This is a genomic window from Psychrobacter sp. CoH-33_TS_01 (assembly GCF_058189395.1).
Window position 1 is genome coordinate 288357 of the sequence record NZ_JBVGQI010000002.1, and the last position, 41377, is coordinate 329733.

Genomic DNA, 41377 nt, shown 5'->3' on the forward strand with positions numbered 1-41377 from the left:
TATCGACAATATCATAGCGATTAAAGATGCTACCGGCTCCCTTGAGCGTGGCAAGCAACTGATTGCGGCTCTAGGCGATCGTATGGTGGTGTTGTCTGGCGATGACTTGACGGCATTAGAGCTGATTCAGTATGGCTCTAAAGGCAATATCTCTGTGACGGCGAATATTGCGCCAAAAGCGATGAGTGAGACGTTCAGTGCGGCGCTCAAAGGCGATATGGCGGCTGCAAAATTGGCCCATGACCCTATTGCCCATTTGCATTCTGATTTATTTGTACAATCTAGCCCTATTCCTGTCAAATATGCCTTACATAAAATGGGTAAAATAGACACAGGTATCCGCCTGCCGCTAGTGTGGTTAGAAGAGCAGTACCATGCGCAAATCGATGACGCCATAGCGCGTGCGGGCTTGTTATAACAGCGCTTTGGCGTAGCTATACGGATGAGGGCGGTGACTTATTGGCTATAATGGCCCATTACCCCTAGCACTGACATGATTGAGAGAAGATGCAATGAAGGCTTTATTTATACCGGCAAAATCAGTAGCCGCAGTCTTAACGATTGCCCTAAGTAGTACCTTAATCCTAAGCGGTTGCCAAGCCACTAAAGGCTTTTTGGGCAAGCGTGACAATGGCAGCTTAGCCTATCAAAAGAGTGAACATCTAAAACCATTGATCTTGCCTGCAGAACAACAGACCGCCCCTTTTGTACCGTTATATCCCATCGTCAATGCGGGTGAAAATACTGTACCGATTAGCAACGAGGCGGGCAAACAGTATAAATTGCCACCGCCACAACGTATTTTGGCGACCCCAACGGCCAATCAGTAGCAGTTCCCCTGTTAGGGTTGCTCACTCAGCAATCCTAACTATCATAAGTACGTAATCAATGTCGTTTGGCTACTGTACTTCGTAAGCCATACTCAGCACAGCCCTCTTTGAAGTCTCGTTTAGTTAGCAATCCATAACCTGCGATTATTAGCCCTCTTAGCGTAGTCGCCATGTGATACATATAGGAAATAGGTGATGCAAAAGCAAAAACTGCTGTATAAAGGCAAGGCAAAATCGGTATTTGAAACTGAAGATAGCGATTTTTTGGTACTTGAATTTCGCGATGATACCTCAGCTTTTAATGGCGAGCGGGTAGAGCAGCTGGCACGCAAGGGTCAAGTTAATAATCGCTTTAACGCCTTTATCATGCAAAAGCTAGCAGAAGCAGGCGTTGAAACACATTTTGAAAAGCAACTGTCGGACAATGAAGTGCTGGTCAAGCGCTTAGAGATGATCCCGGTTGAGTGTGTCGTGCGTAATTTTGCTGCGGGCAGTCTAGTGCGCCGTTTGGGTTTAGAAGAAGGCCAAGCGCTAACGCCACCTACCTATGAATTGTTCTTTAAAGACGACGCTTTAGGTGATCCAATGGTCAATGAATCATTGAGCATCACTTTAGGTTGGGCCACGCAAGAACAGCTAACAGAAATGCAGCGTTTGACTTATGTGGTCAACGACGTATTGACTAAGTTGTTCGATGCCGGCGATTTAATGCTAATCGATTTCAAACTTGAGTTTGGCGTATATCATGGTCGTATCGTCTTGGGTGATGAGTTCTCACCAGACGGCTGCCGTATTTGGGACAAAGCGACTAAGAAGAAATTGGACAAAGACCGCTTCCGTCAATCTCTTGGCGACGTCATCGAAGCCTATGAAGAAGTCGCTCAGCGTATTGGCGTGCCTTTAGACTAAGTCTATTAAGATACAATTTAATCTTGTCACACCACAGAAACTGAGCTTATGGCTCAGTTTTTTTATACAAATTATTCAGTCATTTATATAATTTACCTCTGAATTTACTTCCTACTGTGACTACCTTATAAGTATTATATGAGACGTGCTTCATCGTATAGACATCGGGGTTATAATTATATAAAGCGTATTACAATATTAAATCCTTGGTAAGTTCTTAATTCTTATTAAAGTTACAGCTAACGACCTCTTGCTCTATAAAAATTTTGTATTAGTAACCAGTCTATAGCTTTTTTTAATAAATCTTCAATATCTGATGCTACTGTATTATTAGCTACGATAAGACCTAATCCTAAAATTAAAATTAAAATGTTTTCTACTTACTAGCCCTAAACATAACTTAATTAGGTAATATAGCTATCATATTTACAATTGTTGAGCCTAAGGTGGTTAGTATGAGCTCGCATGAATTAAGAAATAATGGTTTTTTTAATCAATTTTGAGGATTTGAAATGAAAAGATTATTCATAGCTTTAGCACTAACTATCATTAGTACATATAGCTTCGCAGGGCTGCCTGAAATGATGAAAATATATAAAAACCCTAAATCAGCACCTAAAATAGCAGCTTGTAAAAGTGATAGTTATTGCAATGGATTTATAGCTCTATCCAAACAATGGAAAGATATTCCTAATTCTTATCGTTATCAAGGTAAGTATGATATTAAAGCTTATGCTAAAAGAGGTGTTACTTATGACAGCCAAGGCAGAAATAGAGGACTAGAGAGTGGATTCTACTGGTCTACGACTAAGTCGCAAAATTTTATAGAAGGTATTGATAAGTATATTGAAACTAATGGAAGTATACCTGACAGTTATGAAGGTGGCTTAGCGGTTCTTCTATACATTGAAGATAAAAATGGTTGGGTAGAAAAATTTTAGTATCTATTAATTATTTTTATTTAAAAAGCTCTGAAATCTAGGGCTTTTTTTGTTTATACAATTTGAGCATTGAAACTGTATCATAAGCTTTTTATACGTTTTAGTTAATTATTTTTATATGTTTTTTTTATTTAAATTTACTACTAATCTAGTCATTCTCTGCATTGGTTTATGCTAATTTAATATCCACTATAAAATAAATAAGAGCTGTATCTATGCCCCCTGCAAAGTCGACTTTTAATAACCCTAGTTTATTGTTACCCGAATGGTTTACCCGTCCCACCTGTGTGGTCGCAGCCGACCTTATCGGTAAAGTCCTCTGTCGCCGCTTGACCGACAGTGACGGCAGCATCAAGACGCTGCGTATGCGTATTACCGAAACCGAAGCTTATATCGGTGAACAAGATCCAGCCTGTCATACCCATGCTGGCACGCGGACCAAACGTACGGAAGTTATGTATCAGCAAGGCGGGGTGTTTTACGTCTACTTAACTTATGGCATTCACCATATGCTAAATTTAGTGACTGCAGAAGCAGAGTCCGCAGAGGCGGTATTAATCCGTGCCGGGTATTTGCTTGAGGATAGTGAGGTATTAGCAGAGGATAGCGAGTTACCGAACAATAAACAGCTTACCCATATAAAGGCGCTCGCAGGCCCCGGTAAATTAACTAATCGCCTAGCCATTACTTGTGATTTCTATGGTCAAGCCATTACGCCAGAGTCGGGTCTATGGTTAGAAGAGGATGGCTGCATAGCGCCTATTTCAGTACGTCCCCGTATTGGTATCGATTATGCAGGCGAGGCCAAAGATTGGCTATTGCGTTATGTTTGGAGCGAGCATCCCAGTCTGTCTAAACCTTAGAGTTACCATTATTTTTCAATCAATCATTTGGTTTTGCATAAAGAATTTAGTTTTTCATAAAATAAGAAGGCACGAGGAATGGCGCATGTATAAGTTAACCGTATTTATTCCGAATGAGGCGTTAGAGAAAGTAAAAGCGGCTTTATTTGCGGCAGGGGCAGGGCAGATAGGCAACTATGGCGACTGCTGTTGGCAGGTTCAGGGCACAGGACAGTTTAAACCTTTAGCAGGCAGTCAACCGCATATTGGTGAACAAGACCTATTAGAACAACTGCCAGAGTGGCGAGTAGAGATGGTCATCGCCACTGATAAATTAGCAGCGGTCATAAAAGCATTAAAGCAGGCGCACCCTTACGAGACGCCTGCTTATGATGTTCTAGCCATGGTCGATATTTAGCAGTCTCTTTAATAGTGAGAAATGCTGCTATAGGTACGCCACTAAATATTTGGTTCAGAGTCACTGGTATAAGTTTGCGCCTGCCTCAGTCATCTAATGACTTCTAGCCAGAAAATTTATATCAGTGACTCGCTATGTATCAGTTTTAAGCGGGATTGACTATATTTAACCCTCGGTCAATTGCTTGAAACCTGCAGTAGCAAGCCTAATTTTTATCTAACTTGCGATCTAATCTTCTTCAATCGTGAGGATTTGCAAGCCGGGATAGCTTAGGCGAATCTCGTACTCTTTATCACCGCGATCCACATCCGCTTTCAAAATACCTTTATTTTGGTAATCATCGACTTCGATTTCATCGATGCTATAGCCCATATCTTTGAGTTTGCGTTCAGCTTTGGCTTTAACACTATTAAAATTAGCATCTTGGTAAACGCTCTGTTTAATGTTGTCGCTGCCGTAGTGCTTATTACCATGGTTGTTATTTTCATTGTGCCACAATTGCGACCAAGCTTTTTGTTCCGTTTTTAATAGTTTCAACTTAGGATAGCTATAAGTCAGCTCATAGGCCTTGTTATTCTTTTTAGCATAAGCTTTGATTGCTGCACTACTCTTATAAGTATCCGCTTTAATATTCATCACTTGATAGCCTTGACGGCGTAAGTCACTGCGCAGGTTTTGCGCTAAGCGTCCAAAATCCCCGTTACGGTAAATTTGCTGCTCGGTGGCATTACTGGCGACGGCTGAGGTCATTACGGCTGATGTGGCGAGACCAGTGACTAAAGCGGCGGATAATACTGAGGTTATAAAAGTTTTTTTCATAAGGGGCTCCTATGGTGGGTAAAAAATAGACTTGAAAGAATAGGTACTCAAAAAAAAATAAGAGTAAAAGACGAACAGATGACCAAGTATTTACTGATTTTATAATTATTACTGAAATAGCAGATATGGCTTTAATTCAATAGCCGATATGAAGTTATAGTTGATTCGATTTAAAACTGATACAGTGCGACTGGGAGAAATTTTTTGCAGCCTCAGTGTTGATATAGCAGAAGCTTATGGCGCACAACCAGCCATAAAAATTTTTACCAGTTGCACGGCCTATTATGATTCGAATTTATTTAAACTTGCCTATACTTAACTTAAGGTTTAAAAGATTTCTGACTTTTAAATGTGAAAAAGCCATCTAGAGTAGATGGCTTTCTATAGTCATACTAAACTGGTATTTGTTTTAGATAAGCTGACAGCTTATATACAGCTTGTCGATATTATATATGCGAAGGAGAGGTGACCTACACGTCGTGCTTGGTGCGCCACTCAGTGACTTCACGCTCAACCACATCTTTGGCATGGCCATAACGTTCTTGAATTTTACCAACCAACTTGTCCCAACTGCCTTCAATGTGGGTCAAATCATCATCGGTTAGGTCTGCCCATTGTTGCTTTACTGAGCCTTTGACCTGTTTCCAGTCGCCTTTTAAGGTATCGTTATTCATAATAAATATCCTTATTAAGTAAATAGTTATTCTAAATTTAAACCTAGAGTAGCGCTTACCTACTCGATATAACCAGTATGCTACTCGGGCCACTTTCTGTCAGTATCAGGCTTGTTTATTCTGTTAAGTCAGGGCGCCATTATAGGAGCAAATTGTAGCTATCGTAACATTGGGCCCAGCTAGGTAAGTTTAAACTTACAGGGTTGTTGCAACGCTATGTTTATAAAGGGTTTAAATTATTTAGAGGTAAGTTTCTAATGGACATATAGTTGATTCGATTTAAAACCAATACAGTGCGACTGGGAGAAATTTTTTGCAGCCTTTGAAAGCTCTTGGCATACAACCAGCCATAAAAATTTTTACCAGTTGCACTACCTATGATGAATCGAATTTATTCAAACTTGCCTATACTTTAGCGTCAAAGTCTCGAAAGGGTAGTAATCAATAAATACTAAAATTATAGTTTTGGGCTGCATTGAACTAGAAGCGTATCGTAGGTAGATAATAGTTGTATTAGAGCTGGGAACTAAGAGAAAAGAGCTAAGAAGGTCTGATTTAACTATAATTACCTCTATTTATAGATAAAATTAATAGCTATTTACTTAGATAATAAATAATAGTTATCGAGGTGAATCTAGCGTTACCCCTTATTAAATAAGGCGTGCAATGAATTATTAGCTATCCATGTAAGCATATGCTTACACGTATAGACGCTTTAGCGACTTACTAGTAAACCTATAATTTGAGATTATAGCTCTACGGCATCAAGGACGATGACTCAAGGACGAGTAGCTAGCAATTTAGAGTTAAAGCTTTTAGTTAAGCAGTAACTTGGCTCCCATTAAGGACAATAGTGAAACTAGACTTTAGGGTCTTAATTCGCGCTAATCATGAATGAGATATCTAGTTTGATAGCTTAACATGACGTAAGGATACACCGTACGATCTCATCATCTCAGTAGTATTTGGTGGGTAAACCAAGGCAGGATGCCTTACTGTTACTCGGCGCTCTAGGATGGAGCAAAGGACGTAATAGAACATAGGGACATAACAACGAAAACCGTGTGGCTTTTAGCTATACGGTTTTGTTGTATCTGGGGTACGCGTTTTATTTTACGCACTTAACGTATCCAATAAAAAAGACAAGCTTCAGGTGACTGAGCTTGTCTTTTTTATGCCTTGTACATTAGTAATTTAGAGGTTAGTGATTTAAACATAGGGTATTACTAATGGCTTGGAACGGACCTTAGCGTAACTGCTGCAGGATAGTAGGGTCTTGGATTTTATTATCACGAGCCAATAGCAGCACCTTACTAATAATTTCAGCAGTCTTTGGGTCTTCATCCATAAAAGGTAAGAATATCTTACCGCGATATTGACTGTGCACTGGTAGGATAGAGAGGTAGCTGCCAGGAATTTGATGTACGACAGCGCTGCCAAGATGCACACTGTAGTTGCCGCGAGTGCCCTCGATTAAAGCATGCTGACCTTTCACCTCGACATTATCTTGTTTAAACAGTCGCATAGATTCGCTTAGCAACGCCGCACGCAGCTCAATACTGGATTGACTGGCGGCAACATCGACCCCACCGACATGGGCTACGCTAACGACCAAATCGATATCGCGCATCGCTTCCGAAAAGGCACGCGGGTCTACAGCTGTAAAAGGTAAAGGCTTACCTGTCGTGAGATCCTCAAAGACAAGCGTCTCTAAAGTAGGGGCTTCGACGTCTGCTGGGGTAAACCAGTCGGCCATAGCATAAATCTTCACGCGAAAGCCCAACTGGTGATTTACCTTTTGCAGACCTTCTTCGTAGTCGGCGCGCCAGCCTCGTGATTTTAGTAGTGCTACCGTCTTAGCCGGCTGTACTTGATGGCCAGCATAGCGTTTAGAGACAGACTCTGCTGCTAACTCATCGGGTGTGGGCACGTAAAGCTCGCGGAATATCTGCTTGAAAGGCTGTACGATTTGCTGGGCAAAACAATAGTGCTGGTAGTCTGACCAGACTCCTGCGGCCTGCAAATCATAGCAATAAGCAATCCTTAGCGTAAGCTCGTCGCTATCTACTAGCTCAGTTTGCAGGGTTGTCGCCTGGCTATCATTAATAGGCTCTACTGCATTGTCCTTTTGCGCCACGGGACGAGATAAGTGGGCATTATGCTCCGCGCTAGCAGGTTGATAAAAGCCGATTTGCTCTGGGGTAATAGGGGCCGGCTCAGTACTATTATTAGTATCAGTAACATCTGGGCTATCGATGACAAAGACCAAGTTGGCCAGATGCTTGCTGATAACGGGATGGGCAAATAGCGTCTCTAACTCGTGTAAGCGAAACTTATCCCCGCGTACCATCGCCATCTCTAGGCTGTGGCGTGCACGTTTAAATTGCTCATTTAAAGTCTTTTTATGGGCTTGTAACGCTAAGACTTGGCTGTCTTTTTTATACTGAGCAGGAATGGATTTTAGCGCTTTGTCTCCACGCTGTACATCGATATGGGTCTTGCCTAAGTCATCAATGCGGAGGGCAATGCGCACATCACCATCGACCATTTCGGTATTACCCGCCAAGATAGCCTGTACGGTTTGGGTCTCCATCGCCCAAGTAAGACGCTGCGGATCACTAAAGCCTGCATTGCGGGCTAGGTTTTCCAGCGCTACTTCTAAAGCTTGACCTTCGCTCTGCTGCCGTTGGCTGCCAAATTGGCGGCTGTCTTTTTTAAATTGCATCAAGGTGTGGTAGCGGGTCAAGATGTCTTTGTCCGGATTGGTTTTGCTTAATGGGACCAGTCCGTATAGGCGGATATAATCTTGATCGCGCTTGTCTTTTACCTTGGCGCTGACGGCCCGGATTTTTAAATCGCCAGTGAGGACATCACTATATAGCTTGGCGCGGCGATGCCCATTACCTTCGCTGATGTATTTAGCACTGTCGTAAATCATCTCCCAGCGCTGGCGACCCAACTGACTATAAGCGTCCTGAAACCAAACAATATCGACAGCACCGCGTTGAAAGTCGGTCAGCTCAATCGTCGAGTAGCGGGCAATGTCGCTTTCATCATTAGCGTTTTGCGCCACATACTCGCTGGTTTTGGTGTGGGCGCGCATCCACTGGATACCCGAGGTGAGTCCCGGCCACTCTAGATAGCGCTCTACCAGGGTTTGCCATTGCGGCGCATACATAGCGAGGGCGACCAGTAAGGAGTCTTTAAACGCCGCCTCATTCATCGCTACATTAAAACGTGCTTGCCAATTTTGTTCTAAATTATCGGAAGAATTAACCGGAGAACTGACAGCGGCACTAATAGCAGAACTAACAGCAAGCGTAGTAGGTCGACATGCGGTGATAAGTTGGCTAAACATAGCCTTTTTATTCATATCACTGTAGTTATAGATATAGTTGGCATAAAAGCCGGTTTTCTCTAAGCCTTTGAGCAACTGTACCAGGACATCGATGACATTCACTGTGGAAGCTTGATTATCAGCGCCATTGTCACTATCCGCGTTGCTGTCTGCAATCCGTACAATACGCTTGGCAAAGTCAGACAGGGGCGTCTCTAGCTCGCCGCGTTTGAGCTCAATAGCTAAAGTACTGGCAATGATACGTTGCACGAATCGCGCTAAAAAAGGATAGGCGGTTGCCCAATGATCTTCTGACCGTCTATGCGAGCGGTACTCACGGCCTTGAATGTCGCTAATAGCCGACCGTGTGAGCAGGATGATAGCCATCAGCTCATCAGCATTAATTAAGCCTTGCTGATAGGCCTTGGCTGCAAGCGTTAGGGGCGGTTGGGTATACTGAATATCTTGGGGTAACCCTGCAAATTGCTGCCAACGCCACAATTGCCAAACTGGGGCAACTTGGGTGTCATCTAAGCTGTTAATGTTGATTTTATTGATAAAAGTCATCAGTAAATCATCGCTTTGCCAGCCTACGATGTCGCCGTAGTGATAATGATACTGCTGTTGCTCTAGCGGCTCTTGCTTCAGGTTACGCGTCAATATTTCTTGCGGCAGCAGGGCAAAAAACTCGGTTGTGAGACCAATAAAATAAGCATTTTTTTCAGAGAAAGGTTGGATAAGTGTCAGGATATCAACAATTTCACGCACAGGGTTGTGCCATCTAGACTCATTAACGTTCGGGATAACCAGCTGTTTCGCACCCAGTAATTGCGTAAAAATATTTTGCACGGCCGGCACGTTGATTGTCTCGTATTGTGGCTGCACTTCATTGAGTAAAGACACTAAGAATAAATCCGTAGGCTGCCAATTTACCTCGTCATACCATCGCTCCCACACCTCATACAATGGATAGTTTTCAAACTGCAGACGATGCCATTTTTGCTGGGCTTGCTCTTTTAAGGTTTGGCGCTTTGCACTTTGACTTTCTAGTTCTAGACTGTTTTCAGTATTGTCGCCGATGGCAGCGGCAAGCTCATCGGGTAGAGTGAGGTTAAGATTGAGCGGATATAAGCCATTCGCAAGTAAGGTGGTCTCACGACTCCCATCATAATATTCTCTAGTATATTCAAAGTCGTGATGGGCAAGATAGAGCTGCTGCAATGCCTCTAAATCCGCGTTAATTTGCAGGATAGGTTTAGAGAAACCATGGGTAGCAGAGGCGTGCTGGGTAAACTGATAGTAAATAGACTGCGAATCTAATGGCGGTAAGTCGCTGCTGTGAAGGTTGGCAGGGTCAAACAGGCCCCAACCATTTTTACTTGATAATCGCTCGCTATGGCTTTCCGTCGCTTTTTCTTGGCAGCTTTGCCATTGCTCAGTTTCGGCTTTTACCCGTTTATGATCTTGCTGCTCGTAATCTGCTAACCAACCGATAGCTTGTTGGCGCAGGGTAGGCTTTGAGCTGACCAACAGATGCCATAACAGCTCTAGTCCGGCCACGCGCTGCTGGCTGTTGGCACTGGTTAATAGGGTCGTCACACTCTGACTTAGTCCCTCATCAGGCTGAGCCAACAACAAGCGTAAGATACGTTTTTTTAGCGCAGAAGTCTTTTTGCTTAGTAAGTCTATAAGTGTGTCCAGCTCTTCTGTCTCTAGCTTGGAGCAGGCGAGTAAGGTTTCTGTACTAGCTAGGTGAATCATCTCACTGCGGTCCGTTAGCATTTGCATAGCAAAGTGACGCTGTGCTGCGGTTGGCGGTGTTTTGCTCTTTTCTTTATCTTGCGAATAATAATAGCGATAGTAGGTCGGCAGCATTAAGCGGGTGAGTTGTTCGCGCTTATTGACCGGCATCTCATCAATTTGTGCGACGAGCGTAGGCAGGTACTCGCTATCAATAACCGCGATATTGATTAAGACTTCATACAAGGTCTCACTACTAAACTGCGCACTAATACCTGAGAAGACATTGTCACTGAAGGTTTTCTCATGCTTATTGCCGTATTGCGCTAGTAGCGCTTGGCAATGGGTAAACAGCTTACACCGCTTTTCGTAACTTAATTGCTGAGCATGGCTTTGATCAGATAATAAGCGCGCTAAAGGCTCTAGACTATAAGCTAAAACCTTTGGCTCATCTCTTAAACTGGCTTGATAATACAAAGGTAACACGGCGGCATAGAGCTTAAGCTGGGTGGCAAAGTGTAAAGCTAGGCAAGCTCGGTCAGCTACCTTATCAGCGATTAAGGTTTGTAGATGAGGTAGGGTCTGCGCGGCATCGTAACAGCCTAATACCCATAGCCCCATATAAATCTGACTGTGATCGCGACTCCTTAGCCAAGTGGGCATGGCTTGATGCAAGCGCTCGATACGTGCGGCCAATACGGGTCGAGTCAGTACGAGTTCCGTAGTGCTAGCCATGGTCGTGTCTGTAGGCGTGGTAGGGTTGGTAGCAGTGTTAGTTAGCGTGGTATCAGGGAGATCAGGATTGGCTAGGTCAGGATTGGCCACTTTAAACGCTGCCAACGCTATAGCGAGGTGTTTCTTAACCGCACTTGCGCGCTCCGCCGCCCAATTCAGCCCCGTCCACACATCTAGCCCGCGCACGACGGCAGAAAAACGAATCAAGTCATGGTCTAGGATAAGCGCAATCATAAACGGGATAGCGTCAGGGTGCGCCTCATCCAAACATTCGATAATGGTTTGTCGCAGCCCCTCTTGACGCTGGGCCGCTAGCATCAACTTGGCGACCAGTTGCCATGCTGCAGGATTATTACTGCTCAATAAGCCTTTAATCAGCTCTCGGCTAACCAGACCAAACTCGTCTTCTTGATAAACAATATCGTGGCACATCTCAAAGAAGACCGCTTTATCCACTGCCTGATTATCTGCTGTCATCCCGTGAAAATTAATCTGGCTGTCATTTGTATCTAGCGCGGCCGCTAATAGGTAGGGATGGATGCCTGGCTGATAGCCAAAATCATGCACATAGCGCACGCTGTCTAGCAGTGAGGGGTTATAAAACTTATCGTTGCCATGAGGGTAGGCCGTGCAGGTGCGCATGACCTCTAGAGCTTGCTGTACTAACAAATAGTCGTCACCGATTAGACGAAAAGAACGGCGCTCCCACCCAGTTTGAAAAGTACGTAACCACATATCCGCCCACACTTTAGGCAATAGACGCGCTTTAAATTCAGGATAAATCGACCAAAGGACTTGTACCAACTCGCCATCTTGCCACGGATTGTTTAAGACATAACCGGATTGCTCAGCCAGAGTAGCCACGGCTAGCTCATAAGGTTGACCCGTCAAATCATACTCGGGGGCCTCAACGGTAGAGTCGACCTGATTGATTAAGTGGCAAAGTAAGATATAGCGTGCGGTAAGGCCCAACGCGTCGAGTTGCTGCTGAATGCTAGGGTCTGTATGTGCCAGCAATTGACTCATTAGCAATAGCGTTTCTTGATAATCCGTTAATTGGCTAATTAGCGTCAACCCAAATAAGGCGGCTCGTGGGGTAATAGTGCCAAGCAATGCCGTAGCGGGGGTGGCTTCGTCAGTTGCTAGCTTAGGAGCTGGTTTAGCGGTGGGGGTATTGCTAGGTAGCCAGCTTTTTAGTTTTGCGACTAGGCCTGAGGGCGCTGAGCCTGGCGCAGAATTATTGCTGCTCTCAGTTGCCTTATTGGGGCTAGCCGTATTTGCTTGTTCAGCCGCGTGTTGCTTTAGCTCGTACGCCGCCACAATAGGCTGGCAAGCGGCTAAAGCGATAGGGGACAATGCCAATGGCGTTAAAGGTTGTCCCTCTACCAAGGCTAAGCCATGAGGCAGGTGAGATTTTTGGCTAAAAGTGTCTTGCCATTCTGGATAATGTGGCTGCATAAAAGCCAGCAAATTGAGGCGTATTATGGCCAAAGGCGGGTAGTCACACTGTACCGCAGTCAACTTATCGAGGCGAGACGGCTGGTCAGTCATACAATATCCTTATCTATTATTTTTATGAGCCTAGGTTTTGTGGTTGGCCATTTTTATGACCTTCAAGTCTTATAAACTTATACTTTGCACAGTCCGGAGGCAGCCTACAACGTGTTATTAACGGTGGTTTAGACTGGTCGGCAAGGGAGCATGCTCTTAGTAGAAACTACCGACTAAAAAGGTTAAGCGTACAAAGGTGAGACGGCTACCGTCTTGCACGGTAATAATGTCATTTAACTGCGACACCTCTTGCTCATCAACAAATAAAATAAACAAGCCATCAGTGAATGCCTGCAAAGCCGTTTCTGTTGCTGTCTCAAGATCAGCGGGGGTGAGGTTGGCCTTATCGCCAAACCCTACTTTACCCGTCGAACGCAAGTAGTCGTCAATAGCTACCGTAGTTAAGGGGGTCTGCGCCACGCTACTGAGCGCGCCATGAGCGGCTACATTTTGTTGCATCTGTTGCTGCTGGGTAGCAATAGCCTGATTAAAATTTGCCACTTGCTGTGCTACCAAAGCTCGCAATAATATTTCTACCGTTAACGTATCTGCTGATACCGCACTTGGTAGAGTAATATCGACGATGGTTTCGGTTAGGGCTTTTTTGCTGCGTTGACCGGCCGTCTTTTGCGTGACATAGAGTTGCATAGTAATCCCGCCCTGTGCGTCAGTGATAAAGCCTCTAGATAGCAGCTAAAACTATAGAGCAATCAGTTTAAAACTGTATTAAGAATTGTATAAGAGACAAAAGCCTAGCTATGAAATTTTTATAATTGACCGTTTTAAATGAGCTTAACCTACCTCATGATGACATACAGTATGTTGAAGGTGAGGGAAACTTACAAGATAGTGGAGTGTATAACACGTCAATGTGTGTCGCGCGTTAACAAGATTATTTATTCTGCCCAAGCATTTTTATTAATAAAATGAGAAAGACGGTTACTTAGAGACATAGAGTAGTTAAAAGGGCGGTGGTGCCTGCAATTAAAGGGCTGGAGTCATAGCAGAGACGGTCATTAGGTGATTAGCTGGCGAAAAAAACCAACGTTTGAAGGCCTTTGTAAGCATATGCTTACACGAAGAGACGTTTTGGCGACTTACTAGTAAGCTTGGAATTTGCGATTATAGCTCTACGGCATCAAGGACGATGACTCAAGGATGAGTAGCTGACATTGCACGACTGATGACAGTATCCAGGTTAAGGACAATAGCGGAACTAGACTTTAGGGTCTTAATTCGCGTTAATCATGAATAAAATATCTAGTTTGATAATTTAACATGAGGTAAGGATACACAGTACGATCTCATCTTCTCAGTAGTAGTTGATGGGCAAACCAAGGCAGGAAGCCTTACTGTTACTCAGCGTTCTAGGATGGAGCAATGATTGTAATAGGACCTTAGTAGGATATAGGGACATAACAACGGAAACCGTGTGGCTTTGGCTATACGGTTTTGTTGTATCTGGGGTTTGAGATTCCAGCTCCTGAGACTACAGCCCCACAAAAGCAAACTCTACATCAGGGCGCTCGCCTTGCATCAACTCACTCAGTGCTTTTGCTGAGCCACACGCATGGGTCCAACCTAAAGTCCCATGTCCTGTATTCAACCATAAATTATCAAAGCCACTGCTCGAGTTACTGGAACCATGAGTGACGCGGCCTCGGTGGGCTTGGCCAATTAACGGCACGTTTGATGGGGTCATGGGCCGCAGCCCTGTCCAGTATTGCGCAGAATTGGCAATAATACCTTTCGGAAATAGCTGCTGTACCCGGCGAGTAATAGCAGCACAGCGGGTAGGATTTAAATCCAGGTTAAAGCCATTAAATTCAGCAGTGCCCGCTACCCGCAGTTTGTCGCCTAGACGCGAAGTCACCAGTTTAAATTCATCATCTATTAGGCTAATAAAGGGGGCTAAATGGGGCGCTCTAGGGTTGACTTGATAAGTGGCTGAATAGCCTTTAGCCGGAAAAATAGGTAGGTCGATGCCCAAGGGTTTGACCAGTAGCGGACTATAGCTACCTAAGGCCAACACGTAACTGTCTGCGGTGAAGGTCTGTGCATTTTCGCCTTGCGGTCGGACAGTAATACTATGAATATGAGACTGACTTACTGGGGCGTGTTGATCTGCGTTTAACGCTAAAATATCGGTGTTGTATAAAAAAGTCACCCCGGCTTGTTGGCAACGCTCAGCGAGTTTTTGGGTAAATAGATGCGCATTACCGGACTCATCACGGCTGGTATAGGTCGCCCCAACCAATTTATGAGCAATAGGGTAGAGGGCCGGCTCAAGACTCACTGCATTATTGATATCAATAACATGGCGTTCGCAGCCCAGCTCTTGCATACGCTCAGTAGGCGCTAGCGCTGCCGCAAACTCGGCTGGATTGGTGTAAAAATGCATAATCCCGCGGGTCTGCTGCTCATAATCGATAGCGAGCTGGGTACGCAGCGTTTGTAGAGCATCACGCGAATATAATCCCAGTCGCACCATTTGCACGAGATTGGTGTCGGCACGTTCAGCCGTGCATTGTTGTAGGAATTGTAGCGTCCACTTGAGCTGTGCATTATCAGCTCGGAGCCGAAATAGCAACGGGGCGTCTTCTTTAAATAGCCACTTCAAAGCTTTCTTGGGTGTTGTTGGGGTGGCCCACGGGGTGGCATGGGAGACCGATATCTGGCCGCCATTGGCAAAAGAGGTTTGCATAGCCGCCGCTGACTCGCGCTCAATGACAGTCACGGTAAACCCCGCTTGGCGTAGATACCAAGCGGTGGTCACGCCAACCACCCCAGCCCCCAACACCGCAACATGGCTCATAAAAGCTTCCACAACGGGCGGTAATCATAGGGGTAGGCTAGTAGCATAAGAAGCCCTTTAGTGTCGGAGTGAGTTCGCGAGCGAGGTCATAGAATTGGCTTAGCAAAGCAGCTGCTTCACGAGACTTGATAGCTAAGCTAAATATTTGAACTTGCTAACTAAACTGGTCATATCAGGATGTTATTTTTCGCGGGCAACATCAGCCTGTAGCTTTAGCGGTAACTCTAATAAAGTCAACTCGCTATCGGCTAGGTGTTCAGGACGCGCCACTACTAAGGCCTCAAAGCCACCATCGCTATTGGCCACTGCATTCACCACCTGAATTTTATCTATACTTGCGCCTGCAGCAGGGGCATCACCTTGGCCAGCGACACGGTGTAAATAAGCTTTAGGGGCCGCTTTGAAATAAATACGCGCGATGACTTCTTGACCCAGATAGCAGCCTTTGTCATAGTCAACGCCGCCACGTTGGTGCAAGCGTAACTCTTGCGGTTGAAACTGCCCTTGAGTCTCAGCGGTGATCCAATAGTTACCGGTAGCAATACTACGTGCCATCCAGTCCTGAACATCACACTTGTCATCAGCATGGCTAAAAGTAGGCTCAGCTGCATCGGCAGTCTCTAAAACACAAGGATAGACGCTGACTGGCTCGCTGCTGGTAAACTTAGAGAAGGCACCATATTTTTTGAGATGCGCTTGTAGGCTCGGTAAGCAGTCGCTGCTGATTACGATGTCGTATTGTTTTTCATCTTGTTTTTTGATCCAAATGCCAAACTCTATACGCCCTTTTAGGTTAGCAATCGCCGTAGGCTGATAGCTCAGGCTGAGTTTGCTGACATCGCAAGTCAATTGGCTTTGCAAAAAGGTGGTGGTGTCTTCACCCGTTAGAGTAATCTGTTGAAAGGTCGGCGTGGTCATGGCGGTCATCAATCCTTGTGGTGTCGAGTCGTTGTTATAGGCGACAACGATAACGCTATTTATAAGGGTCTTACTAGAGTTTTTTTATTAACGAGCCGTTTTTATTATCCGTCGTTATGCCTCTATAAAGTGATTTAATGCGGGTCATTAAATGGGGTTTTTAACCCGAATAAAGCAGATAGGTTACATCTATATAAGGCATAAAATGACTTAAGCTCGGCATGTACTTAGGTGTGGGCGCTAGCAGAGGTTTTCAACCACTTCCTTAGCAGCATAATTGGGCCAGTTGCGGTACAATAGGCAATAATTCAACATTGATATTGAGGATAAGAATGAGCCTGCCTAATTGCCCAAGTTGTGATTCTGATTTAACTTATGAAGATGGCGCGCTATTGGTGTGCCCTATGTGTGCTCACGAATGGACAGCCGCCGAGAGTGCCGCTACTGCTGATGCCGAAGCAGATACAGTCATTCGTGATGCGGTCGGCAATGAGCTACAAGATGGCGATGCGGTGACGGTCATTAGAGATTTAAAAGTCAAAGGCTCCTCTACCCCCATTAAAGTAGGCACTAAAGTAAAAAGTATTCGCCTCTTACACGATGCGCCAGATGACCATGATATTGATTGTAAAATTGATGGTTTTGGCCCTATGAAGCTGAAATCTTCTGTGGTTAAAAAGGCGTAGCATATTCTTTTAGGGTCATTAAGCGCTTTAGGCTTATAAAGCTCTTGAGGCCTATCAAACTAACAGTTAAGCGAATACTTAAGCAATAAAAAAAGGGTGTCCTAACTAGGGCACCCTTTTTTATTGGCTAACCGTATTGGTCAACAGTATTGACTAATGGCAGTGATGCAACGAGTCGCCTACCTCTGCCTAGCGCAACAACTGCGCGGCATAAGGCATCTCGCCTTCAAAGACACACAAGCCAACGCCCGTTGGACCTGTATTGCCCATAGAGATATTAGAGACCGGCAACAAGGGGATGTTTTGTAATCCAGTACGGCGTTTAATCAAATTAATTAGATAATTATCAATATCGGTACGGCCCATCGTTAGGATATAAGCGAAGGTATTGGGTCTTTGCAGACTGTCGGCAAAGTCTTCCACAATATAATCCAAAGCTCTCTCTAACTTACGGATTTTATTGATGGCGACCAGCTTGCCGTCATCGGTCATTTGCAGCACAGGTTTAATATTGAACATATTGGCAAAAAAACCTGCAGTGGCTGATAGTTTCTTATTTTTAATCAGCGTAGATAAGGTGTCGATAGCAAAAAGCAACTTGTGGCTTGCGCGTAAGTCATCGAGACGTCGAGCCACCTTCGACATGCTTTCGCCTTGCTCCAGCATGTGCTCAGCCTCTAAGGCCAAAATAGCCTCGCACATGTTCAGCTCTTTGGTGTCATAGACATACACATACATGCGGTCTTGAAACCGTTGAGCGACTTGCTTAATGATGTTATAGCTTTCACTTAAACCAGAAGATGTGGTGGTAATAAAGACTTCTTTATAACCTTGCTCATACAGGCGGGTTAATATTTCGTCAATTTCTTCTGCAGGAGCAGGGGAGGTGTGTACCGCTGAGCAAGCCGCGTCTGACATAATGGAGACTAAGCGGTCTTGAGTAATGTTCTTACCATCAATGAATTCGACATTATTAACAAACAAGCGCATAGGGATCAGTTGGATATTGGTTTTAATATCGAGAAGACCAAGACCAGAAGAAGATGTGCTAAGTACAATGCGACTCATATATGCTGTCCAATGGAATTATAGTTAGAGAAAGGTATCATTATAGTTATGCTATGTTACGAAAAATGAATGAATGATGAATGGCAAGGTCAATCTAAAATAGATAAGCGGTTGCATTGCATGATTAAAGTGTAGTATAGCTAACGATACATGAATATGAATAATATTCAAGACCATTTGATGTAAATGTTGATTCTATAAGGGTTTATAGGAAATAACAGCCTTTATTAACGGTAATTTTTTCAGCACAGACTAGCGATTAGCATCGATAAAAAGTCGTGTCTATTGTGCTTTTAATAGTGGTTTAGCCTTGTGGTGAAAGTGGTAAATGACTATAGTTAAGGTATAAGAAAATCCTTAAAAATTATGTGGGTTTGCTTTTTTTATAGGCGAGTTGAGGGCGGCGTATGAGTGGTTTATTAGCAGCTCTATCGTTACTTAAGATAAATTAATACCTACTAAATTAATAACTACTATTTTTATTAAGGTTGTCTCTAACGATTAAGGAGGTTTACATGGCTAAAAAATCCAATAAAACTGAGCACGTAACCGATGCTTATGCCACCGATGCCAAAGCTATTGCAGCGTATGAAATCAAAAAGAAAAAGTCAGGGGCGCAGATAAAGGCAAAAGAAGTAATCGATGAAGTGCTATTAAAGGATTTGACCGAAGGCAATATAGAGGGTATCTCAGAGCGACTCCAAGCACTGATTCATGATGCCTCTCCAGATGATTTGGTCAAGCTAAAAGACTTATTCGCTCAACATGCCTTGGCCAATCAAGCAAAAACGGGCAGCAAAAAGGACGATGAGCTGTCAGACAATTGGCGGCAAGGTGGCTATCCTTATAAGAACCGACTGTCGCGCAAAGGCTATGAAAAGCAAAAGTATCATTTGCAGGTAGAGCTGCTTAAACTGCAGCGTTGGGTTAAAGAGACCGGCCAAAAGGTCGTGATTGTCTTTGAAGGCCGTGATGCGGCAGGAAAGGGTGGGACGATTAAGCGTTTTATGGAGCATATGAACCCACGTGGCGCGAAAGTTGTGGCGTTGGAAAAACCTACCGAGCAGGAGTTGGGGCAATGGTATTTTCAGCGTTATATCCAGCATTTACCGACTCAAGGAGAGATGGTGTTGTTTGATCGCTCTTGGTATAACCGAGCGGGCGTTGAGCGGGTCATGGGATTTTGTAGTCAGGCCGAATATGAAACCTTTATGCGCCAAGTACCAGACTTTGAAAAGCATTTGATAGAATCGGGCATCCATTTAATTAAGTTTTGGTTTTCAGTCAGCCGTGATGAGCAGCGCCGCCGTTTTGCCCAACGCGAAGCCCACCCGCTGAAGCAATGGAAACTGTCGCCAATAGATTTGGCCTCACTGGACAAATGGGATGACTATACGCTCGCCAAAGAAGCGATGTTTTATAATACGGATACCGCTGAATCCCCATGGATTGTGATCAAATCGGACTGTAAAAAAAGGGCTCGTCTCAACGCCATGCGTTATGTATTGAATAAACTGCCGTATGCTAATAAAGACCGACAACAAATCGGTACGGTCGACCCATTGATAGTAGGCCGTGCAGGCGCGCTTTATGAGCTGGGTGAAAAGGAAGATTTGGCAGTCGGCTAATTGGTTGTTTGTTTAAAGATTGGGCTATCGGTTTAAAGATAGACAGGTAGTTTTAGGCTTATTGTAATAAATAGCAGCCACTCAAGTTTAACTTGGGTGGTTTTTTAATTTCACAGTTTTATTATTAATAGGGTCAAGCCAATTCTGATACCCCAAGTTTTACTAATCGAGAGCGGATAGCGCCTTCCGTTCGTTGCTGCTGCTCAGCGATGACTTTGATAGAATCGCCCGCTTCATAGGCCTGTAGGACTAGCTGCGCCTCCGACTCGTCCCATGGTGCGCCAGCTTTACTGGGTAAACTAGCACGCCGAGCTGCGGCTTTAATTCTATTATCTAACGCTTGTATCGCTGTGGTTAAGGCGGTATTTACTGCAGGATTAAGGCATAAACTCTCTACTGCCAAAGGCTCATTGGTAAAAGGGTCTACGCCCTCCACTAAAGCCTGCATAATGTCTAATGCTTCTCGATTGGTCATCATAAAGCTCCTAAAAAATCCAGTTTAAGCAAGCTAGCACAGTTAACTTAATAGTTAGTTTTATTAATTAATAATTGTTATAAATCTAACATAACATAATTGACGAGCTTATACACATTAAAATTAGTTGAGTAGCCGTTATTATCGAATGACTCGTTATTATGGATTGAATATAGGCATTTGGTGACCAGAATTTATGTCATGGTGAATAAGGGCTATAATGGCTAATAGTTTGATAAATTTACTTTTCGATATCCTCAATATACTGTCATTGGCACTCTATTCTTAAGGGCTCGCCAATCCTCTTTACGGCAATTTTTTGCCAAAAAATCATTTTACGATTCATTAATTATTAAACGGACATAACTATGAGTACTAAAAACGCCCAATTATTTGCCCAAGCCAAAAAACACATCCCAGGTGGCGTGAACTCGCCGGTACGTGCTTTTGCTGGCGTCGGTGGCACGCCTATCTTTATCCATAAAGCAGCGGGTAGTAAAATTTATGACACCGAAGACAATGCTTATATCGATTATGTGGGTTCTTGGGGCCCGATGATTTTAGGTCACGCACACCCAAAAGTGATCGAGGCGGTTAAAAAGGCGGCGGATGATGGCTTAAGCTTTGGTGCGCCGACACCGTTTGAGACCACCGTTGCCGATACGATTTGCGACATCGTGCCTAGCGTTGAGATGGTGCGGATGACCAGTTCAGGTACTGAAGCCACCATGAGTGCGATTCGTCTAGCTCGTGGTTATACTGGTCGCGACAAAATCGTTAAATTTGAAGGCTGCTACCATGGTCATTCCGACAGCCTCTTGGTAAAAGCCGGCTCGGGCATGCTCGATATTGGTGAACCTACCTCTAAAGGCGTGCCAGCAGATTTTGCTAAACATACCATTACCTTGCCTTTCAACGACCCGCAAGCTATTAAAGAGTGCTTTGAGAAGTGGGGCGAGGAAATTGCTTGTATTATCGTAGAGCCCATCGCCGGTAATATGAATATGGTCATCCCGACACAAGAGTTTCACGATACTTTACGCGAGGAATGTACCAAAGGCGGCGCGGTATTAATTTTTGATGAAGTCATGACGGGCTTTCGCGTAGGTCTTGGTGGCGCTCAAGCTCACTTTGGCATTCAACCTGACTTAACTTGCTTTGGTAAAATTATTGGGGCTGGTCTGCCCGTTGGTGCCTTTGGTGGCAAACGTGAAATCATGGAATGTATCGCACCGATGGGCGGCGTCTACCAAGCGGGCACCCTATCAGGCAACCCTTTGGCCATGCGCGCAGGTATCGCAATGTTTGAAGACTTAACGGTCGATGGTTTTTATGAAGACTTAGCGAGTAAGGTTGCGTACTTAATCGATGCTATCCAAGCGGCAGCTGATAAACACGGCATTAACCTACGTACCAATAAATTGGGCGGTATGATGGGCTTTTTCTTTGTAAAAGATGCGGCGACACCAACCCCGCAAAACTTTGATGATGTGACTCAGTGTGATATGGATGCCTTTAATACCTTCTTCCATGGCATGCTTGAGCGCGGTATTTATCTAGCACCGTCTGCTTATGAGGCAGGCTTTATGTCGTCTAAGCATACGAAGGAAGATTTAGATACGTCTATTGGGGCGGCTGATGCTGTGTTTAAAGAGATGGCAGCTAAATAGTTGCTCTAGCAATTTAGGGTTAAAGTAGTCTCAAGGTGAGGTCGATAGTTTTCGGGTTGTCGGCCTTTTTTTATGGGGAACGCTGTAGGTCTGAAGGCGCTCTATGTCACCGTAGTATCGAGTATTTTGTTGCGTGCGATTGTGCTGACGCCTTGCCACTTTTTAGCAATAGTGTTTTAATGAGCAGGCCGCAACGATGCGCTTCTAAGCGTAATTTTCATCTTTTCAATTGCATTTTTCTGCAATCACCTTTGGTACTATACGACTATTATGCCGACGAATTTTTTAGCCAATGACGAACTTATGGCAGCCATCGATATTGGCTCAAACAGCTTTCACTTAGCCATCGCCCGCTTAGACCATGGTGAGGTGCGCAAAGTCGCCTCTATGTCCGAAAAGGTGCAGTTGGCCGCAGGTTTGGACGAGCATAATATCCTAAGTGAAGAGGCGCAGCAGCGCGGGCTCGACTGCCTAAGTCGTTTTGTCGGTCGCTTAGAGTCGGTATCTGCTGATCGTCTGCGTATCGTCGCCACCAATGCTTTGCGTCAAGCAAAAAATGCCGATGAGTTTATCCGCCGAGCCAACGAAATATTGCCTAAACCTATTGAAATTATCGCCGGTCGTGAAGAAGCGCGTCTCATTTATCTAGGCGTCTCGCATACCAATGCCAGTAGTGACAAGCGCTTAGTTGTGGACATCGGCGGTGGCTCTACCGAATTTATTATTGGTCAAGAGTTTGATCCCATCCTGACAGAAAGTTTACAAATGGGCTGTGTGGCCTTTACCAAAAGCTTTTTTGAAGATGGTAATATCACCGAAAAGGCTTTTGAAAAAGCCATCGCTGCGGCCCGTAAAGAAATACTAGCTATTAGTGGTCGCTATCAAAAGACCGGTTGGAGCAGCGTAATTGGCTCAAGCGGTACCATCAAAGCGGCGCGTAATGTGTTGGTCTCTAAAGGCTGGGCTGACGACCAAGAGCGTATTACCTATCAAGGCCTGAAGTCGTTAGAAAAGTTGCTGATCAAAGTCGGTGATGTCAACGATATCGAGCTTGAAGGCGTTAAAGAGCACCGTAAAGCGGTTTTCCCAGCGGGCGTGGCCGTACTACGGGCTGTAATGAAAGTGTTTGGTATTGATACTATCACTTATTCCGATGGCGCTCTTCGCGAAGGCGTTATGTACGACATGCTCGGCCGTTTCGCTAGCGAAGATGTGCGTGACCGCAGTGTTGAGGCCCTAATCAAACGCTATTCGGTCGATAAAAAACAAGCCAAACGCGTGGTAAAGACCAGTCATTGTTTGTTTGAGCAGGTCCAAGCGCAGCTAGGCCTTACTACTGAAGACGACGACTTATTGCGCCGCGCCGCCTTTTTGTATGAGATTGGCCTAGCGATTAGTCATAGCGGCTACCATCGTCATAGTGCTTATTTACTTGAGCACTCCGACGTGCCCGGTTTTTCGCAAGTGGATCAACTGCGTATCTCGCAGCTGGTGCAACATCATCGCCGTAAGCTCAAAGCAGATGGCTATGCCCGTACTATAGCGGCGGGTGGGGAGAGCTTAATTTATCTCTGCCTCATTTTACGGTTAGCAGTCCTTGCCCATCATAGCCGCAGCGACTTTGAGCGCCCTGTACTGAACCTAAATTTAGTAGATAAAACGCATTGGCAAATCACGGTAGATGCCGATAGTGATGATTATCCGCTACTGGTTTCTGACCTCAAAGATGAAGTTAGCCAGTTTGGAAAATGGGGCGTCGAATTAGAAGTGGTCACCGAAGATAGCGAATAGCGGTAATGGTGAGTAGGTAAAGGTAAGGTCAGTGGTGGCGTTAGTAACCTAGATAACTCATTGACCAGCCCATATCTTATGGACCAGCCTAGCTATCATTGATTAACTCGAATCTGATTGAGCAAATTAGTAACTTATTGACAACTTGGTAGCGATAGCGCAATTAAGTATACATGTGTATACTTACATTTTTGCAGGGCATCATTGTCGCTGTCTTGCTGTAAACCATTCTATTTTTATACGCGGCTATGGCGTTAAACGGTTTATTAATAGTGATTTATTATTGATAAGCAGGATGCTAATAAGCCGGTGTAGCCATTTACCACACGTTTATTTATTAGACGATTATTGATGACACCCTATCGATGACCCGTCTAGCATTTATCATACGTCTATCAGGTACCGAGTTAGGATTAACTATGAGCACAGTCTGGGAAAGCGTCCAATTAGCACGTCATGCCAAACGTCCTTTATTTATGGACTACGTCAGTCAACTTTTTAGTGAGTTTGATATTTTGCACGGCGACCGTGCTTATGCTGATGACAAAGCTATCATCGGTGGCCTTGCGCGCCTAGATGGCAAGCCCGTCATGCTGATTGGGCAGCACCGTGGCCGCAGTACCCGTGAGCGTATTGCTCATAACTTTGGTATGGCCAATCCTGAAGGCTACCGCAAAGTGATTCGCTTAGTGAGAATGGCTGAACGCTTTAATATCCCCGTACTGACCTTTATTGATACTCAGGGCGCCTACCCTGGCGTTGGAGCAGAAGAGCGTGGTCAAGCGCAAGCCATCGCCGAAAGTATCGCGGTATTCTCAAGTTTAAAGACGCCTATTATCGCCACCATTATCGGTGAAGGTGGCTCGGGTGGCGCACTGGCTATCGGTGTGGCAGATCGCGTCAACATGCTACAAAATAGTATTTACTCGGTAATCTCCCCAGAAGGTTGTGCCTCTATCTTGTGGAAGACGGCTGAAAAAGCCAGCGATGCCAGTGATGCGCTTAAGCTCAATGCCGATAACCTGTATCAAATGGGCCTGATTAATAACGTCATTCCTGAAGGCGAAGGGGCTCATATCGATCCTAAGCCAGTGATGACTCGTCTTAAAGACTTATTGCTTGAGCAATTGGCAGATTTAGGGGTCCAAGAGACGGATGCCTTGCTGGAAGCCCGTTATCAACGTCTAAAAAGCTTCGACTCTAAGGTAGCTTTAGCCTCTTGATACCGCACTAAGCCGTCCGTAGCATTGATTGACAAGGTGGGTTGCCTCAGTATACCCGCCTTTTTTATTGTCCTAAATAAGCTCTAGGCTAAGTATTCATTGAGGTTTAGGTTGCCTTGGCCGGTGTGCAAAGCCATTAATTGACCCCCTGTTATACTGCCAGAATAGCCAAGAGATAGCGTCTTTGGTTGCTTATCCTATATTGTAGATAACTAGCAAAGCTGCTATAAAAGTACGTTATATCTCATGTTTTGCAAGTAGGGTTAACAGTCGTCACTTAGCGGGTATTATTGATATCGTTAAGCTCTGTTCACGCGCTAGAGCAAATTACTGGATGAGCTTGCTCTACCAAATTTCAGGTGCTCCTATTAACTAAGCCTAAAATAACGGTTTTTTAACGACACCTATTCTATAAAAATGCCAACATAGCGGTGATTTAGCGCCCCTATGCTGCTAAGCCGAGGTCCGCTATGCGTAAAATTCCTGTGTACAATCATCCTGCCGCCGGCTGGGCCGCTCTAGCCTCATCAGCGTTAAAACTCAAAGAATATGATGCGCTAACTCGTGGGAGTATCAGTGTCTTTCGTGGCAATCAACCCGAAGGCGGCTTTGACTGTCCTGGCTGTGCTTGGCCTGATCATAAAAGCCATAAAACCATCGACATGTGTGAAAACGGCATCAAGGTGGTGGCCAGCGAGACTATGGCGACGAAAGCAGATGCTGCATTTTTTGCTCAGCATAGCGTGACCGAGCTACAGGGGTGGAATGGCTATCAATTAGAGCATGCGGGGCGCTTATCTGAGCCGCTACACTACAATGCTGAACAGGACCGCTATCTGCCTATCGCTTGGGAGCAGGCTTATCAAATTATTGCGAGTCATTTGCAGCAATTAGACTCACCCGATGAAGCGATGTTTTACACCTCAGGGCGCATCACCAACGAGCCCGCTTTTATGTTCCAATTGTTAGTCCGTAGCTTTGGGACGAATAACCTGCCAGATTGCTCCAATATGTGCCATGAGCCGACCTCGGTTATGCTGGCCAAACAGCTAGGTATTGGGAAAGCTACAGTCATTTTGGAGGATTTCGAACAGGCCAAATTGATTATCCTATTTGGGCAAAATCCGGCCACCAACCATCCGCGTATGCTCGAGATGTTGGCGCATGCTCAGAAGCAAGGCTGCTGTATTATCTCCGTCAATCCTATGCGCGAACAGGGCTTATTTAAGTTCCGTAATCCGCAGAAACCCACCCATATGGCGGCTGGTCAGAGCGATAAGATGGTCGATGAAGTTATTCAGATTCGCATCGGTGGTGATGTGGCTTTAATGGCTGGTATAGCCAAATGTCTCGTCGAGCAAGATGCTATTAATCGAGAGTTTATTGAGACCCATACCGTATATGTTGAGGCGCTGATAGGATGGCTTAACCAACAGAATTGGACGGATATTGAACAAGCAAGTGGTATAGAGCGCGCTAAAATTACTGAGTTAGCGAAGTTGGTTGCGGATAGTCCAGGCACTATCTGTACATGGGGAATGGGTATAACTCAACATGTCCAAGGCGAAGACAATGTTGCTATGATTACCAACCTGTTGTTATTGATGGGTATGATTGGGATAGATGGGGCAGGCGCCTCACCAGTTCGTGGGCATTCAAATGTTCAAGGTGATCGCACCATGGGGATTCATGAACGGCCTAAACCTGCGCTACTCGATAGCTTAGAGCGGGTCTTTAAGCAACCTATGCCGCGCGAAGATGGGCTGGATGTGGTCGAAGGGGCGAAAGCACTCATTAATGGCAAAATTAAAGTCTTTATGAGCCTCGGTGGTAATTATTCTGTGGCGGCGCCGGATACCGATGCTATCCAGCAAGCGCTAGCCCGTACGCCACTCAACGTATTTGTAGCGACTAAACTAAACGAGAGCATGCTTTATCCTGGTAAAGATACCTTAATTCTGCCTTCTCTAAGCCGTACTGAGCAACTGGTTACCGCCAACGGGACTCAGGTGGCGACGATTGAAGACTCTATGTGTCAGGTGGTGCCGACCCAAGGTCGCCTAGCGCCTATCAGTGATATGGTTAAGTCCGATGCGCAGATTATTGCCGATATTGCCACGCACTTATTTGATGCGGATAGCGAGGTCAACAAGAATATCCCGTGGCAGACCATGGCGGCAGACTTCAGTATTACTCGCGATTATATTTCGCAAGCGATCGACGGGTTTGAGAACTTCAATCAGAGGCTTACTGAGTCGCCGCGTGGCTTTCACCTGTTCCATTCAGCACGCGCTCGGCAATGGCACACGGAAAGTGGCAAGGCTGAGTTTGTGGTACCGCAATACCCTATTACGTATGCGCTAACGCAGACAGATACTGCATTGCATTCAACCAAGGCTAAAGCGAGTGAGGCTAGCGCTGCGCAAAAGACTACGGCAACAACGACCACCTCGTGGCAATTAACCACGGTACGCAGTCATGATCAATTTAATACCACGATTTTTGGATTTGAGGACCGCTATCGCAATACCAGTCGCCGCGACGTGTTATTTATGCACCCCGATGAAATGACAAGAATGGGCTGGCAAGTGGGTGATAAAATCATGGTATCGCGCCAAGACAGTACGGATAAGCAACGTACTTTGGGGCCATTAATATTGACCGAAATGGATATCGCAGCACATGCAGTGGCGGCTTACTATCCAGAGAGTAATACGCTCATTGATTTGGATAGCCATGCGCCGAAATCTAGAACGCCGGCGTATAAATCCATCCCTGTTTCCTTAGAGCGAGTGACGGCGGTAAGCTCAACGGCGCCTGTTTCGACCGTGGCGTAATGATTATTGATACTTTAGTCAATACAGAACCGGAGCTTAGATACCCCTCTGATGGCTTTGCTACCTCGCCAGCAGCACCGTTAGCTCGATTAACCCGGCAGCATAACGCGCAGCTACAGCGTGAGTCGCAGCCATTGCAAGCACAGCAAGCATTGCTAGCGGTGGAAGCGGCGGTAGCAATTGTTATTAATGGCATTCATTACGCCGTGCTAATGGCCAGCCCCGATCAATTAGAGTATTTGGCCGTGGGGTTTTTATTTAGCGAAGGCTTAATTGGCCAGGCAAGTGATTTATTAGATTGGGAAGTGACCCATTTAGAGAGTGCTGAGCAAGCAGCCACTATTGCCGATACTGCAGCGGCGTGTACGACTGAGCCGGAGACTATTCAGGCGTTAGCCGAGCAGTTGGCAGATTATGAAGTGTATGTGGTTAATTTAGTATTGAACCAACGTTGTCATCAGCGCATCCAAGCTCAGCGACGCCTGCTAGCAGGACGAACGGGCTGTGGCATGTGCGGGATTACTGGGATTGCACAGGCTTTGCCAGATTTAATAGACTATCAGCAAACGCTTAGCTCGCCGCCGCCATTAGCCCATTTATTAGCTATTCGCCAGCGCATGGACTGTGCTCAGCAAGCGCACCTGATGACGGGGGCGGTGCATGCTGCGGCTACGGTTATTAATGATGAGCTACAAATTTTTGAAGATGTCGGGCGCCACAATGCTTTGGACAAATTGATCGGTTGGCAATTGCGTCATAAGACTGAGCTAGAGTGCGTGGTGATGACTTCGCGACTGTCTATCGAACTGGTGCAAAAATCTATTCGTGCGCAAGTGGGTTGGCTCGTCGGCATGTCGGCGCCGACCAGTACTGCCGTACGTACGGCTGAACGTTATGGCCTGGGGCTGGCCGGATTTTTGCGGGATAATCGGGTGACTTATTATTCGGGTGATGCTTCTTCATTTTAGAATAGTAGACCCCCACCTAACCTCCCCCTGAAAATAGGGGGAGGGACGCTACCTTATGTAGTTTGTCTCTAAATTTTCTGTAATCTTGAATAATTGTCTTATCTATAGCAGTTATTCAAATTATCTAAACCTCATCAGGCTATCTGTGTATAGTTAAATATATATAGATAACGTCAGTCATTAGCTATGAAACAGCCTAATCGAATGCCTTTATACACACGGCCAGCTTTGAAAAAAGCAAAGCTATTGCGTAGTAACATGACAACTGCAGAAAAAAAGCTTTGGCAGAATATAAGAAATAAACAACTCCATGCTACCGATGGTCGGCCCTTAAAGTTTCGTAAGCAGGTACCAATCGGGGACTATATAGTGGACTTCTATTGTCCTCGTAAGCGATTAGTGGTGGAGCTAGACGGTAGTCAACATGCTGACAACACCGTTTATGATGAAATCCGTACTACTTTCTTAGCGAATCAAGGCATTGAGGTTATTAGATTTTGGAACAATGAAGTGCTGACTCATTTGCCTGCGGTTATTGAGCGTATATTGCAAGTTGCGGATGAGAGATTGGTTTTAAATGACGCAGAGTTGGTTGGCAAAAATTAAGTCTTAATTGCAGTGTGTCGTCATTAAACCCTTTCCCGCATTCTTATAAGTGCGCGTCCCCCTCCCTCGCAGGGAGGGGCTAGGGAAGGATTTCTTCTATAAATTATGATTTGGTCATTATTCTAATAAAGCTGCCAGAACGTAATAAATGAACTGCGTTAGGTCAGCGACTTAGATGCAACCCCCACCTAACCTCCCCCTAAAATCAGGGGAGGGACACGACTCTATTAATATCAGACAGGATGCTGCCTAAAAAATAGATTAGCCCATTATCAGTATAATCAGGCATCATAACCCTTAATCTTTATTCTCTAACCTCCCTATGTCCTCAAAACCTCAAAACACTCCAAACCAACCCTTAATCAACGCACTGCTAGCGAGTTATCGTGAGCAGGCGTCGCAGCTGTCTGGTCGTAGGATTTGGCTGGCCTGTAGTGGGGGGCGCGATTCTTTAAGTTTAGCTGCACTGTGTCAGCAGCTCTATCTAGAGGAGCAGTTGCCTTTTTTACCGCAATTACTCCATGTGAATCATGGCCTACAGGCAGCTAATAGCGAGTGGGCACAGCAAGTACAAGCTTGGGCGACTGCGCACGATATGCCTTGTCAGGTGCTTAGCGTAAAGATTGATGGGCGCGATGAACAAGCTGCGCGTAATGCGCGCTATACCGCGATGATGCAGGTGATGAATAAGGGCGATGTGTTAATGCTAGGCCATCATGGCGATGATCAGGCAGAGACCGTGTTAATGCGACTGTTAAATGGGGCCGGAGTACACGGTTTAGGCGGTATGCGTGCGTGGACACAAAAGCACTCGCAGGGTAGTGAGGACGCTCAGCAAAGTATTTATTTATGGCGACCTTGGCTTAGCGTAAGCCGTGAGCAAATCACTGCCTATGCTAATACTGTTGGGCTTGACTACATTGATGACCCGACCAATATCATTGCGTCAGCTCGTATGTCTACTGAAGGCAGTCCATCGCTAAGCTTTGCTGAGTTTAATGATAGAGCTTGGCTGCGTAGTGTGATTATGCCGCAGCTGCAAGCAAGATTTCCGCAGGCGAGCCCAGCTATTATGCGCAGCGGTCAGCTATTACAAGAGGCGAACACTATCGTCACAGCGCAAGCCCAGCAAGATATCGAGGACTGTCTTTATCAAGAAACTGCTGAACCGAAGCAGTTAGATAAGTCACAAGATATGAAGCAGAGACAGTCCATTTTAGACATCGAGCTATTATTAGCTTTACCCAGCGCCCGTCAGGCCGCAGCTATTCATCAGTGGTTAAGCCCTGCTAGAGACGATTTACCGGCGCCCAAACGCTTGGTCGATGAGGTGCGTGAGTTATGTACTCGCAGCGATCAGGACCACCAAACCTGCTTAACCTGGCATAGTAAACCGACCAATCAGCAAGCCAGTCAACAAAACAGTAATGCCAATGCTCAATATTACTATGAAGTGCGGCGTTATCAACAGCAGCTCTTACGGTTGCGCTCTGACTGGGTCGCTTGGCTAGACGCACCACCAGTTAAGCAATCATGGCCAATCGTTGCCGCTAACAGTCAGTCCTCACACTGCTATTCATTAAAGTCAGCAACGCTAAAAACTCATTGGCAGCTGCATCACCTAACCGAATTGGCAAAAGCTTTAACAGACGATATAGAAAAAGATAATACGGCTCAAGGAACGATAGAATTGCAGCCGTTACCGCGTGAGTTAAAAGTGACTTTGGCAGGGCGTAAAGGTAGGAAGTCGGGGAAAAAGCTGCTGCAAGCATTGGGCGTGCCTGCCTTTATGCGTGAGTCTGTCGTGCTGTGTACTTTAAAGTTAGGGGCTAACAAAAATGCAGCTGGGACCAATAGCACGGCACAGAACCCGCTATTTATTTTAACGCTGCATGGAGTGGCGGTGCTCGAGAGTCCGTACGAGCATATTGTACAAGCTTGGTTGGCGCATCATGCTCCTGTCATGCAACTTAGGCACAATCAGAGCTAAATATAATGAGAGTGAGCCGCAGCACTGCAGACGACTGCCCGCTAAGATGTGCTACACTAGGCGTCATTTTATAGCACGTTTTACCGCCCGTATTTATGATATCTGCCATGATGTTAGGCGCAATTAATGCGGCTCTTTTAGCGGATATCGGGTAGATTGCCTAGGGCAGTAGCCACGGTGAATATACGGTATAAGGTGCTTGCGATATAATATTTACCAGCCAGGGGACACTATGAGCGCATTAAAAAATAAAAAGATTATCTTTATCGGCGGCGGCAATATGGCCCAAGCCTTAATCAGTGGTTTGCTAGGCCGCGGTACAGATGCTCAAAATATTACCGTCTCAGACCCCAGTGCGGATATCAGAGCACAATTGGCTGAAAAAGGTTTGCCCAGTGTCGATCCTGTCAACGATACAGAGGGCGCTAAAAAAGCCGTGCAAGCTGCTGATGTCGTTATATTGGCGGTAAAGCCGCAAGTGATGAAAGCCGTCGTTGCGGCCTTTGCTGAGGTACTCGATAAGCAATTGGTCATCTCTGTGGCTGCGGGTTTATCGACCGAGAGTCTAAGCGGCATGCTGCAAGGCTATCCGACTATCGTACGCGCTATGCCGAATACGCCAGCGATGATTCAAATGGGCGCTACCGGCTTATATGCAGGCGTAGACATCACTGAGGAGCAGCGTCAGTTGGCTTATGAAGTCATGGCCGCTTCAGGCTTAGCGATGTGGGTCGAGACTGAGGAGCAAATGCATGCTGTGACGGCAGTTTCAGGCTCAGCACCAGCTTATTTCTTTTACTTTATTGAATCTCTGATTGATGGTGCTATGGCGTTAGGCCTTGATCGTAAACAAGCCAGTGCCTTAGCGATGCAGACAGCTATGGGCGCGGCGCAAATGAGCATTTCTAGTGAGGACACGCCAGCGGAATTACGCCGTAAAGTGACATCACCAAATGGCACCACCCAAGCTGCGGTTGAGTCTATGCAAGCCAGTCAAGTAGGTGAGCATATTCAACAAGCTATGAAAGCTTGCTATGAGCGCAGCCAAGCTATTAGTGCTGAGATGAATGACTAGGGCAAGCTAGACTTATATACTGGCACTGTACTATCAGCTGATTTTTATTTTCCCACCTCAATTTGAGTAGCGTTCCATGAATGACGTGTTATTACCTTTGTTTGATTTGGTCACCACCATTGCGATGATGTTGATCTTCATTCGTTTTATGCTGCAATTTGCGGATATTGGGCCTAATGAGCCTTTGGCTATGCCGGCTTATAAAGCGACGGGTGTTGTGGATGTCTTTGGGCGCATTTTCCCTACCGTCGCTGGCGGTCGCATTAGTATTGCCGCTATTGTATTGATGTTTTTAATCCGCTTAATTGATATCTCAGGTAAAGCGGCGTTAGCCCATACTGGCATAGCGCCGATTCAGCTGTTCTTTGCGGGCTCACTCAGCTTGATACTCGACTTTTTGCGCATGTGTCGCTATCTGGTGATTGGCTCTATCATCGTCAGTTGGATTGTGGTCTTAACCAATAACATGCATCCTATCGTAGCCTTGATTATGCGTATCGCTGAGCCTATCTTAGCGCCATTCCGTCGTATCACGCCCAATCTTGGAATGTTAGATTTATCTCCGATGGTAGCGTTTTTTGCTTTTTACCTTATTGAGTTATTCGTAGGTAAATTAGCCGCTAGCGTTATGCCGATGTTAGGTTAATAGGTTGCTTAGCTAGATTTTAAAATAAAAAAGACGCTCTATAAGGCGTCTTTTTTTATGGGAAAAGAGAGAGTCTAAAAAATGTCTAAATCATGCTAACTTTAATACATTAACGCGCAAAACGGTTGGGAATCCACTGCGCCGCTGGGTCGCTAGGGTGGGGTTGGTCGGCAGCCCGTAGCACTTGTTGAATCCAAACATCGGCAGCTTTGACCGCTGTTAGCATGTCCATACCTTGGGCCAGGCAGCCGGCTAAGTAGCTGGCCAATGAACATCCTGAACCATGAAATTCACCGGGTAATCTAGGTAAGAAGCTCTCATGGACTTGTTGACCGTCTACATAGAGATACTGCTCAATATCGCCACTATCATAATCATGCGAAGTTTTTACTAATACCGCTTTAGCCCCTTGCTCACACAGCAGTTGCGCACCAGCTCGTAGGTCTTGCAGCCCAGATAGCGCTCTTAACTCATGGGTATTGGGCGTGAGGAGGGTGGCAAAAGGAATGAGGTCCAAAAAAGCATCGACTAAGATGGCCACATTGCCCAGACTGCCGCCACTATTGGCCACTAGCACAGGGTCAAGCACAAAGGGAGTGCCCTTGGCGATGATACCGTCTTTAAATAGTTGGGTAATCATCGCAATGTTATCAGTCGTGCCGAGCATGCCGCTTTTAATAGCTTTGACGGGGAGATCTTCCAATACCGCCACAGCTTGCGCTCTGACCAACTCCGCAGCACAGGCCTCAAACCCAAAAACTTGCTGAGAATTCTGTATGGTAATGGCGGTACAAGCCACCGCAGCGTGAGCGCCACTAGCACCGATGGCTTCAATATCTGCTTGTATACCGGCACCACCAGACGGGTCGAGCCCAGAGAAACATAAGACTACGGGACGCATGTAAGCTCCTTACTAAGCGCAATTTCGCTAAAAAACGATCAATAATAAAAAAAGCATGATAAAACATAAGCATGATAAAACATAAGCATGATAAAAGAAAAACCCCTCAATTAGGGGGTGATTCATGCCAAAACTGCTAATCAGGTAATGGCAAGTTACCATATATAGCATAGGCTGACAGCATTTAGGGAATTAGATTTCATAAAAGCGCAGTCAACGCTTGCAATTTGTCTTTGCTTTGCTATAATACTCGCCCACAGCATGGATGACATAGTTACTATGTCGGGCCTTTTTTAGGTTATTGTCTTTATTAGATGAATATGCTGTTGTACAACCTGTTGGGTGAAGTGGGTGAGTGGCTGAAACCGCACCCCTGCTAAGGGTGTATACGTTAACGCGTATCGAGGGTTCGAATCCCTCCTTCACCGCCATTTATTTTAAAGCTGCTGATACTCTTGAGTAAAAGACGCAATAAAATAATATTAACAGAGTAATAAAGGGTTGACTTAGTGAAATTATTCACTATAATAGCCACCTCGTTAAGACAGTTAATGTTCTAACGAAATTAGTAAGCTGTTAAAGGCGCCTGTAGCTCAGTTGGATAGAGCACTTGGCTACGAACTAAGGGGTCGGGAGTTCGAATCTCTCCAGGCGCACCATTTAACAGACCATTTTTAGTCGTTTCTTATAGCTTAAAAAGACACGCTACTAAAAGTAAAACAATCGCCAGTCAAATGACTTAAGGCGATTTTTTTGTGTCTGTAATTTAGGGCGTGTCCTCAATTAACAACACTAGCGTGTAATGGACTAAAACTGGCTATATTTTCGTCACTCTGCGAAAACTTCTAGACAATATGCTCATATTCTCTGCAAAATTTCCATGGACTGACAAAAATCTATCTCACTTTTAGCCTCATGATTCAATTGAGGACACGCCCTAGCCTAATGCCTTTATATTGATGCCGTTATAGCTATGGCGCTAAAATTCTACGAATGACTGGCAAAGCGTCGCCCAGCGTTAGACATTACGGTACAATAGCCGTATCTTCACTGTTCAGTTGCTGTCGCTGCTATGTCTAAACTCTCCAAAAAACCTACCCGTACGGCTACCCCTCCTGTCCCAGAGCAAACCGTGATTGCCCGACCGGGCGTACGTGTGGTCGCTATTATTTATGATGGTATGTTGATACTGGCATTACTATTTTTAGTGGGGACTGTCCTGACCGTGCTCGGCACGCTACTCACTATGGAGTCGGGCAGCACCTCAGATCAAGCCCAATCGCTGCCATCTTGGTATCAAAACTTAGTATTAACACCCGCGTTTTTATTAACGTTAATAGGGTTTTACGGGATCTTTTGGCGTCGCGGTGGGCAGACGCTAGGCATGCAGACTTGGCGCTTAAAAACCGTCAATGCCACAGGACACTACCTCACTTGGCCACAGGCCATTAAGCGCATCCTAGGCGCCTGTGTCGTACCTATTCTATGCGGTGTTATCGGTTATATTATGCATGGTACTCGCGCGGCAATTTTGGCCAGTGCTATTCTCGGTATGGCATTCAACTATCTGTTTTGTTTATTAAACCGTCGCGGGCTTGCCGTTCATGACATGATATCCAATACCATCACCTTAAAAGTACCGAAAGTAAAACACGAAGGTCTGCTAGAGTCTTTTAGAAATCGCAAATCAGCCAAAAAGTCATAATTGGCTCATGTGCTCATCGTTATGCGGTTATCGTTATGGTGCTATTAAATAGCTACTAAATAATAACCGCTCGCAATCGTCACACTCTAATACAAATTCGGTAGTAAATATTGACAATAGTAGCGAGCAAACTCGTTATAGTAGCCGGTTACACCACTGAACCACTTTGGAGAGCGTTTTCATGAGCCAGTCCCAAGCAAGCGATAGCAAAGCCAGCCTAAAATTAGAACAAGATATCTTTGCCGCGTTAATAGAAAAACACGAGTACCAGCGTCAGCTGTGTGATGAGTTGGCGGCAGAGAATAAGTTTGCCAAGCGTAAGGCTATTTTTCAGCGCTTAAAGCTAGAGTTGCGCGCGCACGAGGCGGCCGAAGAGCGGCACTTGTATGTCCCAGTGATGCAGCATGATGAGGGCTTAGATTTATCGCGTCACGCTATTACCGAACATCATGAAATCGATGAGATGTTGGCTACGATGGAAGATGGGCGTATTAGCGAAGAGACTTGGGCAGAGACTTGCGCAGATTTAATCGAAAAAATCCGTCACCATCTCCAAGAAGAAGAAAATAAGTTTTTTAAACAAGCCCGTACTATCTTGGATGACGATTTACAGCAACGTTTGGGCACGCTTTATCAAGCCGAGCATGATGCGTTTGAGAAAGCCCATGCTGCAGAGTAACCGCTAGAGCAATGCTCTACAGGTACCCAGAAAGACTAAAAAAGCCGCTAATCTAAAATGAGCGGCTTTTTTGTGGGCGGGCATCTCTCTAGGGCTGATATTCTAGCTTCCAGATTTAAAGGTTATAACGCTGAGCTGACTAGCCAACTGGTATAACCGATAAAGCCGGTCATGAGCACAACGCCGCTGCCTTTACCGAGGTAGCCGCTACGCTTATAAGCGACGACTGCCAAGATAAACAGCAACATAGTGATGATTGTCATCGCTAAGACATCACGAGATAGAATGACAGGGTCAACGGCAAGCGGATGAATAATAGCGGCCAACCCGACCACGCCGAGGGTGTTAAATAAGTTGGAACCGATGATATTGCCTAAGGCCATCTCATGCTCACCACGGCGCGCCGCCACGATACTAGCGACCAATTCGGGTAGCGAGGTACCAATAGCCACGATAGTGAGGCCAATGAGCAGCTCGCTAATCCCCCAGAGGGTAGCCAACTCTACTGCTCCCCAAACAATGGCACGAGAGCTCAAAATAAGTACCGCTAAGCCGATGATTAAGCTAAAGATGGCTCGAGTACTACTGACTTCATCAAGCGCTGCTACGGGCTCAGTGGGCGCCGCTTGCCGTAAAGCCAGTACCACCTGAATCATTAACACTACTACGAGTGCGATGCAGAGCACAATACCATCAAGACGGCTGAGCCTCCCATCGGCCAGTTGCCAAGCCCCTAATAGGGTGACGGCTAGCAATAGCGGCATATCTTGCTTAATAATGGCCCCGCGAATGAGGATGGGGCTAATAAAAGCCGTTATTCCCAATACTAAGGTAATGTTCATAATATTAGAGCCATAGGCATTGCCTAGCGCCAGACCTGGACTGCCTGCCAACGCCGATAAGCCGGATACTACCAACTCTGGGGCGGAGGTGCCTACGCCTAAAATAAGGACGCCAATCAAAAAACTGGGCATATTATATTTAACAGCAATATCTGTAGCGCCATCAATAAAAATATCGGCGCTCCAAACCAATAAAGCCAGGCCAATAATCATCGCAATAATGGCCAAAGTCATGAAAATCTCCAAAATTAGACAGAAAAAAACGCCAAATAACTTGTTATTTAGCGTTCATCGTCAAGCAATACAGAATAAGGATTTACAGAGTCTTTAAAACTTAAGCGACCTGCACAGGAATGATATTCGCCGTATCTTTAACCGCATTATTCTCGTCGCAATAGACCAGTTTTGGTAAGTGCTGATCGGCTTCGGCGTCATCCATCTGTGCATAAGCACAAATAATCACGATATCGCCTAAATCCGCCATGTGGGCAGCTGCGCCATTTAACGAAATGATGCCAGAGCCGGCTTCTGCGCGAATCGCGTAAGTGCGAAAACGTTTACCGTTCGTGACGTTATAGATGTCGATAGATTCGTTTTCACGAATGCCTGCCAGATCTAGCAAATCGCTATCGATACCGCATGAGCCTTCGTAGTGTAAGTCAGCGTGGGTCACACGAGCACGGTGTAGTTTGCATTTAAGCAGAGTGAGTAACATAAGCGATTCCTCAGTGGTGAGCGCAGAAAATATAACAAAAACTAGGTGGGGTCAAGCGTTAGTGACAGAGAAAGGCTGCTGAGTAATACCTGCTAACACATTTCTCAAAATCGGAGCCATAATGATAACTAGAGCAATTAGTTATGACAGCCTGCTCTATATAGGGATATGCAAAGCGCTTTTAAAGGTAAGGGGGTAAGCGATTATCCTGAACGGGGGTTATTTGCCCCTTAAAGGTAACCGCAATAAATTATTTTTACTTTAAATAAAACGGCTTACATAGATAAGCGATTGCGAAAAGTCTGCACTTATCGGTAGCAAGTGCTATTTGTATTAAACCGGCAGTTTAAAGCCATTAATCTCACCACGAGCTTTTTCAATATCACCAGTAATTAACAGTTTGCTAGCATCTAATGCCGCTTCAAGTGCCGCTTCAATAGCAATTTGGTCGTCAGCGCTAGGTTTCGATAACACGTGACCGCTAACTTTAGACTTATGGCCCGGATGGCCAATACCGATACGCAGGCGATGGAAGTCATTGCCGATATGGGGTGCAATATCGCGTAAGCCATTATGACCGCCATGACCACCGCCGGTCTTTAGTTTGATGCTACCGGCCGGAATATCGAGCTCATCATGAGCGATCAAAATCTCGGCATTATCGATGCCATAGAAATTGACCATCGGCACCACTGATTGCCCCGATTTATTCATAAAGGTCATCGGCAGTAATAAGCGCACGTCTTGACCGTGAATCTGCCCACGCCCGGTCACGCCATGGAATTTTTTATCCGCGGCCAAAGAGATACCAAAGCGATCCGCCAACTGCGCCACATACCAAAACCCCGTATTGTGACGGGTGTGCACGTACTCAGGTCCTGGATTGCCCAGACCGACGATAAGCTTGATAGGCGTCATAGGTGTCTCACAAAATCAAATAGGGCAGGTCGCTCACAGCTAGCCGCTAATTCTAGCAGGTAATTCTAGCAGCTGATTCTAACGATACTGTGGCACAACTTAACTAATAGGGCGACTAGCGTTTGGGCAATCGTCAGTTGACTGTCTTGTTCATTAGTAACAAGCGAACGATTGGCCAAACGGTAGGCAAGTTATAGATAAAGGTCAAATTACGGATAAAAATAAAGGCATATAATATGCCTTTATTTTTTGCTTACTGAACGAAATGCGTAAAATCGGGGTAGGAAGATTACTCTTCGCTATCGCCTTCTTCGCCGCTCTCTTCAGTACCTTCGCCGCCTTGCTCAGTGGCTGGTACTTCATCAGCATCCACTTCTTCTGCATCTTCGTCAACTTCTTCAACCGTTGGTGGCTGCATGTTAACGATAGTGCGGTCAGTACCGTCTTCAATCTCAAGCTCATGGATAACCACGCCTTCAGGAAGTACGATGTCTGACAAGTGATAAGAATCGCCGATTTCCATTTTAGACACATCAACTTCAAGATATTCAGGAAGCTGTGATGGTAAGCAGATAATTTCGATATCTGAAACTAGCGTAGATAGAACACCAGCGTTCTTAGTACCTGGCGCTTCTTCACGACCTACGAAATGCACAGGGATGTTCATGTGGATCTTCTGACCCTTAACAATGCGCTGGAAGTCAGCATGCATAGGCATGTTTTTCGCTGGGTGACGCTGTAGGTCTTTGATAACCGCTTGATGCTCTTCGCCATCGACATTGATCGTCAAGATGTTTGAGAAGAAAGCTTCGTTTTCAAGCAATTTAACCAATTCGTTCATACGAATAGATAGTGCTGTAGGCTCTTCGTTACCGCCATAGATAATAGCTGGTACTAGGTTTTGCTTACGCAGGCGGCGGCTCGCACCTTTGCCCTGCTGATCGGCTGTACGGGCAACGCCCTTAACAGTATATAATACGTTACTCATAGGAGTATCCTTAATATTCAATGAATGATGCCGTTATATTACGCTTGCGACCAGCGTAGCTATAGTAACATCTACAATCCTTACGTTATCACAGCGCTTATATTAATAAAGCTCATGTTTTTAACCTAAAAGGAGAGGGCGTATTATACGCAGCCTACGGAATAAAATCCAGTCAAAACACTATCACCAGATATTAGTGGACTGCATTAGCAATTTATACCTATAAAAAAGCCGCCAGTAACCGATTACTGACGGCTTTATTTTTGCTAAGAGCAGGGCTTAAAATATTACTTTTTAAACTTACTCAAACATCGCGCTGATAGACTCTTCGTTATTAATACGACGTAAGCTCTCAGCTAGCATTGGCGCAATAGTCACCTGACGAATTTTTGAGCAAGCTTTGGCTTCGTCTGATAACGGGATAGTATCAGTTACAACGATCTCGTCTAGAGCCGATTCGCTGATATTTTTCAACGCATTACCCGATAAGACTGGGTGAGTGATATAACCCACGACGCGACGGGCACCATTATCTTTTAGGGCTTGGGCGGCTTTACAAAGCGTACCTGCAGTATCGACCATATCATCAACGATAACGCAATCACGGTCACGGACATCACCAATGATATGCATCACTTGCGACTCATTAGCACGGGCACGGCGTTTATCAATAATAGCTAGATCAGTATCGCCCAACTGCTTGGCCATGGCACGCGCACGTACGACACCACCGACGTCTGGAGACACGACCATGATGTTTTCGTAACCTTGCTGCTGCAGGTCTTTGAGTAGTACTGGAGTACCGTAGATATTATCTACTGGGATATCGAAGAAGCCCTGAATCTGGTCAGAGTGCAAATCAACCGTCATAACGCGATCGATGCTCACAATATTGAGCATATCAGCGATAACTTTGGCAGAGATAGGCACACGGGCTGAGCGCGGACGACGGTCTTGGCGGGCATAACCGAAGTACGGCATAACGGCTGTGATACGACCTGCGCTTGAACGGCGTAGGGCATCGGCCATAACCATGATTTCCATTAGGTTATCATTGGTAGGCGCACAAGTAGGCTGGAGGATAAAGACATCTTTACCACGGACGTGCTCTTTGATTTCAACGGCAATTTCGCCATCTGAAAAGCGAGTGACATCAGCTTTACCAAGGGGGATATGGAGGTGGTCGGCTACGGTTTTCGCTAATTCGGGATGGGCATTACCCGTAAATATCGCCAGATAAGGCATGACTGAAGTCCTATTGATTGACTCAAGCAGCTACCGCTAAGCAGTGACAAACTGCTCAAAATAAGAAAAGAGGAATAAACGTCGTGATGAAGGTATCACAGGTTGTACCATAAAAATGGCAGGGGTAGCTGGACTCGAACCAACGGATGTCAGGATCAAAACCTGATGCCTTACCAACTTGGCTATACCCCT

General features: G+C 45.4%; 33 protein-coding genes and 3 tRNA genes (1 of these 36 running past the window's edge). 21 read left to right on the plus strand and 15 right to left on the minus strand.

Features of this window, described 5'->3' with window-relative positions; all coding sequences use genetic code 11:
- From dapA to ACZ2XM_RS04350, 6 genes are all read left to right on the plus strand, one after another.
- Nucleotides 1-418 carry the 3' portion of a 4-hydroxy-tetrahydrodipicolinate synthase gene (gene dapA / locus ACZ2XM_RS04325; RefSeq protein WP_490587155.1) on the plus strand. Its footprint begins 488 nt before the window's first position, so the window shows 418 of its 906 coding nt (coding positions 489-906); the start codon falls outside the window, past its left edge; it ends in the stop codon at nt 416-418.
- 94 nt (nt 419-512) lie between these two features.
- Nucleotides 513-830, plus strand: coding sequence for a hypothetical protein (locus tag ACZ2XM_RS04330; protein WP_490587156.1), 318 nt, complete (start codon nt 513-515; stop codon nt 828-830).
- A 195-nt stretch (nt 831-1025) separates the two neighbouring features.
- Complete coding sequence (gene purC, locus ACZ2XM_RS04335) at nt 1026-1739, plus strand: phosphoribosylaminoimidazolesuccinocarboxamide synthase (RefSeq protein ID WP_490587157.1); 714 nt, start codon at nt 1026-1028, stop codon at nt 1737-1739.
- A gap of 512 nt (nt 1740-2251) precedes the next feature.
- Nucleotides 2252-2680, plus strand: a complete 429-nt coding sequence (locus tag ACZ2XM_RS04340; RefSeq protein WP_490587158.1) for a hypothetical protein — start codon at nt 2252-2254, stop codon at nt 2678-2680.
- Between the two features lie 215 nt (nt 2681-2895).
- The gene (locus ACZ2XM_RS04345; RefSeq protein WP_490587159.1) at nt 2896-3543 is read left to right on the plus strand and encodes a DNA-3-methyladenine glycosylase; all 648 of its coding nucleotides are present in this window, start codon (nt 2896-2898) and stop codon (nt 3541-3543) included.
- Nucleotides 3544-3628: 85 nt separating this feature from the next.
- Entirely contained in the window at nt 3629-3940 is a 312-nt protein-coding gene (locus ACZ2XM_RS04350) for an NGG1p interacting factor NIF3 (RefSeq protein ID WP_490587160.1), read from the plus strand.
- A 228-nt stretch (nt 3941-4168) separates the two neighbouring features.
- On the opposite strand, the gene ACZ2XM_RS04355 is transcribed toward ACZ2XM_RS04350, so the two are convergent.
- The 6 genes from ACZ2XM_RS04355 to ygfZ form a co-directional block, all read right to left on the minus strand.
- Entirely contained in the window at nt 4169-4759 is a 591-nt protein-coding gene (locus ACZ2XM_RS04355) for a PepSY domain-containing protein (protein ID WP_490587161.1), read from the minus strand.
- A 470-nt stretch (nt 4760-5229) separates the two neighbouring features.
- The gene (locus ACZ2XM_RS04360; RefSeq protein WP_490587162.1) at nt 5230-5433 is read right to left on the minus strand and encodes a CsbD family protein; all 204 of its coding nucleotides are present in this window, start codon (nt 5431-5433) and stop codon (nt 5230-5232) included.
- Between the two features lie 1246 nt (nt 5434-6679).
- Nucleotides 6680-12796: a DUF4132 domain-containing protein gene (locus ACZ2XM_RS04365; RefSeq protein ID WP_490587163.1), complete on the minus strand. Its 6117-nt coding sequence runs from the start codon at nt 12794-12796 to the stop codon at nt 6680-6682.
- Nucleotides 12797-12952: 156 nt separating this feature from the next.
- Nucleotides 12953-13444 carry a hypothetical protein gene (locus tag ACZ2XM_RS04370; protein WP_490587164.1) on the minus strand — a complete coding sequence of 164 codons (492 nt, stop codon included), beginning with the start codon at nt 13442-13444 and terminating at the stop codon, nt 12953-12955.
- Between the two features lie 841 nt (nt 13445-14285).
- Nucleotides 14286-15611: a D-amino acid dehydrogenase gene (locus ACZ2XM_RS04375; RefSeq protein WP_490587165.1), complete on the minus strand. Its 1326-nt coding sequence runs from the start codon at nt 15609-15611 to the stop codon at nt 14286-14288.
- Nucleotides 15612-15791: 180 nt separating this feature from the next.
- A complete protein-coding gene (ygfZ, locus tag ACZ2XM_RS04380) occupies nt 15792-16529 on the minus strand; it encodes a CAF17-like 4Fe-4S cluster assembly/insertion protein YgfZ (RefSeq protein WP_490587166.1) in 738 nt (245 codons plus the stop codon).
- Between the two features lie 332 nt (nt 16530-16861).
- On the opposite strand from ygfZ, the gene ACZ2XM_RS04385 reads away from it, so the two are divergent.
- A complete protein-coding gene (locus ACZ2XM_RS04385) occupies nt 16862-17215 on the plus strand; it encodes a zinc ribbon domain-containing protein YjdM (protein ID WP_490587167.1) in 354 nt (117 codons plus the stop codon).
- Nucleotides 17216-17404: 189 nt separating this feature from the next.
- Here ACZ2XM_RS04385 and ACZ2XM_RS04390 read toward each other — a convergent pair whose 3' ends face one another.
- Nucleotides 17405-18283 (minus strand): DegV family protein, encoded by an 879-nt coding sequence (locus ACZ2XM_RS04390; protein WP_490587168.1) that lies wholly within the window; start codon nt 18281-18283, stop codon nt 17405-17407.
- Between the two features lie 515 nt (nt 18284-18798).
- On the opposite strand from ACZ2XM_RS04390, the gene ppk2 reads away from it, so the two are divergent.
- A complete protein-coding gene (ppk2, locus tag ACZ2XM_RS04395; RefSeq protein WP_490587169.1) occupies nt 18799-19911 on the plus strand; it encodes a polyphosphate kinase 2 in 1113 nt (370 codons plus the stop codon).
- 133 nt (nt 19912-20044) lie between these two features.
- Here ppk2 and ACZ2XM_RS04400 read toward each other — a convergent pair whose 3' ends face one another.
- Nucleotides 20045-20389 (minus strand): hypothetical protein, encoded by a 345-nt coding sequence (locus tag ACZ2XM_RS04400; RefSeq protein ID WP_490587170.1) that lies wholly within the window; start codon nt 20387-20389, stop codon nt 20045-20047.
- Between the two features lie 365 nt (nt 20390-20754).
- On the opposite strand from ACZ2XM_RS04400, the gene hemL reads away from it, so the two are divergent.
- The 9 genes from hemL (at nt 20755) to ACZ2XM_RS04445 (ending at nt 33192) form a co-directional block, all read left to right on the plus strand.
- Complete coding sequence (hemL, locus tag ACZ2XM_RS04405; RefSeq protein WP_490587171.1) at nt 20755-22056, plus strand: glutamate-1-semialdehyde 2,1-aminomutase; 1302 nt, start codon at nt 20755-20757, stop codon at nt 22054-22056.
- Nucleotides 22057-22326: 270 nt separating this feature from the next.
- A complete protein-coding gene (gene ppx / locus ACZ2XM_RS04410) occupies nt 22327-23847 on the plus strand; it encodes an exopolyphosphatase (protein WP_490587172.1) in 1521 nt (506 codons plus the stop codon).
- 419 nt (nt 23848-24266) lie between these two features.
- Nucleotides 24267-25070 carry an acetyl-CoA carboxylase carboxyltransferase subunit alpha gene (locus ACZ2XM_RS04415; protein WP_490587173.1) on the plus strand — a complete coding sequence of 268 codons (804 nt, stop codon included), beginning with the start codon at nt 24267-24269 and terminating at the stop codon, nt 25068-25070.
- A 470-nt stretch (nt 25071-25540) separates the two neighbouring features.
- Nucleotides 25541-27907: an FdhF/YdeP family oxidoreductase gene (locus tag ACZ2XM_RS04420; RefSeq protein ID WP_490587174.1), complete on the plus strand. Its 2367-nt coding sequence runs from the start codon at nt 25541-25543 to the stop codon at nt 27905-27907.
- Complete coding sequence (locus ACZ2XM_RS04425; RefSeq protein ID WP_490587175.1) at nt 27907-28875, plus strand: formate dehydrogenase accessory sulfurtransferase FdhD; 969 nt, start codon at nt 27907-27909, stop codon at nt 28873-28875. The genes ACZ2XM_RS04420 and ACZ2XM_RS04425 overlap by 1 nt, the downstream gene beginning before the upstream one ends.
- 204 nt (nt 28876-29079) lie before the next feature.
- Nucleotides 29080-29481, plus strand: coding sequence for an endonuclease domain-containing protein (locus ACZ2XM_RS04430; RefSeq protein ID WP_490587453.1), 402 nt, complete (start codon nt 29080-29082; stop codon nt 29479-29481).
- 322 nt (nt 29482-29803) lie between these two features.
- Complete coding sequence (gene tilS, locus ACZ2XM_RS04435; protein WP_490587176.1) at nt 29804-31471, plus strand: tRNA lysidine(34) synthetase TilS; 1668 nt, start codon at nt 29804-29806, stop codon at nt 31469-31471.
- A gap of 232 nt (nt 31472-31703) precedes the next feature.
- Entirely contained in the window at nt 31704-32546 is an 843-nt protein-coding gene (gene proC, locus ACZ2XM_RS04440; protein ID WP_490587177.1) for a pyrroline-5-carboxylate reductase, read from the plus strand.
- A 76-nt stretch (nt 32547-32622) separates the two neighbouring features.
- A complete protein-coding gene (locus tag ACZ2XM_RS04445) occupies nt 32623-33192 on the plus strand; it encodes a YggT family protein (RefSeq protein WP_490587178.1) in 570 nt (189 codons plus the stop codon).
- 109 nt (nt 33193-33301) lie between these two features.
- On the opposite strand, the gene ACZ2XM_RS04450 is transcribed toward ACZ2XM_RS04445, so the two are convergent.
- Nucleotides 33302-34093 carry a hydroxymethylpyrimidine/phosphomethylpyrimidine kinase gene (locus tag ACZ2XM_RS04450; protein WP_490587179.1) on the minus strand — a complete coding sequence of 264 codons (792 nt, stop codon included), beginning with the start codon at nt 34091-34093 and terminating at the stop codon, nt 33302-33304.
- A 341-nt stretch (nt 34094-34434) separates the two neighbouring features.
- Between ACZ2XM_RS04450 and ACZ2XM_RS04455 the strand changes: the two genes are divergently transcribed.
- The 4 genes from ACZ2XM_RS04455 (at nt 34435) to ACZ2XM_RS04470 (ending at nt 36477) form a co-directional block, all read left to right on the plus strand.
- Nucleotides 34435-34524: transfer RNA gene (locus ACZ2XM_RS04455), tRNA-Ser, on the plus strand.
- Between the two features lie 151 nt (nt 34525-34675).
- Nucleotides 34676-34752: transfer RNA gene (locus ACZ2XM_RS04460), tRNA-Arg, on the plus strand.
- Between the two features lie 413 nt (nt 34753-35165).
- Nucleotides 35166-35798, plus strand: a complete 633-nt coding sequence (locus ACZ2XM_RS04465; RefSeq protein WP_490587180.1) for an RDD family protein — start codon at nt 35166-35168, stop codon at nt 35796-35798.
- A gap of 181 nt (nt 35799-35979) precedes the next feature.
- Nucleotides 35980-36477, plus strand: a complete 498-nt coding sequence (locus ACZ2XM_RS04470) for a hemerythrin domain-containing protein (RefSeq protein ID WP_490587181.1) — start codon at nt 35980-35982, stop codon at nt 36475-36477.
- A 122-nt stretch (nt 36478-36599) separates the two neighbouring features.
- On the opposite strand, the gene ACZ2XM_RS04475 is transcribed toward ACZ2XM_RS04470, so the two are convergent.
- The 6 genes from ACZ2XM_RS04475 to ACZ2XM_RS04500 all read right to left on the minus strand — a co-directional run bounded on the left by ACZ2XM_RS04475 (nt 36600) and on the right by ACZ2XM_RS04500 (nt 41377).
- Complete coding sequence (locus ACZ2XM_RS04475) at nt 36600-37553, minus strand: calcium/sodium antiporter (RefSeq protein ID WP_490587182.1); 954 nt, start codon at nt 37551-37553, stop codon at nt 36600-36602.
- 100 nt (nt 37554-37653) lie between these two features.
- Nucleotides 37654-38034 (minus strand): aspartate 1-decarboxylase, encoded by a 381-nt coding sequence (gene panD, locus ACZ2XM_RS04480; RefSeq protein ID WP_490587183.1) that lies wholly within the window; start codon nt 38032-38034, stop codon nt 37654-37656.
- 333 nt (nt 38035-38367) lie between these two features.
- Nucleotides 38368-38952 (minus strand): aminoacyl-tRNA hydrolase, encoded by a 585-nt coding sequence (pth, locus tag ACZ2XM_RS04485; protein WP_490587184.1) that lies wholly within the window; start codon nt 38950-38952, stop codon nt 38368-38370.
- Nucleotides 38953-39241: 289 nt separating this feature from the next.
- The gene (locus tag ACZ2XM_RS04490) at nt 39242-39940 is read right to left on the minus strand and encodes a 50S ribosomal protein L25/general stress protein Ctc (protein WP_490587185.1); all 699 of its coding nucleotides are present in this window, start codon (nt 39938-39940) and stop codon (nt 39242-39244) included.
- A 300-nt stretch (nt 39941-40240) separates the two neighbouring features.
- The gene (locus tag ACZ2XM_RS04495; RefSeq protein WP_490587186.1) at nt 40241-41185 is read right to left on the minus strand and encodes a ribose-phosphate pyrophosphokinase; all 945 of its coding nucleotides are present in this window, start codon (nt 41183-41185) and stop codon (nt 40241-40243) included.
- Nucleotides 41186-41301: 116 nt separating this feature from the next.
- A tRNA-Gln gene (locus ACZ2XM_RS04500) sits at nt 41302-41377 on the minus strand.

Coding starts and splice junctions, on each gene's coding strand:
- ACZ2XM_RS04330 (WP_490587156.1), top strand. CDS start 513: ATGAAGGCTTTATTTATACCGGCAAAATCAGTAGCCGCAGTCTTAACG.
- purC (WP_490587157.1), top strand. CDS start 1,026: ATGCAAAAGCAAAAACTGCTGTATAAAGGCAAGGCAAAATCGGTATTT.
- ACZ2XM_RS04340 (WP_490587158.1), top strand. CDS start 2,252: ATGAAAAGATTATTCATAGCTTTAGCACTAACTATCATTAGTACATAT.
- ACZ2XM_RS04345 (WP_490587159.1), top strand. CDS start 2,896: ATGCCCCCTGCAAAGTCGACTTTTAATAACCCTAGTTTATTGTTACCC.
- ACZ2XM_RS04350 (WP_490587160.1), top strand. CDS start 3,629: ATGTATAAGTTAACCGTATTTATTCCGAATGAGGCGTTAGAGAAAGTA.
- ACZ2XM_RS04355 (WP_490587161.1), bottom strand. CDS start 4,759: ATGAAAAAAACTTTTATAACCTCAGTATTATCCGCCGCTTTAGTCACT.
- ACZ2XM_RS04360 (WP_490587162.1), bottom strand. CDS start 5,433: ATGAATAACGATACCTTAAAAGGCGACTGGAAACAGGTCAAAGGCTCA.
- ACZ2XM_RS04365 (WP_490587163.1), bottom strand. CDS start 12,796: ATGACTGACCAGCCGTCTCGCCTCGATAAGTTGACTGCGGTACAGTGT.
- ACZ2XM_RS04370 (WP_490587164.1), bottom strand. CDS start 13,444: ATGCAACTCTATGTCACGCAAAAGACGGCCGGTCAACGCAGCAAAAAA.
- ACZ2XM_RS04375 (WP_490587165.1), bottom strand. CDS start 15,611: ATGAGCCATGTTGCGGTGTTGGGGGCTGGGGTGGTTGGCGTGACCACC.
- ygfZ (WP_490587166.1), bottom strand. CDS start 16,529: ATGACCACGCCGACCTTTCAACAGATTACTCTAACGGGTGAAGACACC.
- ACZ2XM_RS04385 (WP_490587167.1), top strand. CDS start 16,862: ATGAGCCTGCCTAATTGCCCAAGTTGTGATTCTGATTTAACTTATGAA.
- ACZ2XM_RS04390 (WP_490587168.1), bottom strand. CDS start 18,283: ATGAGTCGCATTGTACTTAGCACATCTTCTTCTGGTCTTGGTCTTCTC.
- ppk2 (WP_490587169.1), top strand. CDS start 18,799: ATGGCTAAAAAATCCAATAAAACTGAGCACGTAACCGATGCTTATGCC.
- ACZ2XM_RS04400 (WP_490587170.1), bottom strand. CDS start 20,389: ATGATGACCAATCGAGAAGCATTAGACATTATGCAGGCTTTAGTGGAG.
- hemL (WP_490587171.1), top strand. CDS start 20,755: ATGAGTACTAAAAACGCCCAATTATTTGCCCAAGCCAAAAAACACATC.
- ppx (WP_490587172.1), top strand. CDS start 22,327: ATGCCGACGAATTTTTTAGCCAATGACGAACTTATGGCAGCCATCGAT.
- ACZ2XM_RS04415 (WP_490587173.1), top strand. CDS start 24,267: ATGAGCACAGTCTGGGAAAGCGTCCAATTAGCACGTCATGCCAAACGT.
- ACZ2XM_RS04420 (WP_490587174.1), top strand. CDS start 25,541: ATGCGTAAAATTCCTGTGTACAATCATCCTGCCGCCGGCTGGGCCGCT.
- ACZ2XM_RS04425 (WP_490587175.1), top strand. CDS start 27,907: ATGATTATTGATACTTTAGTCAATACAGAACCGGAGCTTAGATACCCC.
- ACZ2XM_RS04430 (WP_490587453.1), top strand. CDS start 29,080: ATGCCTTTATACACACGGCCAGCTTTGAAAAAAGCAAAGCTATTGCGT.
- tilS (WP_490587176.1), top strand. CDS start 29,804: ATGTCCTCAAAACCTCAAAACACTCCAAACCAACCCTTAATCAACGCA.
- proC (WP_490587177.1), top strand. CDS start 31,704: ATGAGCGCATTAAAAAATAAAAAGATTATCTTTATCGGCGGCGGCAAT.
- ACZ2XM_RS04445 (WP_490587178.1), top strand. CDS start 32,623: ATGAATGACGTGTTATTACCTTTGTTTGATTTGGTCACCACCATTGCG.
- ACZ2XM_RS04450 (WP_490587179.1), bottom strand. CDS start 34,093: ATGCGTCCCGTAGTCTTATGTTTCTCTGGGCTCGACCCGTCTGGTGGT.
- ACZ2XM_RS04465 (WP_490587180.1), top strand. CDS start 35,166: ATGTCTAAACTCTCCAAAAAACCTACCCGTACGGCTACCCCTCCTGTC.
- ACZ2XM_RS04470 (WP_490587181.1), top strand. CDS start 35,980: ATGAGCCAGTCCCAAGCAAGCGATAGCAAAGCCAGCCTAAAATTAGAA.
- ACZ2XM_RS04475 (WP_490587182.1), bottom strand. CDS start 37,553: ATGACTTTGGCCATTATTGCGATGATTATTGGCCTGGCTTTATTGGTT.
- panD (WP_490587183.1), bottom strand. CDS start 38,034: ATGTTACTCACTCTGCTTAAATGCAAACTACACCGTGCTCGTGTGACC.
- pth (WP_490587184.1), bottom strand. CDS start 38,952: ATGACGCCTATCAAGCTTATCGTCGGTCTGGGCAATCCAGGACCTGAG.
- ACZ2XM_RS04490 (WP_490587185.1), bottom strand. CDS start 39,940: ATGAGTAACGTATTATATACTGTTAAGGGCGTTGCCCGTACAGCCGAT.
- ACZ2XM_RS04495 (WP_490587186.1), bottom strand. CDS start 41,185: ATGCCTTATCTGGCGATATTTACGGGTAATGCCCATCCCGAATTAGCG.